Below are 57,671 nucleotides of genomic sequence, written 5' to 3'. Positions count from 1 at the left end.
ATAATACCCATCAAATTCTCTATGAATTTGCCCATATTCCGTCCATTGCCATGTGATACCTTCCCATATCTTACGTGATACCTCATGTAATTCAGCACTCCCCCCCAGAACATATAAGAGCGCCAAATTCATAAAACCTTCATACGGATCATCCGAACCGTCCATGCCTGGCCAATCATTACGCCAAATCAAAGTGCCATCCGAATGTGTATATCGATCAACAAATTCACTTGCCGCTTTATTGAGGGTTGTAAATAGAAGTTGCTCTTGAAGCGCCCACTGCGGAGGCGTCAATTGCTCCGATGCCTTTATACAGAGAGGCTTTTGAGAATTATTGTTCGAAGTCATCGTGTCTCTCCCTTCTTATAGCTAGTCTCCAATAAAATATCCCCCGTCAACCAGAATTTCAGCGCCATTGACCCATGCTGACTGCGAACTTGCCAAAAAGACAATTACGTCAGAAATCTGTTCGGGAGTTGCCAAGTTTGGTGCTTCTTGATAAAGCAACATAATCCCCGAATCTCTACCGCCATTCCCTACCATGTCCACGTCAATCTCTGTCTCCCGAGTTATAAAGCTAGTCACAATCTCATTGCGAATCGCTAGGCTTTAACATCGGTTAATTTCATTTCTTCCTCATCGAATAACTCTGCATATTTTTTGTATGAAAGGATTGGTACCATAGACAACTTGTATATCCCATTAATTAGAAATGCTAGCCCTTGAGACCGGAGGTAGCAACCCCCTCTACAATGTAGCGCTGCGCAATGAAGAATACGAGCGTACCAGGCATTACCGAGAGCAGTGCCATCGCGAATAATTGCCCCCAAGGTGTCGCCGATTCGGAATCGACAAACAACTTCAGCGCGAGACCAACCGTGTATTTATCAATTGACTTAATGTAAATCATGTGTCCTAAAAAGTCATCCCAGTTCCACAGGAAACAAAAGATTGATACCGTCACCAATGCCGGCAAAAGCAACGGCATAATGATGCGGGCATAAATCATAAACGAGCTGCATCCGTCTATTCTCGCCGCTTCGTCCAGCTCAAGTGGAATGCCACGGATAAACTGGACAAGAAGGAAAATGAAAAACGAACCGCCGATCCCTCCCGCAAGCGCATGAGATACAAAAAAAGGAAGATAAGTGTCAATCCAACCGAACTTGTCAAACATGATGTATTGCGGTACGATCGTAACTTGATTCGGCAACATGAGTGTGATTAGCACGATGGAAAACCATATGTTGCGCAGCGGGAAATTCATACGAGCGAAACCAAAGGCAACCAAACTGCAGGAAATGATCGACATGACTACAACGCCGAGGGTCAGCTCTAGGGTATTGACATAAAACTCCGTAAATGAGTGGTTCGTGATCGCATTCCATCCGTAAGTGAAATTGTCTAAGGTCGGACTAGCGGGGAACAGATTACTCGAGCTAATCTCTGAGGCTGGTTTAAACACGGCGCCAAACCACCACAACACAGGATATATCATAACCAAGCAGATAACGAGCAGAAGTAATTGGGAGACTAGACGATTGCGCCTGAGTGTCTGCATCAGCGCTTCCCTCCTTCCGATTCATAAAACACCCAGGACCGCGACGAAGCAAAAATAAGCGCAGTCAAGATAGCGATCAACACTAACATAATCCAGGCCAGTGCAGAGGCATAGCCCATTTCAAAGCGTGTAAATGCTTTTTCGAACATATAGAGTGCGTACATATAAGTTGTATCCAGCGGACCTCCGCGGGTGATAATGAACGCCTGTGTAAACATTTGGAACGACCCGATCATTTGCAGCACCAAATTGAACAAGATAATAGGCGACAGCATGGGCAGTGTAATATTGAAAAAACTTCGGATCCTGCCAGCTCCGTCCACTGACGATGCTTCGTACAGTTCTGGCGAAATTTGCTTCAACCCAGCAAGGAAAATTACCATCGACGAGCCGAACTGCCACACCGCCAATATAACGAGCGTCCCGAGCGCCGTTTCAGGCACTCCGATCCAATTTTTACCTGTTATTCCGATCAGAGCGAGAATGCTGTTAACTAAGCCCTCACGTCCGAACATATTACTCCACAAAATTGAAATAGCCACACTGGATCCGATTAGCGACGGAAAATAAATGACGGTGCGGTAAATAAAAATACCTTTCAATTTCTGATTCAGCAGCATCGCAAGCAGCAATGCGGCCGTCAGTTTAAGTGGAACAGAATACAACACAAACAAGAATGTAGCTTTCAAGGAGCGAAGAAATTGTTCGTCGTCAGTAAATATTTTTGTATAATTTTTTACACCCACCCAATGGGCCGCTTCCAACAGTGAATAATCGGTGAAAGAGAAATAGAGCGACGACGCCATCGGCCAAACTGTCAGTAGGAAAAATCCAACCAGCCATGGTGATATGAACCAGTATCCTTCAAATAGATTTTTCTTGCGCTTGCTTTTTTTTACTTTAGGTACAGTCTCCATCTAGATTCCACCTCCTGTATTGATGCAAGTTCGCTTAAAAAAAGGACACCTCAACGGTGTCCTTCTTGAAACCGATTTCGATTAAGATTTCCATATCTGGGTCTTTCCATTATTTTACGATTTCTTCATATTTCTTTTTCAGATCGTCGTATGCGACTTCTGGGGTCTTGCGGTCAAATGCCACTTCTTGAGCAATTTTAGTATACTCACCCGACCATGCCCCATAGCTTTTAGGCCTGCTTGTGAAGGCAACAGCGTCCTTACTTGCGCGTGTGACTTGCTCAACAATCATTTTTTCCGAATCTTTCAGCTTCGGCATTAGACTGTCGGACACTTTTTTAGACACCTGCGCCCCCCTTACGAGTGACAAAATATCCCCTGCCTCAGATTCATTGATAAACCAGTCTATTACCTTTTTGGAATCCTCGGCATTCTTGGAATTGGCTGCAACCGTGAAGAACTGGGCCGGGAGTAAATAGCTCCCCGATTGCTTGCCTTTCGGTACGTTCGTCATCGCGAATTGGCCTGGCTGAACCGAGTCCCATCCGCTGAAGGAAGCCGCGTAATTGATTACGAAAAGGATATTGCCGTTCAGTAAATTGTCGAGCTTCGGATCATAAGTCTTGTTTGCCACCTCAACATCGGTTGGCGGCACGATGCCTTCTTTTCTAAGCTGGGCGTTAAGCTTTTCAAACTGGACATACGTATCTTTGTCGATATTGAATTTGCCATCCGGCGTGTGAAGGAAGCCCTTACCCTGAGCGAGCTGGTAGATTTCGTAAGAATGCGGAGCCGTAGTAAAGTCGCTGAGCACATATTTTCCTTTTTCCAGCTTCGGTTGAATTTGTCGGGCCAGAGCTATCAACTCATCCCATGTCCAGCCATTTGCCGGAACGGTAACGCCCAGCTTTTCAAGCGCAACCTTGTTGTAAATGAGTGTGGTTGAATTGGCTCCGATCGGAATGCCGTACTGCTTGCCGTTTACTACTCCGGCACTCAACAGGTTTTTATCGATATCCGCCGTATTGATTCCTTGTGACAAGTCTGCCAACTGATTGCGAAGGCCGTATTCCATCAGATTGATCGTATCGATTTGCATGATATCCGGCAAATTCTTGGCAGCCGATTGGGTTGCCAGCTTTGTGAAATACGTATCTGCTCCCATGTAATCTGGTTCGAAGGTAACGTTCGGATTCTTTTTGGTGTAAGATTCCAAAGCCTTGATCGTAGCATCATGACGGTTTTGCGCTCCAGCCCACGTAACACGTAGCTTGACCGGTTCGGATGTCTTCGGAGAACTGCTTGCCGCCGGCTCTTTTTTATCGACGCCGCACGCCGTAACCATTGCTGTTAATAGAAGAACCATCAAAATTAAAAAGCCTTTTCTCATTTTCTGCCACCCACCTAAGCTGATTTTATTGTTAACCTGAGTTCAATTATAAAAGACTTCCATAGCCAATTGTATAATACAAATCAACAATAACTTTCAAATAATATGAAAACCGGTGTTCTTTCTACTAGTCATTTCTTAAGCAGCTCAGTCGGATTTAACCCGGTATATTTTTTGAAAAGCGTACTGAAATACGGAATATTCGAATAGCCGACTTTCTCGGCGATTTCGTAAATGTAAAGCTTACCTTCCAAAATCATTGCCTTTGCCTTCTCCATCCTCACTCGGGTAACATATTGATTGAAAGTTTCTCCGATGACGTTGCGGAAAATCTGTCCTAGATAATTTCGTGAAACTAACACCCTGTCCGCCAGATCACCAATCGTAATATTGTCGGCATAATTCTCGTGCACATACTGGATCATAAAATCGATTGCTTGTTTATGTCGGACGTTCTCCTTCCACTCCCTGCCTCCTACGATATGCCCGATTACGCTGCCGAGCCACTGCCCTAACATCGCAGGGGTAAATTCGTCTTCGCCTACTGCGGATGGATCGAAAACCGGCATCGGGTCCTCCAATTCCACTCCAACGTCATGCATTGAGTACGACAATACCGCCCACAATTCTCGGCTGAAGTCGAGCATCTCGCCAGAACTGATCACTCTCCGTTCTTCGATTTGCTTCAAGTAGACGGTAACTATCTCCTCCGCTTGCGTCTCGTGGAAATTTCGCAGCGCTTCTGCCAGTTGATGGTAGAAGCGCTGGGAACGAATCGGCAGTTCTTGATCGCTAGACTGGATACCCAACCTGCGATCTTTTTCTTCGGACAGACACTTGAAGGCTGCTTCAAAGGAATCTGCGGCATGCTGCCAATGAGCAACGATCGTACCGACAGCCAGAATCACTTGAAGACGCAGGTAGGTTTGGATGCAGCTTTTGATTCGTTCTTTTGTTTCCTCGACTTGTTTCAGCAGTTCCTTGTCCGATGACGGATCGTCCGGCAAATTTAGCATGATTACGGAGCTATGTCTGTGCAACTCGATATAGTGGAAGCTCGGCCATAACGGCTCGACCACCTCCTGAATCACGTTGCTAAGGGCGAAACGAAGCAGGCTCCAGTCCTTCATTTTCCAGCCTTCGAGTACGTCCGTTTTTTGGACTTCCAGGCCTAGCACGAGATGACGGCCTTTCCACTCCGATGTAAAACTCTGCAACTCCGCTGTACGTGTATCGCCCTCCCGTACTGTACCAGTCACTAGGGATCTCAGCCACTCCTTGGCGACGTAGGGCTCGTACTGAAGCAACTTCTCCTGCATAACTATATCGTTGAATCGCTTTTCCATCTCTTGGGACAGATTCTCTACCGTCCGCTGCAAGACTTCTTTCAGCGTTTGTATCGTCACCGGCTTGGACAAATAATCGTCGACACTTAGCCGAAGCGCCTGACGTGCGTATTCGAAATCAGAATAACCGCTCAGTATAATGAACTTGCCTTCAAAATGCTCTTTGCGCAGCCGTTCTATCATTTCTAAGCCATTCATGACGGGCATATTCACATCGGTGATGACGATGTCTGGCTGCAGCTCGAGGACGAGCTCGAGTCCCATGCGTCCGTCAATGCTCTCTCCAACCCATTCTGCCCCCAGCTCTTCCCACGGAATCGATGCGCGCATGCCTTCGAGAACGTTGCGGTCATCGTCAATTATTACGATCTTCCAGCTCATTGATGTGCCTCCTTAATAAAAAATGATCATAAAAAGAACACCATTTTCGTTCGTCTATACTTGAACATGAAGCGGTATGCGAAGTGTGACGACCGCGCCGCCTAAGGCACCGTTGCCTAACTCAATCCGGTAGTTTTGCCCGTAAAACGCGTCGAGCCGTTCGCGAACATTACGTATGCCATATCCGCCGCGCACTCCGTTCTTTTGCGTCTCACTCTTATCTGGGAAACCGGCGCCGTCATCCTCTATCCCGATGACCAAATTTTCACCTTCCTCGGCGATGATAATTACGATCGTCCCGAAGGTTCTGCCGTGAAACCCGTGCTTGAAGCTATTTTCAACGAAAGGCTGCAGCGTCATTTTGGGAATCGTTCGATCTTTGCAACTCTCCGTCACGTCAAAACGATAAACGAATGAATCAGTCAATCGAATTTGTTGAATTTGTATATAACATTGCAAAAGCTCGAGCTCGTCGCGAACTGTTATTAGTGATTCACCGTTCGATAGGTTGAGCCGCAGCATACGTCCCATCAATTCCAGCACGTGACTCATCTTCTCCTGCTTGGCTCCTATCGCCATCCAGTTGAGTTGGTCAAGCGTATTGTACAAGAAGTGCGGATTGATCATCGCCTGCAGCGCTTTAATCTCCGTGACCCGTTGACGTTCGTACTGTTCACCCAGCGAGCTATACAAGTCCTCGATCCGCACGATCAGTCTCTCATAACCATGGAATAACTCGCCGAATTCATTTCTGTAATCGCGGGGCATCTTCTTATCGTCAGTTCGGCTTGGATAGTGATTCATGAGCTTGAGCAGCAAATAGATAGGCTTCGTAAACTGCCGGTTCAGGAACAAAATGATCGGCAGTACGACCGCAATCGCCAGCAATCCGATGGTCGTCAGCGCGATTGCCATTCGGCGGCTTCCCTCCGTAACCTTGTCCCAGGGAGTTACGTCGAATAGCATCCAATCGGAAGCCGCTATATTCGACCATACGATTAGGGATTTCAAGCCGAAATCGGCTTTCTCGCCTTTTATATAGGTGACACCGTCATTTTTATGAAGTTCCACAATATCCATGTACTGCTCTGTGTATCGACTTATTTCATTGCTGCCAATTTGAGTAATGATCCTTCCACCCGAATCGAGCAGCAGCCGGTTCGAGAACTTCCCTTTCCCTTCGAGCAGCTTCTGGACATCGGTTGCCTTCAGATTAATGAGCAAAGTGCCTTTGTAGTCGCCAGCGCGCGAATACAGCTTGCGCACAAAACTGATAACCGCTACATTACCTTGATAAGTATCGATCGTATGCTGGCCGATCCATACGAATTCGGATTGTTTTACGACATTGCTGTACCACGACTGCTCTTCCATACTCCCGAGTGGATAAAACTGGACAGGGGATTGCCGGTCATTATCGGGAGGTGCATCCATATACAGGTGAATCGATGATATGATCGGCATACTGAAGCTCATCGTGAGTAGAGAAGCTTTAACGGCAGATAATGAGGAAATATTGTGATAGGAATCGCCTTGTATGGTAAGAAAATCCAAAATGTCGTTATTCTGGGAGACTGATAAAGAAATCGAATCGATAGTCGCGAATTGCGCCTGCAGTCGCTCATTGAGCTCTGTCAATATTTTCTCTTGATATACCGATGTATTGGTGACGATGCCCGAGACCGAAAACCGATAGCTGCTCCAGATTACGACGGCCAGGACGAGTGCGATGAATATCGAAAAGCTGCTGAAATACAAAAAACCGATGCGATATTTTTTAAAAAGCATGCTAACGCTCCTCTCGTCTCTTTATCAAATGGAATGTCCCGTTCACATCTCTTTAATTTAGCCTCGGGGAGGCACTCAAATTGCTCTGTCTCTGGAGCAACAGATTTGTCAAACCGATCATATCTCCGGAGGTTGGGATAAGGACATTTTGTCTAAATCGAAGCCGCATTCACACAAAGGAAACTCATTGCTGACACGATCCCTGTAAAATAATCTAATTGCGGACAGCACCGTGGTGCCGCTCGGGTAATATAATTTACTTTAGCCAATCTTAGCAGATAACCACGCAAGCTTCCATCAGTATGCGGAGTCAAGCGATAAGCAGCGGCTTTGTTGGTTCCATTTTAACCTCCAAAAAAGAAATGCATAGGACGTAGCCCCATGCATTTCTTTTGATACATTAATTGTATTTGTTTATGTTAGTAATTTATTAAAAATGCCACTCTTGCACCGGGTACATATGGTGGGGTGTTTCTACGTAAGGTAACAGGGTTTGCTGGCTTTATCTATACAATTGATTATGCACCACAATGCCTGGAACTGATCCTCTACTGAACGGAGATATTAGATAAGTATGATTCTGATATTATGCCTTTATAAGTGTTTTTCCAGCTATCAACATGAACAATTGCGATTTTTTCTGCGTCTTCAATACACCCTTCTCGTATCTTTATTAGGTTTGTCTCACATCCTTCAAATTAATGTTGATTTCACCTTGTGAGTTATACAATATTAATGTTGGTCTAACTAGCATTAATGGGAAATTAAACACGGGGATTGGCTTTTAAATTCCTCCTGGCATTAAACATAAATCCAAAAACCATTCAACCTCGGCATTTACATATGTTTCTTTTATTTTCGATATTGATGAAAAAACAACAACAACAACAAAAAAAAAAAAAAAGAAGCCAGGGCCCCCGCCCTGGCTCTCTTTACGAACATCTGCTGTATCCGCAGTTGATACAATTCTTACACCCTTCGCTGTTCACCAGCGAAGCGGAACCACACGACGTGCACAGGTCCATCGACGCGCTACTCGTCGCGCTCGGACCTGAGTGCCCGTGAGAACCTGCACCGCCTATCGCTGGCGCTGCGTCAAGCACTTCGCTCGTCGCGGTCACGTAGTTCCGCGCGTCGTCTGGCTCGCTCATCACTTCGTCGTGCTGCTCGAGCGCTTTGGCCACCGCGTCTGCGATCGACTCGACGCGGTTGTTGCCGAAACCAATGGCGCCGGAGCCGCCAATGCCTTTCAAGTGCTTCACGAGCAGCTTCACTTTGTCACCGTGATCACCATAACGCAAGAACAAGGAGCACACGCGGCCGAGTGCTTCGGACATCGCGAATACGTCAGACCCTGCTTTTCCTACGTTAAGGAAAATCTCGCTTGGTGTTCCATTCATATCATTGATTGTGATATACGCCATACCGAACGGGGTATTCACTTTATAGGTAGCGCCACGCAGAATTTGCGGACGGCGCTTGTATTGCTTATCGAAGACTTGTTCCGTCTTAGCGTCCACATTAACCGCAAGCTTACCAGACAGACGCGACAAACTCGTCTCGTCCTCAACAGCCTCTGCCGCGACAGCAACTGGAGCTACTTCCGGCTGAGCCTCAACTTTCACTTCTTCCTTCTTATCTGAACTCGTGCTCAACACCTGAACATCACGACTGCCATCGCGATAGATGGTCACACCTTTACAGCCCAGATCATAAGCCAACTCATAGAGTCGTTTGGTTTCTTCAACCGTGAAGTCAGCAGGACAATTAGCCGTCTTCGAAATCGAGCTGTCTACCCAAGTTTGAATCGCTGCTTGCGCGCGAATATGATCCTCAGCGGACAAGCTCATCGAGGTAACGAAGTAATCAGGCAACTCCTGATCTGGATTCGCATCCTTCCAATTCTGTGCAATCGGCACATATTGTTTATCGAAGCCTAGGCGGCTCTGACGGTAGTATTCGAATGCAAAATAAGGCTCGATTCCCGTCGACGTACCAACCATCGTACCAGTACTACCCGTTGGTGCCTGTGTAATCACAGTGACGTTACGCATCCCCTGCTGACGAATCGCTTCACCAACCTCCGGATAGACGCTGGTCATTTTCTTCATAAAGCCGCTTTCCATAAATTTATCTGCAATGAAGGCTTGGAAGGATCCCTTCTCACCCGCAATCTCAGCTGAAGCAAGATAAGCTTCTCTCGCCATGAAACCATAAATCTTATCCAAGAATACTAGTGATTCCGGACTGCCGTAACGAATTTTCAAAAGGATCATCAGCTCAGCGAGTCCCATGGTTCCAAGACCTACGCGACGTTCGTTTTGCTGGTTCGCACGATTTTCTTCAAAATGATACGGTGTTTTATCAATCACGTTATCAAGAAAGCGAGTCGAGTAACGCACAACCGTGGCTAACTCCTCCCAAGCCACATCTCCCTTATCGGCATCATAGAATTTAGACAGATTGATTGCGGATAAGTTACAAACGCCCCAAGCTGGAAGTCCTTGCTCTCCGCATGGATTCGTACAAATAATCGGATTGAAGTACCAGCTGTTGGACATTTGATTGTAATACTCTAAGAAAACAACACCAGGCTCAGCTGATTTCCAAGCGGATTCAATAATCGAATGCCACACATCACGCGCTCGTACCGTGCGATAAGGTTTAACAACTTTGCCTAACTTTTTCCAAGCATCTAGGTTGCCGTCCCATAACTCATTATACTCAGGATCTGTCGTATCTGGGAAAACAAGCTCCCACTCCAAATCCTCCTTCACAGCTTTCATGAAGCCGTTGCTTACGCACACGGATAGGTTCGCGTTCGTAATTTGCCCCATCGTGGACTTCACGGTAATGAAATCCTCCAAATCAGGATGCCAATCATTAATCATCAACATTAACGCTCCACGACGACTTCCACCTTGCTCGATTAATCCCGTCGTATAACTAAATAAACCACCCCAAGAAACAGCACCGCTGGAAGAGCCATTCACTCCCTTAACAATGGAACGTCTCGGACGAAGGGACGATAGGTTGATCCCAACGCCACCGCCACGCGACATAATTTCCGTCATTTCAGTCAACGTATTCATAATACCGCCACGGCTATCCTTCGGGGAAGGAATAACGTAACAGTTAAATAGCGTTAACTCATCGCTCGCATCCGCTCCAGCTGCAATTCGCCCACCTGGTACAAGCTTCCAGTCATTCAGAATGTATCTGAATTTCTCCGTCCATTCTTGCCGTTGCTCCGCTGTCTTCTCAACCGATGCCATTGCACCAGCCAAGCGATCCCACATTTCTTCCGGCGTTTTTTCCATATTTAACGTTAGCTTCTCAACTGCAGATTCAACTGTTTCCCCACTGCGAGTTCGAACTTTCACGATATTTCCATCTCGACTAATAATTTCGCCGACCTCTTTGGCAGGGAATTTCGGATCATCCTTCGTCAGAACAAGGACCGTGTCCCCTACTTTTGCGTGGCTGGTATCCGCATTTTTTAATGCGTACCGATCCAAAAAGATTTTCTCACTTAAACCATCCAATTTCTTACTCTCGTAAACTTTCCCCATAATTCATAAGCCTCCCAATAAACTGCATTTTCAGCTGCAATTAAGATAGAAGAACTGCAAGAAATGATAGCCTACAATTCACAATATCTGGTATTACCCAAACATTATACTACACAAGATATGGTTCAACCATTGGCAAAAGTCCTAAAAATACGAATTCCCAATCTTCAACCAGATTTACTAGCTTTGACGCGTCTCTCTTCCTTTGTTAACCTATAAGTAGGATACCACAAGATGACATTTTTTAGAACATATGTTCCATCATTATTTTTTACCAAAGGAGCGCACCCACATGTATTTTTATAAAAATGAATTCGTAAATAAAAAGGACGTACTGGTTTCACCCGACGATCGCGGGTATTATTTCGGTGATGGGATCTATGAAGTTTTCCGTGTGTACAATGGACACCTCTATGAAACTGAAGCCCATATGCAACGTCTCCAAAGAACAGCTAGTGAAGTTCGTTTACCTTTGCCGAACACGAGTGATGAAATCATAGACGTTCTCAATAAACTTATCCAGCATAATAACCTCATCGAAGGCACGGTTTATTTGCAGATCACGCGAGGAGAGGCGCCACGTGCTCATCCCTTCCCTGCTCAGGCTGACCCCATTCTCCTGGCATACTGTTCGGAAGTGAAACGTCCGCTGGCTACGATCCAGAATGGTATCACAGCCGTCACACAACCGGATATTCGCTGGTTACGATGCGATCTCAAGACGCTGAATCTGCTCCCCAATGTCCTTGCAAAGCAAGCTGCGCTTGATCATGGTGTACAAGAAGTCGTGCTGCATCGGGAAGGCACGGTGACAGAATGCAGTGCCTCGAATTTGATGATGGTCAAGGATGACATTCTGTACACCCATCCAGCCAATCATCTCATTCTGCACGGCATTACTCGAGCTGTCGTATTGCGCATAGCACATTCACTCAAGCTTCCTATTAAAGAAGAAGCCTTCACAATTGAGCTGCTGCTGCAAGCGGATGAGGCTTTCATCACAGGTACGACCGTGGAAGTCACGCCGATCTTACAAATCGATGGTCAATCCATCGGTACAGGTACACCTGGGCCATTAACCAAGAAGCTTCAAGCCGAATTCGAAAGAACCTTCCTTAATTAGAAGGAACACACCACCTATTTTTCAATGTCAAAAGGGCAATCCTCAGTCATCACATCGGACTGTTAGGGATGCCCTCTTTCATTTTTCCGACAGATGTTTACAAAAATATCACAAATACTTATAAAACAATTGACGGAATCCCACGAGGCAATTAAACTATGGTTAATTCAAAATGAGCTTGGACTCTCTGCACCTCCACACTTTGCCAAACAAAAGCGTTAAAGTGGTGCGAGAGCAATGCGTCCAAGCAACAACTGGGAACTTCGAGAGGGGTAATAATGTTGAAAAAGAAAGCACTCGTATCATTCGCATTATCAGCAGCACTTATGGTCGTAGCAGGTTGTGGACAAAAAGCTGAGCCAACAACGGCAGCAGGCGGTGCGGCTTCAGCAACTCCGGCAGCTTCTGCAGCTGCATCCAAAACGTACAAAATCGCTATTTCACAAATTGTTGAGCATCCGTCTTTGGATGCCACTCGTCAAGGCTTCTTGGCAGCATTGAAAGATGCTGGTATCGTTGAAGGCACGAATTTGAAAGTTGACTTCAACAATGCGCAAGGCGATCAACCTAATAACTTATCCATTGCTCAAAAAATTGCTTCAGCAGACAACGATCTTGTACTAGGAATTGCAACACCATCCGCACAAGCCATCGTACAACAAGTGAAGAAAGCACCTATTCTTTTCGCAGCTGTAACTGACCCGCTTGCAGCCAAAATCGTAAGCAGCGTAGACAAGCCAGGCGGCAATGTATCCGGAGCTTCAGACACGAACCCAATGGCGGTTGCTCAATTGATGGATTTCGTTGCTGCAAACATGCCTAAGGTGAAGACGGTTGGCCTTGTTATCAATGAAGGTGAACCAAACGCTGTTATTATGGCTAAAAATGCGGAACAATCACTAACAAAGCATGGCATCAAGCTTGTTAAAGCGCCTGTAACGAATACATCGGAAGTGAAACAAGCTGCACAATCCCTTGTTGGCCGTGCAGATGCTTTCTTGATTACCCTTGATAACACTGTAGTTAGCGGTGTGGATGGTATCATTCAAGTCGCAAACGAAAAGAAAATCCCGTTCTTCTCCAGTGATCGCGATACCGTGGAAAAAGGAGCTTTCGCAACAGTTGGCTTCAAATACTACGATCATGGCTACCAAGTAGGTCAAATGGCTGTCGACATTCTTAAGAATGGTAAAAAACCAGCAGACATGAAAGTAACGGTTCCAGACAAAATGGATCTCATCCTAAACCTAAAAGCAGCTAAAGCACAAGGCATCGAAGTAACGGATGCGATGAAAGCCGCAGTAAAAGATAAAGAGAAAAACATTATTCAGTGAGCAATGAAGAACACAAAAGGGGTGAACGTCGCTTTCGTTCGCCTCTTTTTTTCAAAGTTAGGAGGAATTAATGATGCTAGATTCAATCTTTGGTGCCACCGAGCTAGGTCTTCTCTATGCATTGATGGCGCTAGGTGTTTATATTACGTTTCGTATTCTTGATTTCCCCGATCTAACGGTGGATGGAAGCTTTACAACAGGCGGTGCCATTGCTGCCATTCTGATTGCACATGGCTATTCGCCGTGGCTAGCTTGTTTGGCTGCTTTTGCAGGTGGACTTATCGCTGGCGCTTGTACGGGACTGCTTCATACGAAGGGTAAAATTAATGGGCTTCTCTCAGGGATTCTGATGATGATTGCCCTGTACTCGATTAATATGCGCATCATGGGCAAGCCGAACATTTCGCTGCTAGGTGCAGACACGTTGTTCACCTCGATGAGGCCAATTGTGCTTGTGATCATCATTGTCATTGTGTTCAAATTGTTGCTGGATGCTTTCCTGCATACGGATCTGGGTCTCTCCCTCAGAGCTACAGGAGACAATGCGCGAATGATTCGCAGTTTTGGTGCAAATACGGACAATACAACAATTCTAGGCTTGAGCTTGTCAAACGGGTTAGTGGCGTTATCCGGAGGACTCATCGCTCAACAGTCGGGCTTTGCCGACATTTCGATGGGGATCGGTATGATCGTCGTAGGACTAGCTTCTGTCATTATTGGTGAAGCGATTTTTGGCGCTAGAACGGTGTTTCAGGCGACATTGGCTGCAGTGCTTGGTTCCATTGTGTACCGAATTGTAGTCGCGCTGGCGCTCAGAGTGGAATGGCTCAAAGCATCTGACTTGAAGTTAATTACCGCGATCATCGTCATTATCGCGCTCGTACTGCCTTCGGTACAGCGAGCCATTAAGCAAAAAGCGACGGCTAAGCGCCGTTCCGCTGAGCTCATCGCTCGCGCGATAAAAATGAACAACGGAGGTGAGCGATAATGCTTCAGCTCTCGAAAGTTTCTAAGCTATTTAACCCCGGTTCTGCAGATGAGAAAATCGCGCTAATCGGCATTAACTTAACCCTAAAGCCCGGCGACTTCGTCACGGTCATCGGCAGTAACGGCGCCGGTAAATCGACGCTGATGAATATCATCTCCGGCGTCATGACGCCGGATGCCGGCGAAGTGCGCATCGATGGTGAAGTCATTCACCATCTGCCGGAATACGAGCGCAGCCGCTGGATCGGCCGCGTCTTTCAAGACCCCATGGCGGGGACGGCTCCTCGAATGACCATCGAGGAGAATCTCGCCATGGCCTATGCCCGCGGCAAGAAGCGCGGGCTGAGCTTCGGCGTCACCGCGAAGAAGCGCGCGTTGTTCCTGGAGCAGCTGCAGCGCCTCGGCATCGGCCTGGAAGGCCGTCTGCGCGCGAAAGTCGGTCTGCTCTCCGGCGGCGAGCGCCAAGCCCTCAGCTTGCTGATGGCGACGTTCACCAAGCCGCAGATTCTGCTGCTTGATGAGCACACAGCCGCCCTAGATCCCGCGCGCGCTGAACTGATCACACGATTGACAGAGGAAATCGTGCGCGAAATGAAGCTGACCACACTCATGGTCACGCACAATATGGAGCAAGCGATTCGTCTCGGCAACCGCCTGATCATGATGGATAAGGGCCGCATCATCCTCGATGTGAACGAAGAACGGAAGAAAAACCTAACCGTAGAGCAGCTCCTCGGTGAGTTCGAGAATATTAGCGGCAACAAGCTTTCGGATGACCGAGTCGTACTCGGTTAGACACAAAAGGGCAGCTCCAGAAGCCATCACTCTTGGCTTCTAGGGCTGCCCTCTTTCCTTTTAATAAGTCGTCAACGTCACTTTACCAATCTGCGGATTCCACACAGAACCCGCTGTATTATTCCATCTCATCTTCACATAATTCACGCCGATTAAGCCGGATAAAGAGTACGTATACTTTTTCCAATCTCCCGATCCGCCTGAAATGGCAGGTGTCGCTGTCGTCCAAGTCGATCCATCCGTAGATGTATAGACTGTGAACGCAGAAACAGCTTCAGAAGGCCAGAAATATGTAACCGCGCTGAACGAGTTCACCCCCGGCTGATACCACACAATCTCTTCATTTGTCTTCGTTGTTCGCTTCGCTCGAGACGTATCTCCCTCGAATTTCGCGGTATTCAACGTATCAAAGTTCAAATTAGCCGTGTGACTGTAGGTTTTGCTCCAGTCATTCAAATCATCGACAATCGTGTTACCGCTTACAGGAATAGCCCTGTCTTTGGCTGGATTCGTGTTACTAGCTCCCCAATCTGTTCCTACATTCGGTCCGAACAAAGGATATGCCTTCCCGCTAAGGAACGATGGCTGCGCAGTCAAATACAAGGAGGCTGGAATGTTCGACGTAGAGCTTAAAGAGCCCCAGTTGATTGTACCGCTCGTCAGTTTATTGGCACCCAGATAATGACCAGACCCCGCAGTAGAAATACTCCCCACGTAATTGCCGATCATATTCTGATTCACGGTGGACGTGTTATCGGTACCGATCTTACCCGTTGCCTTATTGCGAAACCAGGTGTTATACGGACCAGTCGCCGTCATCACAGGGTCACCTGCCTTCGAATTATCCGCATAGCCTTCCTTGAAAGTGTTGCCTTCGATCAAATTCATGTAGGCATAATTCGAATGGAAAGCCAAATCGTTATAGTCGGTATAAGGCGACTCCAACGAATTATAGCTAACGACAGAGTGGTTGGCTCCTAATTGAAGCAGAATGTGGTGTCGCAAATCCCATAGTTTATTGTCAGTGATGCGAACACTTGTTGAGGCATTGTTGACGATGCCATAGGCGTAACCGCCAACATTTTTGATAAAAGCGTCATGGACATAATTCCGTTCCACGACGACGTCTTTACTGTTGTCGATCGAGATGTGTCCTCTGCCGCTCAGGATAGATTCATTGTCTTTGACATAGCTGTTCACAGTCCGATTGAGGACGAGATTATTCGTATTTTCAATCGTTGGCTGAACCGTACGCACGAGCTTTATTTTCTCCACGCCGACATTGGGCAGCAGATTCAGCTTTTGAACCTTCGGGAGCTTGGCGGCTGGATAATCGAGCCCAATGATCTTACCCAACGTGAGTACGTTGCCGCTTTTTGCGGTGATTTTAAACGTTTGAGACTCCGTGTACGTACTCCAAGCCAGCTTGCCGCCTGAGAGATACAGGAGGATATAATCGTCTACATTCAACGTGCTCGCGTCGTCTACGGTAATGCTTTGGCTTCCTGCTGCCGGTGATCCTGTCACGGATACTGGATCTCCGACCTTGCTGCCATCAAACCGCAGCTCTGTATTCACATTTGAAGAATCGCCAATCAGAAACGTTGTTTTCGTTAGGCCATTTCCGCGAATAATAATATTTCCCGTAGTAATACTTAGCGGTGTTTTAAAGTAATAAGCGCCATCTGGAAAATACAAGATACGACGCCCTGAGGTGCTGTTGATCATGTTCTGGACAGCTATCGAAGCATCTACACTTGGATTATTGACAGGGACGCTGTACGAAGTTACGTCGAGTGTCGTCCAACCTCCTGGATCGCCCCATGCGGTATTGGTATACCCTCCTGCCGGAAAGATGTTTGTCGGTAAATCACCATAATCAAATGCCAACACCGTCAAGGGACTTGCAACCAAAAGCGATAAACCCAAAGCCACACTTTTCAACCATAACTTTGTCTTGTTCAATCTCTCATTCACCTCATTCATTAGTATTGCAAGCCATATCTAGCTGCGTGGATGAATCTTCAACCTGTCCTATCCCCTCCCTTCATAATCGTCCTCAATTCCTATTACCACATGCTTTGACCGAACCTGCGTGCTACGCCATTTGCAATCACAACAAGGATAAGCCCCACCAAGGACTCAAATAGACCAACTGCTGTCGACAAGCTAAATTGTGCGTTGCGCAGACCCACATTATAACTCCATACACTAATGACATTCGCAAGGTCTGAGACGACCGGATTGCCAAGCACATAAATTTGATCAAAACCTACGTTCATCACACGGTCCATCGAAAGAATGAACATCAACGCGATAATAGGTGCGAGACCCGGCAGCGTAACATTCCACATTTGCTTCCACTTACTTGCCCCGTCAATACTCGCTGCTTCATATAAGCTCGGGTCGATCGAATTGAGCGCAGCCAAGTAAATAATGGCGGAGAAGCCTGCCTCTTTCCAAATCCCAGACCCTAAGAATATCGCCAGCCAAGAACTCTTATCATACAGAAAAGGAAAGCTTTCACCAGATATCGCTTTACTTATCGACGCCATGACCCCATGCTCTTGCGCGAAAATAAGCACAACAAAGGATCCAATAATAACCCAGTTTAGAAAATGCGGAAAATACACAAGTGTCTGAATCGTTTTCTTGAAAAATGACTTCCTTACCTCATTGAGCAGGACAGCCAATATAATCGGAAACGGAAACCCAACGATAATACTTAATGAACTGATCACAAACGTATTTCGAATGATTTTGAACATGTTGGGATTATTGAACATCAATTTGAAATTAGCTAATCCCGTCCAGGGACTGCCCCATATGCCATCTGTGAAATTATAGCTTTTGAAAGCAATAACCAAGCCGCCAATCGGCACATATTTGAAGATAATAAAATAGATCAGAACGGGGATGAACATAACCAGAAGGGGGGCGTTTAATCCCCAATATTTTTTTCTGGAATACATGGCAGGTGATTTCATTGTTGTTGCTCCTTTCAGTGGCACATCTTTTCTCAGTAATTATCTTTACTTTACGTGGCACACTCCCCCTTCTCAATACACAAGAATCCAGTATATACATCCTGTACACAAAGCTAAAAAGCATCCACCCTAATCAGGTGAATGCTTTAAGGACTTACGACGCGCGATGCAGCTTGCGATAGTCACCAGGCGTCATCTGCATCATCTTTTTGAACATTCGAATGAAGGACAGGGAGTGGATATACCCAACCTTCAACGAAATGGATTGAATCGACTCGTCTGTTTCTTCCAACAACCGCTTCGCGCATTGAATTCGCAAGCGCGCCAAGTAATCAACGAATTTTTCTCCCAGCTCTTGCTTAATTAATTGGCTGACTTGCTTGTCATTCAACTCAAAAGCTTCGCCGATCATATTCAGCGATAAATCCGGATTGACGAGCTGCTCATCGATAAATTTCTGGATTTGCCGAATGACCGAGCGATTCGAACTTCTGTCATGAATGACCGTAATGTTGCTGTATTCCTCATCCAGCTGCTTCAAGTAGTGATCCGCCAGTTCATCCAGCAGTTCATAATGATCCAAAATCTGCAACAAAGCAGGATACGCTCGCGATTCCCAATGCGCTGTATAAACTGCATTCAATTCTTTCATCGCATGATTCAATTGGTAGTTGAAGTATTCCATTGTGATGACGATATCGTCCTTTACCGCATGTTCATCTCGCAGATTGCTAATCAAATGTTGAAACGCCATGCGCCACTCTTCGTTGCCCTGTTTGAACATAATGACGACTCCGCGTACATGCTGTAGGCGATTGTACACATCACTATCCATCTTCGGTTTTATTTCGAGGAAATAAATTACGCGACTTAGACCTAGAACCGTCTTATATTTTAACGATGTGACCGCTTCTTCATATGCGAGAGGAATGTCCTCAGACTGTCCAGCCAGAGAGCTTAATCCCGTTGTTACGGTAAAACGCAAATGCTCGTTCACCCACTGGTGCAATTCCTCCAAGGCAACTTTCGTCCCTTGTCCATCAGATGCTTCTTTCAGAAACAAGAGTACGCCCAGCCGATCGTTATCGATCCATTCACCCCAAGCAGCCAGCCCGTGCTTTTCGGCAATCTCACCTGTCACACTTTTCAGAGCAAATTTCAATAAGGTCTGATCCCGATGATTGTAAATCTCACAAAACTGCTGAAATTTATCAATTTCGATAACCGCCATCTGGAGCGCAGTGTAATGAGCGGGAAGTCGATACGTCGCCAGTTGTTCCTGCCATGCTTCAGGTGTATACATTTTGCTACCTTGTAGTAGATCAGTAAACAAGACTTGCTTCCGATAAACCATATCTTGTCTGTGTTTCTGTTGGAATTCATTCGATTGATCGATGAGCTCTGTAATGGCATTTTGGATAAAATGAAACTCATCATGCCCATCCGTCTGTTTATCGGAAACCTTCTGGAAAGCCCCCGCACGCACCTGACGCAAAATAGATTCAACAGGTCGGTAATGATTCTTAGAAACATGGATAATCCACCATATCCCAATGCCTAACATCACAACCGTGATCACGATCCAAAGAATGTATAGACTTGAGAACAAGTAAGTAAATCCGCCTTCTTTTAAACCAATCTGCATGACCCAGCCGGTATAGGCAGACTTCATAATACCAGACTGTAGCGTTGTGGAGGTTGCAATAGCTTTACCTGTTCGATTGATCGCATAGTTATTGGCATCCAACACTTGAATAAAGCTGTAATGCGAATAAGCCATGGCATCGATCATTTTCGCGATATAATCCACATTCACATTGATGACAATGAATCCTTTGTCTCCCGTTAGAAGAGGCGCTTTACGTACGATACTAATGACGCGTCGAGGGCTCTCTCCGATATATTCCGAATAATTGCGAACAGGCAGCCATTCGGTTGGGTTTCCATTTTTAGCCATACGTTGTATAAATTCAGCATCTCCAAACAACTCAGAAGGAACGATGAGACTTCTGCTTAATACTTTACCGTCGCTATTTCGATACAGATAGGCAGAGTCAATTTCAGGATAACCAGAAACGAGCTGTTCCAGCTTAGAGGCTGGAAGCGCTAACCCGTTATAACGATCTCCCTCAGCTGCAAAATAAAAACCATTCAACCCATCATTATAATTGAGCTCACGCAGCACGCCCTGATCGATCTGCTTCAGCGTCCGATCCAGGTTGCCAAGCGCCTGCTCCATAAATATGTCATTGGCCTTTTTCGATTGACTTTGCGTCATATAATTGGTGAACACGAAAAATAAAACAGATAACAAAAACACAATAATGACGAATACCGGAATGTATGAAATGAGGAGCCGATTAAACCAGTTTTTATGGATCTGCATGTTACAAAACTCCTTTGAAGTTAGGCTGGTTGAGTTCATTGTAACCTGATCTGTTTGACTTGCAAATACGCTATTTTCAGTGATATACATTTTTCCTCTGGACACTGAAAAAGACCGGAGCAGAGAACCATTCTCTGTCCGGCCTTAAGGAAATGCGAATTATTTCAAGTTATAAACGTCTGTAACCAAAATCGCTTTATCTTTATTCGTTTTATACCAGTTTTGGAACCACTCATCAACCTTCGGTCCACCTGCTTTACTCCAAATATCCTGGGACGTTTTAATCGCTTGCTCCGCAGAAATACCTGGTGTTACGATAGCTTTCACGTATTCATCAGGTGCACCCGTTTTGGAAGCGGCACTTTGAATGTTCGGTACGCTTTGCACGATCATATCCAAATCTTTTGGAATCGAAGGTACTTCCAGTAAATAGCCGGCTACCGGGCGCTCAGGAGCAAGGTACAGCTTGCGCGCTTCGATAATAATACGCTTAAGTTCTTTCTGTGCAGGCACGCTGTCGCTAAGTGAATCAATTCTCGTATCACAAGTAGGCATTCCTGGAAGCGTTGACATCATCATGCTGTAATCCCCGGCATAGCTGCGTTCTTTTTTGTTTTTATCTGCGTCAACTGGTTGCGGGCAACCTTTCGCATCGAGCTTGTAGTGCTCGCCTTCAATTCCCCATTTCAGTGCTTTAAGCGAGCTTTCTCTGGTCAAGAAATCCAGATATTTAATGACCGCGACTGGATCTTTCGCCTTTGCATTTACAACTGCAGCATTTTGTACAGGCGATGTGACTGGCGGACTGAATTGACCGAACGAGCTTTTCGGCAGAACGATTGGCGTCACGACCGCATTTGGATCGTTTTTCAGCAACGTTTCCATCTCGATTGCACTTGGTACCCCACCTGTATAGAAGCCCAGCTTACCATTCAAGAAATCCCGCTTCGCCTTATCCCCCGTCGTATCTGCTGCAAAATCTTTATCAATGACATTTTCTTGGAACAATTTCTTCTTAAACGTTAAACTAGCTTGCTGATTCTCCCAAGAATATTGCAGGTTGCCGTCTTTCAAATTGTAATTGGAGAACACCGGCACACCGAACATGAAGTCAATCACTTTCTGGTTATAGCCGCCACCAAGTGTAAGGCCATACGTATCGTTCTTGCCATTGCCATCTGGATCCTTCTCTGTAAAAGCTTTCGCAACAGCAAACAACTCATCCGTCGTTTTCGGAGCTTCCAAGCCCAGCTTCTTCAGCCAGTCCGTACGAACCATGAACACCCAGTTCACTTCCAGCTTGCCAAGTACAGCGATATCATACATTTTGCCGTCGGAACGTGTACCGAATTTTTTGAGAAGTGGATTTCTTTCCAGCAATGCTTTAAACTCAACGCTATTTTTCGCAATTAAGTCATCCAAAGGCAGCAATTGCTTGGACTCATACCAAGAATTACGGTTTTTCCCATCATAATCTTGAATCAAATCAGGAGCCTCACCAGAAGCAAACATCACGTTCAGCTTATCCTCTGGCTTCGTACGAGGGATCGGTACGAACGTCACGTCTACAGGGCCATTTTTGTTGATCCACTCAGTCCAACGGTTTTTATCCAGCGTCCCTTCTTCCGGAACCATGTTCCCGCGATCATAAATGGTGGTAGATATCTTGCCTCTCTTCTCAGGAGCTTTTGATGCTTGCGTGGTGGATGTGCTTGTCGTTGCTTCCGATCCCTTGCTATCCTCCGCCTTGCCGCATGCTGCAAGTAAACTGATAGATGCTAAAGCAACTGCTACTGTGGATACAACGATTAATCTCTTTTTCATTCGGGTAGACCTCCTCAAGAATGGACGACCTTGTGTTCATCAGCAGAATCACCGATGTGGTTCGCTTGACCTCACTGTAGACTCGCTGCAATCCTTCCAGCAATATACAAGAATCTCTGTATATACATCTTTTTAGGGGATATACCTTTTTCAGCGATATGCCGATTTCGGGTTCATTACCCTTTTACCGAGCCAATCATAACGCCCTTCACGAAATGCTTCTGGACAAAAGGATACACAATCAGCATCGGGAGAATCATGACGATGACACCGGATGACTTGATGGACTCTGGCGTAATTTGAATCGATTCTTCTGGACGTAAATATTGATCGACTTGGACCATGCTATTCAAAATCATTTGTTGGACGAGAACCGTTAAATTCTGCTTAAGCGGTGAATTAATATAGATGAGAACGTTTTGAAACATGTTCCAGTAGCCGACGGCGTAGAACAAGATCAATGTGGCGATCGCAGGCACCGCCAGCGGCAAATAAATCCGTCCGATGAGCCACCATTCATTACAGCCATCCATTCTGGCCGCTTCATCAAGCTCAGCGGGGATATTCTCGAAGAAGGTTTTCAAAACCAACGTATTATACACGCTGACTAATGCCGGCAGCCACAACGCCCAGTACGTATTCACCATGCCCAGATTCTTAATCAATAAGTAACCGGGAATTAAGCCAGCACTGAAAAGCATCGTAAAAATCAGCATCATCGTGAACGTCTTTCTTCCAAAGAAATAACGCTTGGATAACGGGTACGCCGCCAAAATCGTAAACCCAATACTTAGTAAGGTCCCAACGACCATAATCTTGACACTGTTGGCAAACGCAGGTAAAATCTGTGTCCCTTTGAATAACAATCTGTACGATTCCAAGTTCCAACCTATTGGCCATAAACTGACATGTCCTGAAATAACGGCCGGCTGATCACTGAATGATAACGCGAGCAGATGGATCAAGGGCAGTACACATGTGATCCCAATGACGGTTAGCACCAAATAATTCAATGCATAAAATAATTTCTCTCCCGGTGATGCTTTCATCGGACTCCTCCATCCACTTCTTATGATATAACACCACTTTAAAGTGTGAGGAAAGTTCCTTCAATACACACGATTCGGGTATATGTCGAATGAGCGTTCCAGGCTGTCTCTACGAGCCGCCAACCCCCATTAGTCCGAAATTACCTAATTAATTCCTCTGTCGGCACCAACAATCATCAATTAGTCCGAATTAACCGAACTAAATCGCCCCAAACGACCCCCACCAACGAAATATGGGCTTTTAGTTTGGCAGAATCTGACTATTCATGCTTTTTCGCACGAAATCCCCGATTTAGTTCGGAAATACCGGACTACTATCACCCCCGGCGCCTTGCACTCCCTTCCCGAATGAGAAAGGGGTAAGCTTCGCTTACCCCAGAACCCAAAACATATAAATTCTTATCTCTTCAAAAAAGGTTGACAAGCATGAATGCCTTGCCAACCTTTCACAACAATTAACGCCGTAAATTCCATTCATCCGTACCATATTTCTCGTTCACTAAACGTTCTGTAAGTTGGGCCTCATAGTCCGTCAAGGACGACTCAACGAGTTCAACCCCAAGCCCTAGCGCAATTTCACGTCGGAACGCTTCTTCTACCTCACCCAGCGTGACTTCCTTCTTGCCTTGCGCCCGCAGCAATTCATTAATCGCCACAGCTTTCTTCAAGAAGCTCTGTTTCATGCGATCTGCCACCTTCTCATTAGAAAAGCGCAGCATCCGAAATAATTGATCCGTATCCATATCAAGCAGGATCGAGCCGTGCTGCAGCACGACGTTTTTCTGGCGAACCTGCGCGCTGCCTGCCACTTTGCGACCTTCAACGACGAGCTCGTACCACGAAGGTGAATCAAAACATGCCGCTGAACCAGCGGAGGCATATTTTTCTTTTTCCTCATCGCTCGCGAGCTGCACCATTTCCGCTTCAAGACCTAGCGCTCGAAATCCTTGCAGCAGCCCCTCACTTAACACGCGATAAGCCTCCGTCACATTGCGGGGAATACCTGGGTAATCCTCAGCCACGATGATGCTGTACGTCAATTCTTTATCATGCAGCACAGCTCTTCCGCCAGTAGGGCGTCTAACAAAGCCGATGCCTTCGCTCGCCACGGCTTCCTGGTCTACTTCTGCCGCCTTTTGAAAATAACCGATCGATAAGGTTGCTGGATTCCATCCATAGAAGCGCACCGTCGGTGGAACCTTGCCTTCACTATGAGCGGTTAGAATCGCTTCATCTAAAGCCATATTTTCAGCAGGAGAACGATCTCCTGTATGTATAAATCGCCAAGCTGTCATCGCAATTCGTCATCCTTTCCTCTACAGCGTCACCTTTTTCCATAAACCAATTTCTATCATAGCATATTCATGTGTCTCATTCGACCTCCGAGCGCTGCAGCCATAGTAAAACTCTTACATGGGAAAAGTTATGAAAGATTCTTCTCTGGACATACTAACATGTATTCGACGTTTGAGAGGGCCAAAGCAGAATCAGAACGTTTAGGAGGGCACAGCCATGCGTCAACATGATCAGCAAGAGAACATTCGCCCCATTCATAAACAGCTGGATATGCATTTTGAGAGGGACTGGTTTACCGAGCTGGACAATCGTGTACGTGGAGGAGGTCCTTGGGACGACTGGACTCTCTATCAGCTTGCCTACGAATCGGAAGAATCGGGGCTTATTTCTACGTTTGATAATATGCAGTGCCTCGCGCATCTGGGGACTCTAGAGCCTATGGCGCATCAGATTGAAACAGCGAAGCGCGTGCTGAATGAGATGCGTGGACGGGCGATTTTGGCTGATGAGGTTGGACTTGGGAAGACGATAGAAGCTGGTTTGATTTTAAAAGAATACATGATCCGCGGGCTTGTCCGCAAGACGCTCATCCTTGTTCCCGCTTCCCTTGTCCTGCAATGGGTTCGAGAATTAAATACCAAATTCGGCATCCCTGCCGTGGCGCATAAAAAAGCCTACATGTGGCAGCAAGCCGACATCATCGTAGCCTCGATGGATACAGCAAAAAGAGACCCGCATCGCGAAATTGTGATGGGCCTTGAATACGATATGCTCATCGTCGATGAAGCACACAAGCTGAAGAATAAGAAAACGACCAACTATACCTTCGTTAACGAGCTGCGCAAAAAATATTGCCTGCTCCTTACAGCTACACCTGTGCAGAATGATCTCAAAGAGCTTTACAACCTCATCACGCTGCTGAAGCCAGGCCAGCTTGGCGGTCAGAACAGCTTCAAGAACAACTTTGTTGTTGGCAAGCGTACGCCGAAGAATGAAATGCAGCTGCAGCAGGAGCTGTCCAAGGTGATGATCCGGAACCGTCGTGGTGACGGAGGCGTTCACTATACGAAACGTATTGTGCGGAATATTCCCCTCACGCTCTCGGATGATGAGCAAGCTCTCTATGATGGGGTTACGAATTTCGTGCGATCTCGCTATTCCGAGAGTGGCGGCGATCTCAGCTCGATGCTATCCATGATTACCCTGCAGCGTGAGGTATGCAGCTCTCGGGATGCTGTATTCATCACGTTGGTGAACTTATTTAAGAAGACGGCAGAAGACTCGCCAATGAGGCCCAAAATATGGGAGCTCGTTGAGCTCATTCGCAGCATCAAGTCGAATAGCAAAGCCGAAACCACGATGCGGCTCATTCAAGATATCAACGATAAAGTGATTATTTTCACCGAGTATCGGGCATCGCAAGAATATTTATTGAACTATCTCAAAGAACGCAAGATTACAGCAGTCCCCTATCGCGGGGGGATGAATCGCGGCAAAAAAGACTGGATGATGGATCTATTCCGCAATCGCGTTCAAGTCCTAATTGCAACCGAGGCGGGTGGCGAGGGGATTAATCTCCAGTTTTGCCACAACATGATCAACTTCGATCTGCCGTGGAACCCTATGCGCGTGGAACAACGGATCGGCCGGGTTCATCGACTTGGGCAAACCCATGACGTCAACATCTACAACTTATCCACAAGGAATACCATTGAAGAACATATCCTCTCGTTATTGCACGAGAAAATCAATATGTTCGAATTGGTAATTGGGCAGCTGGATACGATTTTGGAGAAAATCGAGAAACGAGGCTCGCTTGAAACTTCTCTCTTCCGCATGGTGATGGAGGCCGGCTCTGGCGACGACATCCGTCGCAAAATCGATGAGCTTGGTCATTCCTTCAGTGAAGTGAGGGAGGAAATCGAGCAAAATCCGCAGTATGGCGCCAAATTCCAAGACATCCTTGATGCCGTCGGCGGATCCCAGAGCGTGGAGGTGGGCCCATGAATAAACGAAACATTCACTCTTTCGTCATGCGTTTTCTGGAAGCGTATGACTGCACGATTCTGGAGAAAACGCCTGCCTATGTTACGGCTAAGCTCTCCCCCGAAGCAGATCGGGAAATGACGGGCCGTCCTTACTATTGGAGCTTTATTGAGCGAACAGGTGCAGCAGCAGAAACGATGACCTATAAATTCGTGATCGACCCGGAGCAAATGAAGCTGGAGACTAAGCCTAAGGCAGCTGTAACAGCTGTCCAAAGCCCTCCTTCAACCGGCTACGGGCCATCAGGTCCAGCCGGAATTGCTGCTAACCCAGCTGCGGGCAGTGCGCCGGACAGCATTCTCGGCCGTTATTTCGGCTTCGTTCCGACGACCATCATAGCGCGAGTTCCCCAAGATGAAGTCACCTTCGGCAGCCGGCGACTTGACCAGATCTTCGGCATCGTTCGCGAACGCGGTCGGTTCATTCACTTATTCGAGGAGCCCTTCCCAACGGGGGCGACGTATCATGCTTCCCTCGTCTACAATACGTGGCTCTGTGTGAACTACAAGATTGAGCTGCTCTGTGACCGGAAGCGGACGGAAATTCATTCCCTAGCGATTCAGCTCAATAGCGGGGAAATCCGCGAACATTTTCACAAGCATATGTTAACCAAAAGCCTTTCACCGAAACTCCCTGCCAATAGTCACATCTTACCGGATACGATTTCCATACCGAAAGCGATCAATGCCTTGGAGATGACGCTTGAGCGCAAAATCAGTACCTATGACCACCGATGGGCCGATGAAGCGAATGCTCAGCACCGTAGTGAGATCGATCGTGTGGAAGGCTATTACAACGGGCTTTTGCTGGCAGCAGAACCCGACAAAAGAGACGAAATCGAAATCCAATGTCGGAATCGGCTGGAAGAAATCGATTGGCAGCATAAGCCACGGATCGCTGTATCCGTCATTAATGGCGGTTTATTTCACCTCAATGCGAGTCGAATATCATCCAGAAACTGACGCTAGTCGCTAAAACCTCGCAAATAACCCGCAACAGGTTCTAACATTCTTTTCAAAGCATAAGAATTACAATAGTCACATACACTAAGAGGTTAGCGAGAGGCAGGTGAACGAAGATGAAGTCGTGGACCACTTGGACAGCCACTTGTATTATTTTATGCAGTATTGGCTTCATGCCCTTACACACCTCGGCCGTCGACAACTTAGAAGGGACAAGCCTTACGCAGGCCCAAGTAAAAGAACCAAGCAAAGCAGCAACCGGCGCGCCTGACTTGACGAGTACATCATCATTCGGTTCAACGATCAGTAAGTGGCAATCCACACTAGCGAAGGAGGCCGGCTTTGAAAGCTGGCAGCAAGCACGTTGGAACAGCTATCCGCTCGGACCTGGCACCCATGGATGGGTCATCATTCTGACCGATCAAGGGCAAGAAGTGGGCTATATGATTGTTCATGCCGTAGATAGCGGCGGCTTCCGATTGACCGAATATGGGACAGGCAAAACTCCGCTATTTAGCTTGGCCACGTTGTATCGCTCTTTGATACAACAGGAACTTATTCCTTCTACAACCTTATATGACGATTTTATGCAAAATGACACGATCATTGAAGACCGCTTATATATGGATACCCTTACTTCTGTTTGGAAAATCGCACTCGATGACGAGACCTATTATCTTGATGCCAAGTCGGGCGAATTGCTTCCGCTCACGGAAGATCCAACGCCCCGAATGACAGATGCCATAGTCACAGCGACGGATTTATCGCAGGGTTCCCAAACCCTGATACGTCCAGCATTTGATCCCTATGAGCAGCTGCCATGGATTGAAGGCACACCGCTGCCTGTCACCTCCTTGCCTGAGCTTCAGATTGCTCTAGAGCAGCAAGGCACGCTCACCTACGTCACTGAGCTGTACGATGAGCAAGTGACGATGCCGCTAGCTGTTCTTGGTTATCAACAATGGGTACATGGGGATAACTATTTGGTATTGGAGCACGAAGGTCCGCGTTACGTGCTTTTGGATGAGTCATTGGGTCTAGGGGAGATTTATCCCTAGGCTGAGAAACTGAAACACAAAAGGCCAACCCGTATTTTGGGGTTGGCCTTTTTAGTGTGTTTATGCTTATTTGTGCACATTGGGCTACTACGGAGCTCCAACGAGTATTTATACGGAACGTCGTTCCGCAACTCATTTCTTCGACTTCGTCCGTCCGAACATCATCCGCGCAGCCAACGGAAGCATCCCGAACCAGCGAGTTTGCCAGCCTTCGCGTTGTTGTTTAATCGAAGCTTTCGCTTGCTTGCGGACTTCCTTCGGCGTGTCAATATAGGTGACGACTTGCTGTGTTATGTACTTCACCAGATCATCGCTTTTTGCCATACGTCCACCTGCCTTTTTACCCTTATTCTAACCAGAGCAATAAGGCTTTAAACTTCGCAAAGACAGGTGGCTGACCGTCTCTACACGCGGGCGTTCATCCTGGCCTACCGCCGCTCTCTGCAATAATTTTGTCAGCGAAGGTTTTAATCGTGCCGCAGCCTAACAGCATCGGCTTATTATCACACTGCAACAACAAGGTTTGCGCGCTTGTATCCCAGGCATATTGAAAGCCAACATTCATGCTGACCACAGTAATCGTAAATTTGCCTGATGCCGTGTTAGGAATAGCAAATCCCTGCCTCCTGCCCACCTGCTGCAACGCTCTGAATACCGAAGGCGAAATCCCTTTATACGTCCATGTGCTGCAAGTTGCCATAGGTCTTCTCACCTCTTTCAATTAGGATCATTAAATTGTATGAGGCATGAGCTGAAATCGTGCTTACTTCCATAAAAAGGATCCATCCAGTTCGTTGCTTCTGCTTCTAATCTCGTCCAACCCACATAAGCTTAGAGTAACTAGAGAGAGAAAGAGGTGTTGGTTTGAATGTGGGAACTGATGCTTGCAACTGAGCAACTTGACATTTATATGGATGAAGCCAATCTTAGGCTGGAAATCCGCATTAAGTCAGAAAAAAATTCAGCTCCGCTTACAATTCGTATGAATCATACAGATCTAACCCAGTTAATCCATACCCTTCTGGAAATCAATCGAAGCTTTCGAGGAGATATTCCTTTCTTTCATACGAAAACACTGCCACGCAAGACCTAGCCTCGCAAAAAAAGCACGATGGACTCGACCACATTCTCGTGGTTAGGAGCCATCGTGCTTTTTTATCATGCAGTGAGCGCATACTTAGTTTCTGTTAATTCCTGCAATTGAAGCGATGAAGCGCAAAATGTAAAGGAACAAGTTAATGAAATCAAGGTAAATATTCAGCGCAGCAAGCGGCACAGCTTGTGGCTCGACACCGTTGCGATACTGGGCGACATCATACAGCACCCAACCGCTGAAGATCAGAATCCCAACCATGGACCATACCAAATTCATCACAGAACCGAAATGTAGGAACATGCCAAGCACACTCATCAGCACAAGTCCAATCGTTCCTGCAAACAAGAAACCGCCTAAGAAACTAAAATCACGCTGTGAACGGTGTGCGTAGAAAGCTAATGATCCAAAAATCGCTGCCGTTGCGAAGAAAGCACCCGAAACCACACTAGCTCCAAGCTGGCCGCCGTAAGCCATGATAACAGGATACAGGGTCACGCCAGAAATAGCTGTGAACGCGTAGAGAAAGCCATAGCCGATATGCTTGCCGCGAATTCGGATGACGATGGCGGCTACCAGCATGACAACCTCGGCAATAACGAAGAGCATGACCATAGATGGTGGTACTACCATCGCGCCGATCAATGTCCCTATGAATGAAACCAACAATGAGATGGCAAACGTTTGAAGCACATGTGCAAAGCTTCCGGATTGTGTGATCGAAACTGTTCTATCCATGAAAATTCAGCTCCTTTGGTAAATAGAGATGTACAATCTATGCTATGTATTATACCTGCATTTCATGAAAATCGCTACAGGGTGGCGGTTTGACAACAAAACACCCTCTTCTGATATCTCAGAAAAGGGTGTTCTAGGGATGCGATCAAGAGGACTCGAACCTCCACGGGGGTAAGCCCACACGGACCTGAACCGTGCGCGTCTGCCAATTCCGCCATGATCGCGTTTACAAAAAATAATATACCATGTGACGCGAAAGCTCGTCAATGAAACTTTTGCCTCTTAGGAATAATTCTGTCGCCTCTTCCAAACCCTATTCCCAAAGGAGGTATGATCTATGAATGAGGAAGAAATCAAAGCATTAGAGCCGAAATATACGGGCAATCAGCGTCATTTAACTGAAGGTGAAGCACAGGCGATCGTCCACGATCCGAACTTTAAAAACGAGAATGACGATGGCGAAATCTCTGATATCGATGCGCTAGCGGCAGGCCTCGGCTACGGCGTTTTCCGCAGAACATAAGTCGTATACTGCACAAGCACAAAGGGGGTTCTAAGCCATGAATATGGCGTGGAACCCCCTTTGTCCTTGTTGTTGTGACTAGTCTGGGCTTTCCGTAAAATGCAAAAGTGCAACCTTTTAGATCGAGTTTGCCTCTCGTTCTAAAATATGTGCGAAAGTGCAACTGTTTCTCCAGCATTGATCAAAATGGCACTATTCCGATTCTAGTGGTTGCACTTTTGCAACAATTCAGCTAGTTTAGCCGTTTTGCCCAAAAATTAGTGTACTTTTGCATCTTTGAGCATTGATTTCACCATTAAAGCGTGGAGGGCAGGCAAATCTGGTTATCCCTGCGAAGCCGCAGCAGCGCGCTTGCTCATTTCAAGCTCATACAACGTTCCTGAAGCTAGAATAGCTTCATAAACTGTTCTGCCAATCAGGTAGCCGAGTGTTGTGGCTGTACCGGCGTAGCAATAGGTCATCCCTCTGCCCGTTGCGGCAATCAACACAGCATCTGTCGTCGTTCCTGTTGCTACTTGGCCATTATGCTCGATGTTCAATTCTTGCAGCGCGGCAGCTTTGGCTTCGGTGGCGGTAATCACCGCATTCACCATGGCAGCGTCCGTCAAATTACCCTCAATGACTACAATCGTATTGATCGTGCCAGGGTAGAGGGAGGTTGAAGGCAAAACGGCGCCAGCGCGTACTTTATTCCCCAGCCCGACAGTGACCCAAGCGGCAACACGAAGTGATCCCTCCATATGTACCGCCGTATCCTCAGACAGCGTATTGCCCTCTTCCTCCGGCGGCCATGCTAATTCCTTGAATCCAACATCCTTTACCCACGCCGCGGTGAGCATGCCAGCCGTATCTTGAGGTTCAAGTCCTTCCCTCGCGATGAATGCCTCCATCTCGACCAAAGGGTCGATCTCATTGTAGGTCTTGTCCACTTGGCGATTCATCAAAACACGATGAAACCCAAACCCACCGCCCCAAGGAGACGAATTCAGTGTTCGCAGTGGCGTTTCACTTGTGATCTGCAGGTAACGTCCATGTGGCGAATGTACCTGTTTCATCCCTACACCAGCTATTAAACTAATGGCGGAAGTATCCTCAATCTGCATCATCGGATAGATCATCCGGCGTTATCGTTTCCTGAGGCAGCATGAACGCTGGCGGCCTTTCATTCTCATAAGGCTGGTACACGTATCCGCGGTCTAGCTTCACGACTCTACGGTTTTTTTTGCGAATAAGGACCGTATCATCATCCCAAGCTACAACAATACCACGTACATCGTTCGCGGGACTGACATCTCTAATCACTCGCAGCAGTGTGCTATCTACGCGATATTGATCCAATTGTTCTTCCGAAATCATCTATGTAGCACCTCCAATATTATGATCACAATGTTCTAGCTAAACCTAAGCATACACCAATTCGCGATTCGGTGAAACTTTACATAAATCCGTTCATCTTCGGTTACCTTAACGAGGACGAGACACGCGACAAGGCACAGGCAATCTCATGCCTACCGTAAGGGAGGACATTACAATGGAGAAGAGAACGTACTACATCAATGTAGGCACAGGAGAAGTACTCGAAGACAGCACAGCACTTGATTACGAATTTGAAATATCTGCAACGGAAGATGACATCGCCAAGCTGCAAGAGCTTTTTGAAGAAACCGACAATTCTTCTCAGGGCAGTTATGCGACCTCCTGGCTCCCTTGGAAAGTATACTACTCGAATGAAACGAATCAGGAATATGATTATTATTTAACAGAAGTGTATCGCACGCTGCACCGATTAGGCTCTGAACAGACCAAGCGGCATATCGAAACGATGAACGTATTAGAAAATGGCATTTGACCCTAACCTTAGTTGCAAAATAAAAAAGGCCAAGATTCCTCGTGGAATGCATTGGCCTTTTTACTATATGGGATTTATTAGCTTACATGCTCTTTCGAATCATTCGTTTCAAACCAGAAATCAAGGACTTTGCTTGACATCACACGTTTCTTAATATAATCCGATTGTGCAACAGAGAACTGCTGCTCCCACTCGATTGTTAGCTCCGTACAAAGCTTCACGATCGTTAACAACTCGGACCAGGCCACATAGCGCTTATACCAGAAAAATTGAGGGTGTTCAATCATATACGGATACAGGTCATCAAACTCTGTATGTTTACAATCAAGCGCACGTTCAAAGTGAGTCTTTGCTTCCCCAAGCTTTGTCATAAAATAGTCAATGGAACCATTTTCGATACCCATAGATGTCAGCCTCCTCTCTTACCTTGTAATCATTATAAAGGATAAATCGGTTTCAGGGAAGTCATAGCCGAAATGTAAAATCAGTCAAAAGTGATCTGCCCGTTCGCCAGTGAAGCGATTCGAGCGAGCGACTCCACGCGAATTCCGCGTTCGCGAATAGATTTTCCACCATTTTGAAAAGATTTCTCAACAACAATACCAACGCCAACAAGCTCTGCTTCGGCTTTCTCTACAATGCGAATTAAGCCGCGCGCTGCATCCCCATTCGCAATAAAATCGTCGATAAGCAGGATACGTTCCCCTTTGCTCAGCAAATGCGAGGACACCATAATATCCGTTACAATTCCTTTGGTAAAAGACGGTACGCGTTCGCTATACGTATCTTGATCCATCGTCAACGTTTTCTTGCGACGAGCAAATACCATAGGAACACCAAGCTGCAAAGCCGTTGTATAAGCAATAGGAATACCCGATGATTCCACAGTTAACACTTTGTCTGGCTTCGTTTCTCTAAACAATCTTGCAAATTCTTTCCCCATCTCCATAATGAGAACAGGATCTACCTGATGATTCAAAATGACATCAAGTTTAAGTACTTGATCCGAAGCAACGATGCCAACCTCTAAGATCCGCTGTTTTAATAACTCCATGAAATCGGCCCCCTATAGCTGTCTATTATGAGTAAGTTACCATATTGCTCCTGCCTGTTTCAAGTCCATTTAGAAAATAACAAAAAACACTGAAACTTTTTGGGCTTCTAGCGTGTCTATATATATAAGAGGATTTCATTGAAATGGAATTCGTTCTAGAATTGCTCACATTTGGGCACGAAGATGCATTGAAAACCTTTCATAAAACAGTATCATTAATCTTACTAATATTTTTACTTGAATTACTCCTCGGAGGAAAGGAAAGATGGCAATGAACAACCTACTTAGACCCATCCTTGTTGGCTGTATGCCTGTTGCAATTGCATCATTCTTGGTGACTGGATGCCAAGAATCATCTGCTCCTGCTCCAAAGGCTACTATAGATGTATCAACAACGTATACACCATCCCAGCCCCAGCAAGAACCTGCGCCTTCAATCGTTGTCGCGGCGCCGACTGCCACACCTGCGGTTGATGATAGCATCAAGCATGAAGCGCAAGTTGCCGGTATTACCAAAGTGGATCAAGGGGATCTCCCCCAAACTCAAACCTTCACGAGTCCGAAGCCGACTGCCAAGCCGAAGGTCAAAGCAGAGGATGCTTACCAGCAAGAAAAGCCTACGTTAATGGGGTTAAAGCTCGGAACTGCTAAAGCGGCTGTACTGGATCGTTTTGGCAAAGTGAAGAAACAATTCGTCATGGAAGATGATAAAATTGAAGTGTACGACTTCACCGACTTTTCCGTTGGTTTTAATAGCAAAGGAACTCTTGAATTCGTAGATGTCCACTCCATTGATATTGATCCTGGCTTGCACGGATTACGGTTAGGTCAGAGCGTGCAAGATGCGATTGCCATCCTAGGCAAGCCTGATACGAACTCAACTTATGTGCTGTCTTATAAATCGCAAGGCACCTTGCTCAAGATCGATATTGATCCGCATGACAACACGATTCAATCCATTAAGCTTTTTGCAAATTCATAAAGCCCCAAAATCTAATAGAAGACCATGAATTCACCCCTAGAGGTTGAATTTCATGGTCTTTTTTTGGATTTCCGTTTAAGTATAACAATGTGATGCTTCCGAAAACGAAGGTAGATCAGCACGCCGATGGCAGCAAGAATAACCAGTACGAAGAGTGAAATTCCCATATAGGTATGCATCAAATGTAAAAATTCTTCCCAATTATCGCCAATAAATCGGCCCAGGGTCAGAAAGGTTGTACACCAGAGCAGCGCTCCCGTGCCCGCATACAAAATATATTTATAAAACTTCACACCGCTTACGCCACACAAATAACAAGTAAAGTGACGAACGCCCGGTACGAAATAACCGAAGAACACCGTCCACAGCCCGTATTTCTTAAACCAGCCTTCCGCTCTCTCGATTCGGCTCGGGGTCAGCTTCACCCATTTGCCATACCGATTGAGAAAGGGCTTCCCCACACGATGACCGATTATATAGCTAACCGTCATCCCTGTCATTGTCCCTGCGTAAATAACGGCTAATGTTGGGCCGAATTCAAAGGGGCCTCCTTGCGTGGTCAATGAGCCGATAAACACCATCAGGGTTTCATCAGGAATCGGTACGCCAACCATACCGGCGGATAACAAAAGATATAAAGCAACATAGCCGTAGTGGCTAATAAAATCAAACAGTGCTTCCTTCACTACTAACACACTCCCGAGTTAAACCTTCAACTGCCAAGCAACGGGTAAAAGGACATTGCAGGGGCTTGACCTAAGTTCCAGTCATGCAAGCTTACATACAAACATACCTTGTACTATATCAAACGAAAGAAAGCGAGGCAATATATGCGAAATGGTGCACAGATTGTCCGTGTCGCCTTCACCTACATCGGAACCGTCGTTGGGGCTGGTTTTGCATCTGGACAGGAAATCCTTCAATTCTTCACTCGCTATGGCTCGCTAGCCACTTTAACGATCGCTTTGTCCACCCTGTTGTTCATTTGGATAGGCATTCAACTTATGCTTATGGCTCATGACTTGAAAGCAGAATCCTATGAGGATTTGAATAAGGTTCTTTTTGGAGACAAAGTTGGGAAATGGATCAGTTTGTTTATGATGATCGTGCTTTTTGGCATTACAACCGTCATGCTTGCAGGGGCTGGCACTGTTTTCGAAGAGCAGCTCCATCTCTCCTACACAACAGGACTCATCGTCACACTTCTACTCGCCTATGTCATTTTGACGCGCGGGATCAAAGCCATCATGACCGTTAATACCATTGTTGTTCCCATTATGCTGATGTTCAGTTTCGTTATTGTTGCCTATACCTGGCACTCGCCTGCGTCTGAGAACTGGCTGCGAATTACAAGCGATGATCATCTGGCTCAAATCTGGTTTGCACCATTTCTCTATACAGCTTTTAACTTGGCTATGGCTCAGGCGGTTCTCGTTCCAATGGGTGGCGCGATTCGCGATCGTTCCGTACTCTTTTGGGGCGGATTGCTTGGAGGAGCCGGCATTGGCATGCTGCTGTTAGCTGCACACTATGCCCTATCCGCACAGATGCCCGGGATCGCACAATTTGAAATTCCAATGGGAAATATCATGACCAAATTAGGCTATCTCCCGCAAGTCGCTTATTTGCTTGTGATTTATGGGGAGATTTTCACGACATTCATCGGCGATGCCTATGGGTTATCCATGCAGCTTCAGCAGCGTATCAAGGTTCACCCGAAGATTCTCCTCATCGCCATCTTACTTCTCAGCTACGCGATCAGTCACATTGGTTTTAAAACCTTGTTATCTGCCCTATACCCGCTATTTGGTGTGATTAGTGTTGTTTGGCTCGTGTTGATGATCTGGCGCAACCGCCGAAGTACGTTGTAAGGTACCTGGAGGGAAGCTGAGAACGACGATCAAACGGATGAACAACAACAGCATGCCCATTGCGGAAATGATAATACCGGTTAGCAGATAAGCCCAATGAAAATTAGCGATTTCTGTATGATCGCGTCCAACAGCCACAAGCTCGGCTACCATTAATAAAAGTCCTATGATAAATAGTCCAACAACGGAATAATCAATAATCGTCCATCTGGAGAAATACGTCACCGCAATCTCCACTTGGCTGACTGCTCTAGGTGAAGCAGCTTGCTGCCGCCAGAGCTGGTGTACCGACCATGCAGTATAGATACCAGCTCCTGTTACAAAAAGTCCAATTACCGCACCGATGATAGCTAAAAATAAGTTCATGTCGAGACCCTCCCTTCTTCTTGTGGCTAGTGCTGACGCAAGCCGTAGATGAGTAGTAACGTACAGCCAAAGCTAATGACCGGAATGGCATAAAGCAGTGGAAGCAACATCACAGGGGGAAGCTTCATCGCAGGAAACCACAGCAGCTGTAGACGCTTCCTTTCGACCGTACCCTCAACTTGTTCTTCCTTGTGAGCTCGAAGCGCATCAGCCGCTCCCTCATTCCACTGGATCTTGCCTTTTTTCCATCCGACTTGATAGGAAATTTCTCGGTGATCCTTCCTCTTTTCGTTTCCTTCCACGTGCCTGCCTCCCATCCATTTGCTCTATAGGTGAATATAAAGGTGACCAGGAATGACTCTGGCAGCCGCATCGCGCACATGACCATGACATGTAAATAGCAGCACCTGATGGCGCTTACTCAAGTCAGCTAGAACGCGTAAACAGCTTTCCATCCGCTCCTCATCGAAATTCACGAGAATATCGTCCAAAACCAACGGTAAAATCGCCTTCCCGCCGTACTCCTCGACAAGAGCAAAACGCATGGATAAGTACAGCTGCTCAGCTGTTCCACGACTAAGCTGGTTCGTATCTACGGTCTGACCATTAGCTCTTACAGCAAGCAATCGCTGCTCACCAAAGGGTGCTTTGACGGCCATGAACGCGCCATTCGTCATCTGTGCGAAATAAGATGATGCCTGCAAGAGTACACCAGGTTGTCGTTCCTGTTCGTATACATCGCGGGCTTTCTTGAGTAAGAGAGCTGCGAAGGAGGCTATCGCATACTGATTCACATGCTGGGACAGTGACGAACGAATCGCTTCCACCTGCAAGCGCTGATTCGCCGCTTCCGCCCCCTGCTCCAGCTTCTCGATCTGGCCCGCTAGCTTTCCAACGACCTCTCTAAGCTCGTTCGTCTGGGAGATCGTTTGCGTCAGCTTCTGCCCCAGAGCGTCGGTTAACTGCATGACTTCATCTTCTCCCTGCGATGCCAATAACTCCGTAATGCTCACCATTAAAGAAGGGCTTAATAACGATTCAAGGGCAGCTTCCAGCACCATTCTTTCGTCTTCAAGCCTTCTGCGTTCTAGCTGCTCCCGTTCCAAAATGCGCAGGTGCTCGCCGTCTACAGCAGCCCCTTCCTCTAAGAGCTGTTGAAGACGCGTTTGTGTCCGATCCGCATGTTGGTCAACTAGCAAGAGTTCTTGCTCAGCTTCCGTATGCAAATACTCGTTCTGCTTTTGTTCCGCGATAAGAACTAACTGCTGCTGCTCATCTTCTTTCCAACGCTTCAATGCAAACAAAGCATCGTGACTGGAAGGCGGCAAATCAAGCAGCTTACTTACCTTTTCTTCATATGTATGGACGTTTCCGTTTAACATGTCTAGCTTGGCGGCTATTTTGTGAAGTTGACGCAGTCCCTCTTGGGCCTGCTCGATGACCTGAATCGTTTCTAATAAGGCATCTGTGGACAAATGTGCGCCTAACCCTAATCCTTGCAGCCATTTCTGCCAGTCAGAGTGTAGCTTCACAGTCTCCGCTTGGACATCCTCTGCATAGTGTAGCCGCTGCTCATATTGCTGTCTCAACGTGTGTAGATGCTCTCTAGCATCCCTTAATTTCTCCAGCTTTCGGAGCTGTTCGCTATGCTGATGCTTACTCTTCTCTGCTTCACGGAACCAAGCATCTAGATGCGGTTGAAGGGCTTCAAGCGTCACATTCGGAATTTGGCTTCGATCCAAGCTCGTAAATTCCGCCGTAGCTGCAGCAGCTTCTTGGTAGCTCATCTGTTGCAGCTGCTGACGCTGAAATTCCTGGATCTGCTCCTGAATACGACGTTCCAGCTGCTGCAGCTCCTGTTCCAAACGGTGATCTTGCGCTATAACGGGGGGTGTCACGCGGGATGCTCTGCTTCCATGCTTTTGACGACCCGTAAACCAGATATAACAAGAAACACTAGTAAATATAAGGAACGTGCATACGGCTGCAAGCCATTGACCCTGCCAGACGAATAGGAACGGAGTGATCAGTGCTAGTAGACCTGCTGCAATCACCATGCGTTGACGCAGTATACGAGCAGAATCTCTCCCAGCCTTAGCCGCTTCTTCGAGGCTCTGGAGATGTAGTTTGTGCTCAGCTTGACGCTCTTGCTGATGTGCTAATTGACTAGTTACTAGCTGCCAACGCGCATAATCAGAAGCCAGCTTCTGCAAGAAAGCAGTTGGATCGGAGTCAAGTGACCCCTTTCCTGTTTGATTGCCTCTACATGCTGCTTCTAGCCCCGCTACCTGATCTTGTCCGCGAGAGACCTGCGCCTGCAAGCTTTCCAGCTCCGTCTGCATGCGCAGCTCCGTTTCTGTTCTATGGCGGAACTGCTCTTTATACGTACGCACCTGTTCACGAAGTGAAATCGTAACAGCGAACGATGTGACATCGGTTTCATCCCATTGCACATCCAAATTGGACAGCAATCTATCCACTTGCGCCCGCCCATGCGCAAGCTCAACATGAAGCTGCTCGATCTGCCGCTTATTCTCCTCGTAGCTAGCCGACTGCTCCAGCAAATGGTTCAGCTCGACTTGATGCGCGAGCACCTTCGGCTCCACCCGAAGCGCAGCAAGCTCTCTGCGCAAGCCCTGCAGCCGCAGCTGCAGCTTGTCCCGCTCGGCTTGCAGGCGCTCCTGCTCGGCCTCGAGCGCCTCCAGCCTTGCCGTGGCCTGCTCCGGGAAGCCCGGCCGCGCCGGCAGGCCCTCCAGCTCGCGGCCGATCTGCCGCAAGCGGAGCCATCCGCTGCGCGCCTTGCCGGCCAGGCCGAGCTTGTGCAGCTCCGCGCGCAGCGCCTCCTGCTGCCCCTCCAGGGCAGCAGCGCGCGCCTCCGCGGAGCGGCGCTCTTCCTGCAGCCGATCGTAGTCGGCTGCTCCATCACGGCTGCGGCGCAGCGACTGCTCCAGACCCTCGAGCTCCTTCAGGAGACGGTTCATCTCCTGATTGCGTCCGCGGGGTCTGTACAGGCCGTCGGCCTGCGCCGTCAGCTTGCGCTCGGCCTCCATGATGGCCGAGCCGCTTACACCAAGCCCAGCGCTATATAGATAGCCGCTGAGCTCGTCCGTCTGCAGGGTGCGCAGCTCCTGCAGCTCGGTTAAACCAAAAGCGAACAAGCTGCGGTAGAGGTCGGCCGATAGGCCGCCTAGCAGCGTGTTCAGCAGGTCTTCGCCGCCGGTGGTGCCATCGGCGAGCGTGACCTTCACGAGCCCCGCAGAGGCTCGTTTGCCGCCTGTGGCGGGCGCGTCGTAGCGCTCGACGCGGATGCGCTGACCCTGCTCATCGAGCAGGGTTAAGGCGCCCCCGTGGGAGCCGCCGCCCAGCGGCTCGTAGCGCTCCGAGCGATTCGTCCGCGTCGGGAAGCCGAACAGCACCGCGCGGACGAAGCCCATGAGCGTGCTCTTACCCGCTTCGTTGGCGCCATAGAAAACGGCCAGGTTACTGTCCGTCATCAGCTGGCGATCACGCAAGCTGCCAAAACCATCGACTTGGATGGCAATGATTCTCATCCAGAGTTCCCTCCATCCGCGATAAGTAGATCTGCGACAAGTACTTCTGCAGAACGCAGCCATTCACGCAGCTGTTCAGGCGTTGCACTCGCTGGATTCCCAGCGGACTGTGGCAGCCCCTGCAATACGGCAAGCGCCTCGCTGGCGAAGTTATTAAGTTGGGCTTCGTCACTTTGCAGCGATGTTGCATAACTTAACAGATCGCCTAAGAAGCTCTTCTCTTCCCTAACAGCTGTGAGATCAAGCTCACTTGCCGTTCGATCCTCGATCGATTCAATCCAGATGAAGCAGCTGCGCTCCACTTCTTCTTCTCTCAATTCATCGATCATCTCTTGTAGGGCACGTCCCTTGCGCAGCCGTTCATGAATCTCGCTCCGTCCTTCCAAGACGACACGCACAATCCCATCTCGGCCAGCGGCCTCTTGACGCAGCCGATCCAAAAGGTCACCTAAGCGATCTTTCAACGCCTGCTCGGCCCGAATATGGGTCACGGATAGTTTTTCTTGAAACCAACGCACTGTGTCTAATGGATGAAAAGCAAGCTCCGCACGGCCATTTTCATCGATGTCTACCAGATAGCATCCGCGTGGTCCCGTTTCCCGAATACTTCGACCTTGGATATTTCCTGGGTACACAATGGCAGGCTCTTGGTTCAAAATATCTCTTGTATGTACATGGCCAAGGGCCCAATAATGCATACCCGCATGCAATAAATCTTGTTTACTGCACGGGGCATAGTTATCGTGATAGGGGTCTCCATCCACATTCGTATGTAAAAGACCGATCTGACACACTTGAGCTTGTCCCCTTTTAAATTGTAAAGCAAGATTCTCCGTTACCGCTGAGGTCCCATAAGAAATCCCATGAATTTCGGCAATCATGCCGCGATTAGGCTTCACAACCTGGTAGGTCTCCACCTTCTCAGACGCAAAAAAATGAACGTCTGCCGGCCAAACCAGCTTCGCAGCACGTCCATCCTCGGGGTCATGATTACCATGAATGATATAAGCTGGAATGCCTCCAGCCGCTAATTGTTCCACCGCTTTTTGAAAGCGAATTTGGGCACGCAGTGAACGATCCGACACATCATAGACATCCCCGCTAATTACCACAAAATCTACTTGTTCTTGTATCGCAAGCGCCACAAGCTCCTTCAACGCTTCGAACGTCGATTCGCGAACTCGCTCTCGAACCCGCTCAGGAAGCGCCGACATGCCTTTAAATGGGCTATCTAAGTGCAAATCGGCAGCATGTATAAACCGCAGTCGTTTCATGGCTCTAACGCCTTCCTTCGTGAACTTTTATTCCTGTGGGCCATCTTCAGCTTGAACTGCTTGCTCCGTCACTTGGTAACGTTCATAAACACTTTTCAATTGGCGAAGCACACGATTCAATGAGTACGTTTTTTTCGCCTTTTCCCAAGCCGCACGCGCTAGGTTATAGCGGAAGCTAGGGTCAATGACGACTTTCTCCAGTGCATGGCTTAGCGCCATCGCATCCCCAACAGGCACTAACAAACCGTTGTGACCATGTTCGATTTGCTCCGCAATCCCGCCGACATTCGTACCGATCAGTGCTAACCAGCACAATGCTGCTTCAGCGAATACGGACCCGAAGGCCTCTGCCCGAGATGGCAGAACAAATACATCGAAGAATGGCATGAACTCTTCCGGATGAAGCATATACCCGTAAAAAATCGTATCTTCATAAATATTGTGCTCGATCGCTAACTTCTCCAGCTCTTCACGGCTCGGCCCATCGCCAATGATATGTAGAACAAAGGGATGACCGCGCTTCTTCAGCTCGCCGCACGCAATAAGCAGCGTATCCAAGCCTTTGGCAGGCACCAAACGGCAGACTGTGATGAATTGCGTCACTTGATTTTCATGTGAAATCGGACGGAATCGCTTCTCATCAAAGCCATTGGGAATAACGCCAATGCGTTCACTATCCTGTACATATTCCGCCATGTACTGCTTAAACGAATTCGATACGGTAATAATCTGATCGACCTTCGCTTCCAGCTCCCCATAGATCTGGGTAAGAAATTGATGCTCGACCCCATTCTCAGCAATGCGTCCATTGAGTATAAGCTCTCGCTCAAAGCTGGAGTGAATTGTCAGAATCACAGGTGTATCTGGAAAAACCTGTTTCATAACCAGTGCAGCAATGGGATGATGGGCATGTATAATATCAAATTTCTTCGAAATTCTGAGCTTCGTCCACCATACATAATCTTTATAGGTCTGAATGTATTTATCGATAATCGGGTTTCCGGCATACTTCCGCCAATCGAAAGTAGCGAAAATCACGTCTTCAGTCCCTTTGCCGCGAATCCGCTTAGGCAGCGAAAATAGTTCCATTTCCCAACCTTTTTTATTAAATCGTTCCAAAATATAGGGAACCATGGATGACACCCCGCCCGGTTGTTCCGGGGGGAAAAACAATGCTTGCAATATGTTCATTGCATGAGCCCCTCTCCCAAATCCTTGAGCTTACCTTCTTATTGTAACCTGTGCCTGGCGAATAGAAAAGAGAACACAATAATAACAGCACAAATGTTCTATCCCTCCACCTCATTTTCCTTTATAATAGAGTCTACTATGTGAGAAATAAGTCTTCTTGGAGGAACACATGAACATCATGGATCTGTTTTACGGTGAATTAGCCTCATTTATGTCGCATACAATGATCGTTGTCATGGTTGCTCTTATGTTCGTCATTTCACTTCGTTTATTCCTCGATCGACGCAAAAAAGCGTATATGTCCATGACGATATCGCTCGTTTTTGTCGGTGTCCATTGTTTGCTTCAATTATATTTGACCCTTTTCAATATTGATACAAGTATCACAAGTTATTTACAGCAAATGCTCAAAATTATTTCATTTGTACTTATAAATATGGGGATTTATCAATTATATAATCGCACGAACCGCAAGCAGTATATATTTTTCTACGGCTTAATCATTATGGGCTTTGTCGTTTCTACGCTTCATTTCATTGTACCAACCATCTATAGCGGAACAGTGCAGCAGGTTCGTCTTCTGCAGGATATTGGTCTAGAGCTGTACGTATTCGTGCTTATCTTTCTCTGCTTCTATATGATTCCGCCTTACATAGGCCAGCAAATGAAATACCAACTGGCATTGACGATTTACTTTTTCTTTCAATCGGTTCATCTCCTGAATACCTACATGTATGAGAGTGCACAGCCCGTGCTGACATTCGCTGCCAATTTACTGCCCATCATTTATTATTTTCTCTTGTTTATGATTCTCTTTGAACGTGTCGTTGAGCTCATGCAAGCCATCTACAATTCTTCAATTACAGACGGTCTAACTCGGCTATATAATCGCAAATTTTTCTACAATCGCGTAACGCAGCACGTACAGCGTCATATACCTGTCTATATTTTGTTCAGCGATATCGATAATTTCAAGAAATTGAACGATACGCAGGGACATCAGATGGGGGACAATGTTCTTAAGCAAGTGGCGCAAATTATGAAGGACGAAGCGGATGAATGCGGAATTGCCGGCCGTTACGGCGGTGAAGAAATGGTTATTATGGTTTCCGATCCCAGCGTGAAAATGGACGCTTTTGCTGAGCGAATCCGCAGTCGAATCGAGAAAGAAACCATCGTAACCGCCAGCATTGGATATAGCAAATATAAGAATGGTTTGAGCGCTGAAGAGCTCATTAAACAAGCGGATGAAGCGATGTATAAGGCCAAAACCACAGGTAAGAACAAGGTTGTCAAATTCGCCTAATTAGCCGGGTACATCAAGCCGCGCACCTCAAGGTAAGTAACTCACCTGTTTTTCAGCTCTTATTTCTTGACGCTTCATGCTTTATAATAGAAATGTACATACTTTCCTATACAAATTTCATGGTAGATCAGGAGGCAATACAACATGCAATATCGTAAACTCGGAAATAGCGGTCTCAAAGTTAGTGAAATCAGTCTAGGCAGTTGGATGACCTATGGCGGGTATGTCGGAGAAGACCCTGCTGTGCGTTCCATTGAGCAAGCTTATGATTTAGGAGTTAACTTTTTCGATACAGCAAATGTGTATGAACGCGGTGAAGCCGAACAGCTCATGGGCAAAGTCCTATCCGCTTATCCACGGGACTCCTACGTTTTAGCAACGAAAGTATACGGTAAAATGGGAGATGGACCCAACGATCGCGGACTTTCCCGCAAACATATTAAGGAACAAGCCGAAGCTAGTTTACGTCGACTGAATAAGGACTATATAGATCTCTACTACTGCCATCGATTTGACGTTGAGACACCGCTTGAAGAAACACTTCGTGCGCTGGATGACTTGATTAGACAAGGTAAAGTGCTTTACATTGGCGTAAGTGAATGGACGCCTGCTCAAATCGTGGAGGCTTATGCCATCGCTGATAAGCTATTATTAGATAAGCTCATTGTGAATCAGCCTATCTACAATATGTTCACTCGTTACATTGAAAAGGACATCATCCCACTCGGCGAAACCAAGGGCTTCAGCCAAGTTGTATTCTCTCCTCTCGCACAAGGCCTTCTAACGGGCAAATACCGTGCAGGACAGCCAATCGCCGCAGACAGCCGTGCAAGCAGCAAAAACTGGGATGAAAAGCAGCTTAACGAAGCTTCCTTACATAAAGTAGCCCAATTATCTAGTATTGCGGATGAATTAGGCATCAAGGTATCACAGCTAGCAATAGCTTGGATCCTGCGTCAAAACAATGTAGCCAGCGCCCTTGTCGGCGCGAGCCGTCCAGAGCAAGTTGTTGAGAATTGCAGCGCAAGCGGCATTCGGTTGACGGATGATGTACTGAGCAGCATTGAAACTATTTTGCAAGGGTAATAACGATGATCGAATGTGTGAGAAACATGCCCATGTGCGTGTTTTTCACGCATTTTTTTAATTGTGCTTGTGCGCCAGTGGGAGGCTAGTTGAGTTGGGGCAGTTGCCCAATTTAGGTCGGAGAATTCGAACTCCTGCAACTTCCAGCGTAGAGCTAGGGGAGCAGAAGTCTTGTAGTCGCAAAAAGAATATAAAAAAGAGAAGCAACAGCGCTCCTCTTCACTCTTCCCTATTCATTACCTTCTAAGTAATGCTCCTTACAGAACGCTTCCACGACAGCGACTTCTTCGTCCTCTAGATCGAAATCCAGATAAAGCTCCGTAGTTTTCTCGTATAGCTCATATTTCATAAGTGCTGACGTTTCTTCGGTCACATTGTAAATTGCTCTGATATATAAGCCGCTCTCGGAATATAGCTCATCATCTTCTTCAACTTCAATATCGATGATAAATTCATATCGTTGCCCCGTCAAAATCCCAAAAGGATCCCTGACCAATTCCACTGTGTAGGTTGTAATCGTAAACATCGTAACGCCCCTTTCTCTTCTGCACCTGTTAGTATAACCGAAATAGGCACAAAAGAAAAAGCAGGATTCCTATATAAGAAATTCTACTCTTTCATCATTCATCTTGTTTCATTGTCACCTTATCGGATGGTTCAGTTACTTTCTTACGTGTCCAGTTTCTCGGGTTGAGGTAGCTTCTATATTTTCTGGCAACCTCTTTACCTAATAGGATGCCACCCGTCCAGAATGTAACCTCGCTGAAAATAAGCAGCCCGGCAATCCACTTGGCCATCCCGCCTCCCGTATGAACGAAAAAGGGAATCGTAAATGCACTTATGAATGCGATTGTCGATAGGATTAATAAGCTAATTCCCAGCTTTTTGACCACGTTCTCTCCTCCTTATGTTTCAAATAGCACATGTCCCGTTTGTGATATATCGTAGCCCTGAATCGGACGCAGCTCATGATGGAAAGCCTCCGATTGCAGCACCTGCTTGACTCTCTCGATCCATACAAGATTCTCAGGCTTCTTGAGCATAACAAGATCTACCCGCTCTTGAATAAGCGGAATGAAGTCTACGCCTCCGACCATATAGGCTGCTTTCTCTATCCCTACGCCGTAATCCGCTTCACCCAGCGCAACCTTACCTGCGACACCCATGTGGTTCGATTCTTCCTGATCATACCCCTGTATGTTCTGATAAGGGATACCTTGCAGCCGGAGCTGCTCATCGAGGAGAACGCGAGCCCCAGAGCCTTTCTCCCGATTAGCAAGCTGCAGATCTGGTTGCGCGAGATCAGCCCATTCACGGAGCTGCTTGGGATTCCCCTTTTGAACATAAAGTCCCGCAGTTCGTGAGACCAGATTAATGACAACATACGAGGAACCGATCAGCAATTTGCGGATATAGGGAATGTTATATTCACCAGTGTCACCGTCCAATAAATGCGTACTCACAATGTCCGATTCACCCTTATACATGGCAACTAGGCTGTCCAAGCTTCCTACGTAGGAGCGAAGTGGCCTGATGTGCGGGGCTTTTTTCTCCATATGCTTCGCTAAAATGTCCAAACTAACATCCTGCCCGGTAATGACGAGCGAATGTTGGGACATGGCATTACTTGAAACATGTTGAGTTGGGACTGTTTCTATGGGCTCGGTTTTGACCGAATGCCCTCTCCCACCTTTGGCTCGTACTTTATACGCCTCCAGATCGCTCGCATCAACACGCATTTGCTTGCCAACTCGATAAGCGGGGAGATCACCCTTTTTGATCAAATCATAGACCGTCAGCTTAGAGATTTTCAAAAGCTTAGCGATGTCCTCCGTTGTATACGAGATGTCAGTTGTCATCATTTTCCTCCATACCTGGAATGTCTTCTACTATCATAAGCGCTAGTTCTGTGTAATTCAAACTTTAGTTATTTACGAAACGACGACGTTCAACTATAATCATTTATATCTAAATCATACTATTTATATCAAAATAGATAGATAAATTAATCCTGGAGGGGATACTATGCTGAAAAAAGTGATGTTTCGTACTATGTTTTTTGTTCTTATTGTCGTATCGATTGTTTTATCAGGGTGTTCCAAACAAGCTGAGCAGCCCAATGTTGAGCTAACCATTTCTGCAGCTGCAAGCTTGACGGATGCCATGAAGGAAATTCAAACCAACTATGAGAAGAAACATTCAAATATAAAGCTTCAGTTCAATTTCGGTGCTTCCGGCGCCCTGCAGCAGCAAATCGAGCAAGGCGCACCTGCTGATGTCTTCCTGTCTGCGGCTAGCAAAAACATGAAAGAGCTCGTCGATAAATCGTTGATCGATGCTTCACAGCAAAGCAATTTGCTGCTCAATGGATTGGTGGTCGTCGTTCCCGCAGATGGCAAAGTGAGTGTACAAAAGCTTGAAGACTTATCTGGAGCTGGTGTCACTCATATCGCTGTCGGTGAACCACAAACCGTTCCCGCTGGCAGCTATGCGAAAGAAGCTCTGACGAATGCTAAGCTATGGGATCCGCTGCAAGCCAAACTCGTACAAGGCAAAGATGTTCGACAAGTCCTCACCTATGTGGAGTCAGGGAATGCCGAGGCAGGTTTTGTGTATAAAACGGATGCCTTAACTTCTACGAAAGTAAAGGTTGCCCTCACGGTTGATCCCAAATCATATAAACCGATTGAATATCCTGCAGGTATTATCAAAGCGAGCAAACACACCAAAGAAGCATCTGAATTCTACACGTATCTGAAAAGTAAAGAAGCGCAGGACATTTTCGTGAAGTTCGGCTTCACGATTCCACAGTAGCTATGGACAACATCACATGGAGTGAGTTTGCTTCACCCATTTTGCTTTCCTTGAAGGTCGCTTTGGTGGCCAGCGTTTTCGTTCTGCTGCTTGGCGGTTATGCGGCATGGCTCATGTCGAGGCGGAGCTTCCGCGGAAAGTCCTTGATCGAGACCGCATATATGCTGCCGCTGGTACTGCCGCCAACTGTCGTCGGCTTTATTCTGCTCGTCATGCTAGGCAAAAAGAGCTGGATCGGTACTGTGATGGACACTCTGTTCCATCAATCCATCATTTTCACTTGGGGGGCGGCGGTGATCGCTTCGATCGTCGTCGCTTTCCCCCTCGTTTATCAAACGATGAAGACTGGCTTCGCCTCGGTCAAGACCGATCTGGAGAACGCCGCGCGCTCCTCTGGCGCTAATGAATGGCAAGTGCTAACGTACATTACGCTGCCCTTGGCTTGGCGTTCCGTACGCTCGGCGTACATCCTTGGCTTGGCGCGGGGACTCGGCGAATTCGGCGCCACGCTGATGATCGCGGGCAATATTCCGCATCGCACCCAAACCTTGCCCACCGCCATCTACATAGCCGTTGAAGCCGGCAATCACACGCTGGCTTGGTGCTGGGCGGGAGCGATCATCGCCATTTCATTCGGATTTTTGATGCTGGCGAATCGGAAGGCGCGGGGCGAAGAGTGAAGCGACACTCTTGCCTTTCGATCTAAAAGTAAATAACAAAAGCTCACATGTAGAATGACCTACCTACATGTGAGCTTTTTTCGTATATGGAACCAAAGTATGATAAAATAATCATGATAACGCTTACTTAATTTCATCTATTCTTTATTTTGTTAGATATACACGTAATTAAATAGAAACCTGAGGGGGGAAGAAATGTGGAAGAAAACGTAAGAAATGAACACGTCAATTATCATCATCCATTGCTGCGTTACAAAATATGGGACATCACGTTGGAACCCATTTCTTCGTTGCCTTGGAATACTTGGCATTATCATAAAGAAGTAGAACTCATTTTGTTATTAGAAGGTTCGATGCAAGTTGAAACCGTTGATAAGGTTTATGATTTACAAGGACAAGACTTGTTGATTCTTGGATCTTCCCGATTACATCGCACCCGAAGAAATGAGCTAGTTAAACAAATCGTACTTCAGTTAGATATATTAGCTCAATTAGATCAGTACACCAAAGACTTCTCACCTATTTTGTTGGAATTGTCTGAACCGTTGGATCGGATTAACGAGGTTCTATCTATCAACAAACCCGTCAAAGATGCCTTATTTCATTTATTAGTCCAAATATACCAAGAAGCAAGCCAAATGGAACCAGGCTACGAGTTGGCGATAAGCGGCGCCTTCAAACAGCTGCTTTCCCTATTCATCCGCCATGCTCCCTCTTCATCTCCCATATCACCTTCAGATTGGCAACGTCTAAAGCCAGTATTAGACTATGTTGAGTCTCATTACGTGAATCCAATTCGGATTCATGATGTACTCCATCTCGTGCATTTAGAATATCATTATTTCATTAAATACTTCCAACAATGTATTGGAATGTCATTTGTCGACTATCTTCATTTAAGGCGAATCAAAAAGGCCGAGCATTTGTTGCTCACTGAAACACTTAGTATTGCAGATGTAGGCGTTCAATCCGGATTTCCTAATGTCAATCAGTTCATTCGTATTTTCAAGCGTTACAATGCGTTTACTCCTTCTGAATTTCGAAAAAAACGAATACAAAAACCTACTTTGATCTAGCTTTCTCACTTATCATGATCGTATAATTATCGGTTCCATCCCCTCTGGTACGAGCCGTGAATCTATACGTTTCAACACCAAATTGGTGACATGGTCTGCGTACAGAGTCCCCCGTCCCGGATGACTGACTTGATGTCCACTGCGGATCCGAATATCACTTAAGAGTAAACTATCCACGTGCACAGCTATGAATTGGTAAGGATGTGTTGCGTAATTTACTCGCAAGGGATCGATCTCAACGCGACGGGCTCCCTGAGGCTTGATAGGATTCGTCATGTCATGAGAACCGATAATATTCCAAGTGATATTTCGGAATTGAACATTCTCAATAGCCTGTCCTGAAACTCCTTCGATATAACATCGCCCTTGAGTAGTCAAAATAATATTATCAAAGGAAATGTTTCGAATATACCCTAGCTTGGGTTCTCTATAATATCGCGGAGAAATGTCTATTAGAATTGGGAATTCATTATACGCTTCAACAACCATGTTGCTGAACACCATATTTTCATAGGTGCTTCCATCCTTCATGTAAAGTGCGAGCGCAACATTTGTATTATGTATCATACAATTGGTAAACGTTATATTTCTTATCGACCCCATTGCTTCCGTACCAATTTTCAAGGCAGCATGTCGGGAGCTAAGTATACAATTCGTTACAACAATATTTTCGCATACGTCTCCCTCAGTGCTTTTTATCACGATGCAATCATCACCAGTCTTCATGTTGCAATCGCTAATGATGACGTTTTTACAACCATCAGGATCAATACCGTCCGTATTAATACGATCCATATTAGTAAGAATTGTGACCCCTCTAACCATAACATCCTCACATCGCAGCATATGTAATGTCCAGAAACACGAATACTGCAAGTTAATATCCAGAAACTTTACATTTTTACAGTCACGGAAGAACACCAAAGCCGGACGAAAATTCACTCCAGCAGCTTCTGAGGGAGACAGCGGACTCGCACCACCGCCATCGATGGTTCCTTGCCCGATGATCGCTATGTTCTCCACTTTATCGGCCCAGAGCAAAGCTTGAATCTGACCAGGTAAATTTCCGTATGGCGTCTTGCAAATTTCAGGATATAGCAAGGGATCATCAGCCCCAAGAATAACCGCTCCCATCTCCAAATGAACACATACATTTGAACGCATATGAATTGTTCCGCATAGATAGGTTCCCTGTGGAACAACAACCATGCCACCACCAAGCAGACTGCATGCATCAATGGCTGATTGGATGGCTTCATGATCTAACGTTTGGCCATCGCCAATGGCTCCGAAATTTTTCACATCATATCCCATATCAATCTCCTTCTCATCATGGATTTGATTGCTCTATGAGAATGCGACCCCGCAGATCCATTTTGAGCGTTTTCACATTAATTCTTTCGGAATGAGCCATGTTTCTGAATGAGTTCATTTGTTGCCGTTCTGGCAATACGGGTTGCGATGAGCCCGTCGAGTCCAGTGGGCATATCGCCGGGTAGACCCGTTTCTAATGATGTAGCAAAAGCATCGTACATGCCTTTAAAATTTTTTTCTCTAGTAAATGGGAAACGCGTTGTGCCCGTCGAAGTTCGCATTTCAAAGAGCTTTGATTCACGATCGTATCTGATAACTCCATCCGTTCCAATGAGTTCATAAATAAAATGTGAAACCGGTTCTTTGGCTGTGAAACAATAGGAATAACTGATTTCTAACATCGTATGGACTTCATTGGCATGCGTCATATGGAGATACATATGATCTGGAGCTTCATACTCGTCTACCCACGCTCCTTCAGAATGCTGTAGTTGTACATCGGAATTAAGCCACCATCTTGCAAGGTCTATCTGATGCACACCACAGTCCACCATGGGGCCGCCTTCAATCATTCGATCTACTCGTCTTATGTTTAATTGTGGAGGGACTTGATCATTATTTAAATATTTGCCATGATTATTCCAAATATAGCTTAACCTCAGTGATCGAACTTCACCTATGGTCTTATTTTCAACAATTGTTTTGATTTTTTGAGCAATTGGGCTGAAACGATAATCAAAGGCTGTAAACAACATTAATCCCGCTTCTTCCATAATAGCGATCATCTCTGCCGCTTCTTTATCATCCATGGCCAATGGTTTCTCACATAGAACATGTTTTCCATACCGTGCGGCATCGCGTACATTTTGATAATGAAAGGGTGCTGGAGATGTAATAACGACCGCATCAATGCCTGATTCAAAAAACGCTTCAACATCGCTAAATACTTGAACATTATATTTCTTCTGAAGCTCTTCTTTACGGGAAACAACTGGTTCATAAATAGAAAACAATTCTAATTTTGACGAATTTATTATCGAGGGAATATGCCCGTAATTTGCAACAACTCCGCATCCCATCAAGCCTAACTTAAACATATGCTTCCCTCCTGTGGATCCTACCAATATGTTCTTCCTATTCTTTAACCGAACCCATGAGTACCCCTTTAACAAAATATTTTTGTAAAAATGGATACACCATCAAAATGGGCAGTGTGGCGACCACAATAGCAGCATATTTCAATGTTTCAGGAAAGGCGGTTTTATTGGCATCATCAAGAACCTGACCGTAGCCTGTGGAGTCGCCAATAATGACAAGCTGCCTTAGAACAACCTGCAGCGTCCAATAACGCGAATTATTCATATACATAATTGCCGCGAAAAATTGATTCCAATTTCCAACTGCATAAAATAACGTAAAAGACGCAAGTGCAGGAAGCGACAACGGTAACGCGATTCGGATAAAAATGCCAAAGTTGCTGCAGCCGTCGATTCTCGCTGAGTCTTCGAGTGCTTCTGGAATACTTGCAAAAAAGTTTTTCAAAACAATCAGATTAAACGCAGAGATGGCTCCCGGTAACATTAAAGCCCAAAAGCTATTGATCATTCCCAATTGTTTAACGACTAAATAAGTTGGGATAAGACCACCGCTAAACATCATCGAAAACACGATTAACATCAAAATAGCCCTGCGCGCACGAAAACGCTTCTTCGATAAGGAGTAGCCTAATGTTGAGGTAAATAGCATATTAATGGCTGTCCCTACTACAGTAATAAAGATCGTAAATAATAATGCTCTTACAAACGACGGGGTTGTAAGAATCATATGGTATGACGTAAAGGTAAACTTCTCCGGCCATAAAATAATGCTTTCCGTAAGCACCTGTTTGATTGGTGATAATGATGCAACAATGACATAATAAAAGGGAATGAAGGTTACCAGCGCTACAAAGAACAATATTAGATAGTTTGCACCATCAAAAATCCGACTGCCTATCCCTCTATTTCGAATCATGCTGTAATCCTCCTTATCCTTCCCGCTTCAATAAATTCCATCTTCTCCAGCCTTTTTTACCAACCAATTCGCAACAGCTACAACGATTAGGCTAATGATTGATTTAAATAGACCAACAGCCGTGGAGAAACTCAATTGCCCCTCGACCAATCCCTTTTGATATACAAATGTTTCGAAAACATCTCCCACATTTCGCACCAAACTGTTTAACATGAGGAAAATTTGTTCAAACCCGACATCCATGATGTGACCAAGACGTAGTAGGAACAAAATGATAATCGTGCTGCGAATCGTAGGGAGTGTAATATGCCATAACTGTTTCCAACGGTTCGCTCCGTCCATGACGGCTGCTTCATACAATTGCGGATCGACACCAGCAAGAGCAGCTAAATATATGATGGTGCCCCAGCCCGCTTCTTTCCAGATATCTTGTGAAACAATTAACGTTCGAAAAATGGTCGGTTCAGACAAGAAATTGATGGTTTTTCCACCCATTGCTTCAATAATGTGATTGACTACTCCCCCGCCTGATAATAAGACAAAGGTGATCGAAGCAATAACAACCCAAGATATGAAATGGGGTAAGTAAATGACTGTCTGAATCAGCTTCTTAAAGACTGTTTTGGTTACTTCATGCAGCATTAGGGCAAGAATGATTGGAACTGGAAAGAAAAAGATAAGTTGATAAAAGCTAATCAACAATGTGTTTCTCATTAAATCCCAAAAATGATCATAAGCAAAAAGTTCCTTGAATTGTTTAAAGCCGACCCAATCACTTTTCCAAAACCCCAAAAAAGGACTGAAATCTTGAAATGAAATGAGAATTCCCCACATCGGCAGGTATTTGAATAGAAGAAAATATAATATCCCAGGAATAGCCAACAGATACAGATCCCAATCCTGAAAAAAGAATACAAATCTCCGTTTCGTAGTTGTTTGCGTGTTCGATTGCTTCAAACCGGATTGCTCTGATAATTGGTTCATAGGTTTCGTCCCCCAATGATACTAGTTCTCTTGCCGCACACTATGCGGCAAGAGAAACTGACAGGATGCTGGATTACGGTCATTTTTTGCCCTGCGATTTATAGAACTCATTTGTTTCCTTCGTGATTTGGTCGCCTCCACCCGACTTCCATTTCGCGACAAACTCATCGAAAGCTGTTGCTGGCAGTTGACCCGTAATTATTCTTGTAAAGTAATCGTATCTAAGCTTGTTGTTTATTTCTTCGTTCTTTTGAATCTGCGTTGGTGAAATGTAGGCTGTAATAGGTGGAGCAATTCCCTTATCCTTAACCCGATCAAGTGCATCTCGTTGCACTTTTTGGACATCCGCAGGCGCGCCACTATCCGAATAGCTGTAGACGTCATATGGTGACACCATGATCAATTCCTTCAGGTCATCCTTAATGTACTTCTCATTCGTAGTGAACGTGCCATCTGCATTCTTCGTGTTATGAATACCATCTATACCGTATTTATTGAAATGGTAGCCTTCATCACTTGCTTCCCAGTTCATAATCTCCAATACTTTTTCGACCTTTTCGGGTTTGGCTGAAGCAGGTATGACCCATCCCGCAGCGTTACCGCTACCTGCAAAGTATCCACTAATTCCAGTAGGTCCTACTGGGGGATCGATATAGATAAGCTCTGCCTTCGGATCTACTTTTTTCAGTGCGGCAATGTCTTGTGCGTAATCAATGATATAGCTTTCAAGGAGAATTCCCGCTTTCCCACTTTGCAATTCTTTTCTTGTGTTTCCTTGCTGGACTGGGAAGTCTTTACTTAGTGCTCCTTGCGCGTATAAATTCCGCAAAAATTGAAGAGACTGATTCATTCCTGGTGTAACAAATGAATTTGTTAGCGATCCATCTGCTTCTTTCAACCAACCGTTACCTGTTCCAAATGCAGCAAACAGTGGATTCAGGTTGGATAGTTTAGGATCCGTGGCAATCCCGTATGTATCTGCATTGCCGTCGCCGTCTGGATCATTTTTGGTGAATGCAATGGCGACTTTAGCCAGGTCATCTGTCGTTTTCGGAATGGGCAGATTCAGTTTATCTAGCCAATCCTTGCGAATCAGGACGCCTGTACGCACAATCGGTCTCACTCTCGGGATCATATAGAAATGTCCGTCTACTTTAACATTGTCCCAAATCGATTGCGGGTATTTTTTCAAATTAGGCGCTTTTTCAATATATTTATCTAATTGCATAAATGCACCTTGCTTTAAGTAACCGCTTAACGCCGCGTCTGGGAATGCGTTCCAAACCATCACGTCAGGTATGCTGCCTGAAGCAACAATGGTGTTTTGCTTTGTTGTATAATCATTGATTGGCGTGTCCATAATCGTCAGCTTTACGTTAAACTTCTTTTCTAAAAATTTGATAGCTTCATTATCGTCATGCGTAATTTGGATATTAGCAGATGTGTAAAACATTACGCTCAAGTCCATTGGTGCTTTTGTAGAAGATGAAGCTTTCTCGGCTGATGAACAACCAAGTAGTGAAACTGATAGTAAAGAGGTTGCTGCCAATGCTTGTACCAAGCGTACTTTGTTTTTGGTCAATTTGTTTACCCCCTAAATGTAATAAAGATCAAGAATAACAACTACACGAGATATGAACACGCTTACACGTTTACAATCTAATAGTAAGTCAAAATCTGCCTGTTTTCTAGACACAGAACTGGTGAATAATCATACAAAACTGTCATTGAGAATTTGGTTAAAACACTCATTGCGCGAGGATAGCCCCGTAATGTCCATTCACTGAGACGACAACGGAACCATTTTGAACGGTATATTGTGTTCCTGTAATGAGATCTGTCATTGTACTTCCGTCCACAACACTCAGTTTAGAGACTGGGATCGTAACTGATTTTCGAGCAGAATCGTTGTTTAATGCAACGGCAATCCGATTCGTATTGTCAAATCGACCAAAAGAATACATTTCAGCTGAATCATCCGTCAACAATGTCATAAATGAACCCGTTCTTAAAGCGGGATATTGATTGCGAATCCCAATTAATTGTTGTGTTAAGGATACGGCTGTATTAGAAGTCGTACCTTGTGACCAATCAAATGTACGACGGTTGTCAGGATCAGCTCCACCCTGCATGCCATACTCATCCCCGTAATAAATTGTAGGCGTCCCTACATACGTCATTTGGAAAAATAACGCCAAATACGTTTTCCAGATATCTCCGCCTGCTCTCGTTCCGAATCGGGTAATGTCATGATTGCCCAAATGGTTGCTCATCACCTGCTGCACATTAGTTGGGTAATTGGCACGCGTGCCTAGCAGCCAGCTATCGAACTGAGTGGTTGGAATGGATGCAGTATTATTGCTGTAATCTTTCCCCGTTATCCATTGAGATACAGGTTGAGTAAACCCATCAAAATTCGTCGCTCCGTCCCACTGATCACCGTCCGCAGTCCAAGATGACGCATTCCCCCAATATTCTCCCAAAATATTAGCGTTGGGATTTATGGATTTTACTGCGCTGCGGAATTCCTTCCAAATCGTATGATTGGTGGAATTATTCCCATTTCCTCCATCTTTATCGGCATATTGAGGAGCATCTAATCGCCATCCGTCGATACTGTAAGGTGCTCCTAAATAGGTTTTGGCAACCGAATTGCTATTATTATATAAAGCATTACGAACGGCTGAACCCGTGGCGCCAAAATTCAATTTCGGTAGCCGAGAAGACGTGAGGAAAGTGGAGAATGTTGTCGGCCAAGTTTGGAAATTATAATAATTCGACCAAGTACTCGATTGTGACTCATAAGCTCCCAGTGTCGGCCATTTGTTATACTTATCGAACCATTGATTCGTATCGCCGGTATGATTAAAAACACCATCCAATACTACATACCCTTTGGGGCCGTTCGTTGAGCTGTGGATGTTAGAGATGAGCGTTTGCAGGAGAGCATTCGTTCCGAATGCTGGATCTACCGAATAAAAGTCCTCTGTATCGTATTTATGATTGGTTGGAGCTTGAAAGATCGGGTTCATATAAACGATGTTAGCACCAAGCGTTTGCTTGATATAGGCGAGTTTTTGATTGATTCCGCTCAAATCCCCACC

Annotated in this window: 53 protein-coding genes and 1 tRNA gene (2 of these 54 only partly in view); 17 read left to right on the top strand and 37 right to left on the bottom strand. The window is 46.1% G+C overall.

Features of this window, described 5'->3' with window-relative positions; translation table 11 throughout:
• The 8 genes from AC58QO_RS09305 to AC58QO_RS09270 all read right to left on the bottom strand — a co-directional run.
• Positions 1-348: the beginning of a DUF8034 domain-containing protein gene (locus AC58QO_RS09305; protein ID WP_497265015.1), read on the bottom strand. 1,548 nt of this gene lie to the left of the window's left edge; 348 of the gene's 1,896 nt are visible here — the first part of the coding sequence; it begins with the start codon at positions 346-348; the stop codon falls past the left edge of the window.
• Between the two features lie 21 nt (positions 349-369).
• Positions 370-543, bottom strand: a complete 174-nt coding sequence (locus tag AC58QO_RS09300; RefSeq protein WP_497265454.1) for an SDR family oxidoreductase — start codon at positions 541-543, stop codon at positions 370-372.
• Between the two features lie 172 nt (positions 544-715).
• Complete coding sequence (locus tag AC58QO_RS09295; RefSeq protein WP_497265014.1) at positions 716-1,561, bottom strand: carbohydrate ABC transporter permease; 846 nt, start codon at positions 1,559-1,561, stop codon at positions 716-718.
• The gene (locus AC58QO_RS09290; protein ID WP_497265012.1) at positions 1,561-2,478 is read right to left on the bottom strand and encodes a carbohydrate ABC transporter permease; all 918 of its coding nucleotides are present in this window, start codon (positions 2,476-2,478) and stop codon (positions 1,561-1,563) included. Before AC58QO_RS09290 ends, AC58QO_RS09295 begins: the two co-directional genes overlap by 1 nt.
• A gap of 109 nt (positions 2,479-2,587) precedes the next feature.
• Entirely contained in the window at positions 2,588-3,868 is a 1,281-nt protein-coding gene (locus AC58QO_RS09285) for an ABC transporter substrate-binding protein (protein ID WP_497265011.1), read from the bottom strand.
• 131 nt (positions 3,869-3,999) lie between these two features.
• The gene (locus AC58QO_RS09280) at positions 4,000-5,595 is read right to left on the bottom strand and encodes a response regulator transcription factor (RefSeq protein ID WP_497265010.1); all 1,596 of its coding nucleotides are present in this window, start codon (positions 5,593-5,595) and stop codon (positions 4,000-4,002) included.
• A gap of 54 nt (positions 5,596-5,649) precedes the next feature.
• Positions 5,650-7,383, bottom strand: a complete 1,734-nt coding sequence (locus tag AC58QO_RS09275; protein WP_497265009.1) for a sensor histidine kinase — start codon at positions 7,381-7,383, stop codon at positions 5,650-5,652.
• Between the two features lie 932 nt (positions 7,384-8,315).
• On the bottom strand, positions 8,316-10,955 hold the full coding sequence (locus AC58QO_RS09270; protein ID WP_497265008.1) for an adenosylcobalamin-dependent ribonucleoside-diphosphate reductase: 2,640 nt from the start codon (positions 10,953-10,955) through the stop codon (positions 8,316-8,318).
• 292 nt (positions 10,956-11,247) lie between these two features.
• Here AC58QO_RS09270 and dat point away from each other — a divergent pair, with 292 nt between their 5' ends.
• The 4 genes from dat to AC58QO_RS09250 all read left to right on the top strand — a co-directional run bounded on the left by dat (position 11,248) and on the right by AC58QO_RS09250 (position 15,194).
• Positions 11,248-12,078: a D-amino-acid transaminase gene (gene dat / locus AC58QO_RS09265; RefSeq protein ID WP_497265007.1), complete on the top strand. Its 831-nt coding sequence runs from the start codon at positions 11,248-11,250 to the stop codon at positions 12,076-12,078.
• Positions 12,079-12,356: 278 nt separating this feature from the next.
• On the top strand, positions 12,357-13,412 hold the full coding sequence (locus AC58QO_RS09260; RefSeq protein WP_497265006.1) for an ABC transporter substrate-binding protein: 1,056 nt from the start codon (positions 12,357-12,359) through the stop codon (positions 13,410-13,412).
• A 73-nt stretch (positions 13,413-13,485) separates the two neighbouring features.
• On the top strand, positions 13,486-14,400 hold the full coding sequence (locus AC58QO_RS09255) for an ABC transporter permease (RefSeq protein WP_497265452.1): 915 nt from the start codon (positions 13,486-13,488) through the stop codon (positions 14,398-14,400).
• Positions 14,400-15,194 (top strand): ABC transporter ATP-binding protein, encoded by a 795-nt coding sequence (locus tag AC58QO_RS09250; RefSeq protein ID WP_497265005.1) that lies wholly within the window; start codon positions 14,400-14,402, stop codon positions 15,192-15,194. Before AC58QO_RS09255 ends, AC58QO_RS09250 begins: the two co-directional genes overlap by 1 nt.
• Before the next feature lie 60 nt (positions 15,195-15,254).
• On the opposite strand, the gene AC58QO_RS09245 is transcribed toward AC58QO_RS09250, so the two are convergent.
• The 6 genes from AC58QO_RS09245 to AC58QO_RS09220 form a co-directional block, all read right to left on the bottom strand.
• On the bottom strand, positions 15,255-17,159 hold the full coding sequence (locus AC58QO_RS09245; RefSeq protein WP_497265004.1) for a hypothetical protein: 1,905 nt from the start codon (positions 17,157-17,159) through the stop codon (positions 15,255-15,257).
• A gap of 104 nt (positions 17,160-17,263) precedes the next feature.
• The gene (locus tag AC58QO_RS09240) at positions 17,264-18,181 is read right to left on the bottom strand and encodes an ABC transporter permease (protein WP_497265003.1); all 918 of its coding nucleotides are present in this window, start codon (positions 18,179-18,181) and stop codon (positions 17,264-17,266) included.
• Positions 18,182-18,335: 154 nt separating this feature from the next.
• The gene (locus AC58QO_RS09235; RefSeq protein ID WP_497265002.1) at positions 18,336-20,567 is read right to left on the bottom strand and encodes a helix-turn-helix domain-containing protein; all 2,232 of its coding nucleotides are present in this window, start codon (positions 20,565-20,567) and stop codon (positions 18,336-18,338) included.
• Between the two features lie 159 nt (positions 20,568-20,726).
• Positions 20,727-22,391 (bottom strand): extracellular solute-binding protein, encoded by a 1,665-nt coding sequence (locus AC58QO_RS09230; protein WP_497265001.1) that lies wholly within the window; start codon positions 22,389-22,391, stop codon positions 20,727-20,729.
• 176 nt (positions 22,392-22,567) lie between these two features.
• Positions 22,568-23,440 carry a carbohydrate ABC transporter permease gene (locus AC58QO_RS09225; RefSeq protein WP_497265000.1) on the bottom strand — a complete coding sequence of 291 codons (873 nt, stop codon included), beginning with the start codon at positions 23,438-23,440 and terminating at the stop codon, positions 22,568-22,570.
• A gap of 455 nt (positions 23,441-23,895) precedes the next feature.
• Positions 23,896-24,735, bottom strand: a complete 840-nt coding sequence (locus AC58QO_RS09220) for a lipoate--protein ligase family protein (protein WP_497264999.1) — start codon at positions 24,733-24,735, stop codon at positions 23,896-23,898.
• 217 nt (positions 24,736-24,952) lie between these two features.
• Here AC58QO_RS09220 and AC58QO_RS09215 point away from each other — a divergent pair, with 217 nt between their 5' ends.
• The 3 genes from AC58QO_RS09215 (at position 24,953) to AC58QO_RS09205 (ending at position 28,802) form a co-directional block, all read left to right on the top strand.
• Positions 24,953-26,743 (top strand): DEAD/DEAH box helicase, encoded by a 1,791-nt coding sequence (locus tag AC58QO_RS09215; RefSeq protein ID WP_497264998.1) that lies wholly within the window; start codon positions 24,953-24,955, stop codon positions 26,741-26,743.
• Complete coding sequence (locus AC58QO_RS09210) at positions 26,740-27,744, top strand: YqhG family protein (protein ID WP_497264997.1); 1,005 nt, start codon at positions 26,740-26,742, stop codon at positions 27,742-27,744. Before AC58QO_RS09215 ends, AC58QO_RS09210 begins: the two co-directional genes overlap by 4 nt.
• A gap of 116 nt (positions 27,745-27,860) precedes the next feature.
• A complete protein-coding gene (locus tag AC58QO_RS09205) occupies positions 27,861-28,802 on the top strand; it encodes a hypothetical protein (protein ID WP_497264996.1) in 942 nt (313 codons plus the stop codon).
• Positions 28,803-28,934: 132 nt separating this feature from the next.
• Here the strand turns inward: AC58QO_RS09205 and AC58QO_RS09200 are convergent, their stop codons facing one another.
• Together AC58QO_RS09200 and AC58QO_RS09195 are read right to left on the bottom strand one after the other, a co-directional pair.
• Positions 28,935-29,126 (bottom strand): YqzE family protein, encoded by a 192-nt coding sequence (locus tag AC58QO_RS09200; protein WP_497264995.1) that lies wholly within the window; start codon positions 29,124-29,126, stop codon positions 28,935-28,937.
• A 94-nt stretch (positions 29,127-29,220) separates the two neighbouring features.
• A complete protein-coding gene (locus tag AC58QO_RS09195; RefSeq protein ID WP_497264994.1) occupies positions 29,221-29,502 on the bottom strand; it encodes a hypothetical protein in 282 nt (93 codons plus the stop codon).
• 168 nt (positions 29,503-29,670) lie between these two features.
• Between AC58QO_RS09195 and AC58QO_RS09190 the strand changes: the two genes are divergently transcribed.
• Complete coding sequence (locus AC58QO_RS09190) at positions 29,671-29,895, top strand: hypothetical protein (protein WP_497264993.1); 225 nt, start codon at positions 29,671-29,673, stop codon at positions 29,893-29,895.
• 84 nt (positions 29,896-29,979) lie between these two features.
• Here AC58QO_RS09190 and AC58QO_RS09185 read toward each other — a convergent pair whose 3' ends face one another.
• Positions 29,980-30,633 carry a Bax inhibitor-1/YccA family protein gene (locus tag AC58QO_RS09185; protein WP_497264992.1) on the bottom strand — a complete coding sequence of 218 codons (654 nt, stop codon included), beginning with the start codon at positions 30,631-30,633 and terminating at the stop codon, positions 29,980-29,982.
• A 140-nt stretch (positions 30,634-30,773) separates the two neighbouring features.
• Positions 30,774-30,857, bottom strand: a tRNA-Leu gene (locus AC58QO_RS09180).
• A 113-nt stretch (positions 30,858-30,970) separates the two neighbouring features.
• On the opposite strand from AC58QO_RS09180, the gene AC58QO_RS09175 reads away from it, so the two are divergent.
• Entirely contained in the window at positions 30,971-31,156 is a 186-nt protein-coding gene (locus AC58QO_RS09175) for a hypothetical protein (RefSeq protein WP_497264991.1), read from the top strand.
• Between the two features lie 323 nt (positions 31,157-31,479).
• On the opposite strand, the gene AC58QO_RS09170 is transcribed toward AC58QO_RS09175, so the two are convergent.
• On the bottom strand, positions 31,480-32,262 hold the full coding sequence (locus AC58QO_RS09170) for an adenosylcobinamide amidohydrolase (protein ID WP_497264990.1): 783 nt from the start codon (positions 32,260-32,262) through the stop codon (positions 31,480-31,482).
• Entirely contained in the window at positions 32,249-32,512 is a 264-nt protein-coding gene (locus tag AC58QO_RS09165; RefSeq protein WP_497264989.1) for a hypothetical protein, read from the bottom strand. Before AC58QO_RS09165 ends, AC58QO_RS09170 begins: the two co-directional genes overlap by 14 nt.
• Positions 32,513-32,687: 175 nt before the next feature.
• Here AC58QO_RS09165 and AC58QO_RS09160 point away from each other — a divergent pair, with 175 nt between their 5' ends.
• A complete protein-coding gene (locus AC58QO_RS09160; protein WP_057309825.1) occupies positions 32,688-33,005 on the top strand; it encodes a hypothetical protein in 318 nt (105 codons plus the stop codon).
• A gap of 77 nt (positions 33,006-33,082) precedes the next feature.
• Here AC58QO_RS09160 and AC58QO_RS09155 read toward each other — a convergent pair whose 3' ends face one another.
• Positions 33,083-33,409, bottom strand: a complete 327-nt coding sequence (locus tag AC58QO_RS09155; protein ID WP_056615938.1) for a hypothetical protein — start codon at positions 33,407-33,409, stop codon at positions 33,083-33,085.
• Positions 33,410-33,489: 80 nt separating this feature from the next.
• Positions 33,490-34,059, bottom strand: coding sequence for a xanthine phosphoribosyltransferase (locus tag AC58QO_RS09150; protein ID WP_497264987.1), 570 nt, complete (start codon positions 34,057-34,059; stop codon positions 33,490-33,492).
• A gap of 265 nt (positions 34,060-34,324) precedes the next feature.
• Here AC58QO_RS09150 and AC58QO_RS09145 point away from each other — a divergent pair, with 265 nt between their 5' ends.
• A complete protein-coding gene (locus AC58QO_RS09145) occupies positions 34,325-35,041 on the top strand; it encodes a DUF4309 domain-containing protein (protein WP_497264986.1) in 717 nt (238 codons plus the stop codon).
• Positions 35,042-35,091: 50 nt separating this feature from the next.
• Here AC58QO_RS09145 and AC58QO_RS09140 read toward each other — a convergent pair whose 3' ends face one another.
• Positions 35,092-35,727 carry a DedA family protein gene (locus AC58QO_RS09140; protein WP_497264984.1) on the bottom strand — a complete coding sequence of 212 codons (636 nt, stop codon included), beginning with the start codon at positions 35,725-35,727 and terminating at the stop codon, positions 35,092-35,094.
• Between the two features lie 144 nt (positions 35,728-35,871).
• Here AC58QO_RS09140 and AC58QO_RS09135 point away from each other — a divergent pair, with 144 nt between their 5' ends.
• A complete protein-coding gene (locus AC58QO_RS09135) occupies positions 35,872-36,912 on the top strand; it encodes a YkvI family membrane protein (protein ID WP_497264983.1) in 1,041 nt (346 codons plus the stop codon).
• Here the strand turns inward: AC58QO_RS09135 and AC58QO_RS09130 are convergent.
• From AC58QO_RS09130 to AC58QO_RS09110, 5 genes are read right to left on the bottom strand one after another with little or no spacing between them, the layout of a single operon-like run.
• The gene (locus AC58QO_RS09130; protein ID WP_497264982.1) at positions 36,844-37,278 is read right to left on the bottom strand and encodes a hypothetical protein; all 435 of its coding nucleotides are present in this window, start codon (positions 37,276-37,278) and stop codon (positions 36,844-36,846) included. The genes AC58QO_RS09135 and AC58QO_RS09130 overlap by 69 nt on opposite strands.
• 26 nt (positions 37,279-37,304) lie before the next feature.
• Entirely contained in the window at positions 37,305-37,580 is a 276-nt protein-coding gene (locus tag AC58QO_RS09125; protein WP_497264981.1) for a hypothetical protein, read from the bottom strand.
• 24 nt (positions 37,581-37,604) lie between these two features.
• The gene (locus tag AC58QO_RS09120) at positions 37,605-40,829 is read right to left on the bottom strand and encodes an AAA family ATPase (protein ID WP_497264980.1); all 3,225 of its coding nucleotides are present in this window, start codon (positions 40,827-40,829) and stop codon (positions 37,605-37,607) included.
• Positions 40,826-42,103 (bottom strand): metallophosphoesterase family protein, encoded by a 1,278-nt coding sequence (locus tag AC58QO_RS09115; protein ID WP_497264979.1) that lies wholly within the window; start codon positions 42,101-42,103, stop codon positions 40,826-40,828. Before AC58QO_RS09115 ends, AC58QO_RS09120 begins: the two co-directional genes overlap by 4 nt.
• Positions 42,104-42,130: 27 nt before the next feature.
• Positions 42,131-43,294 (bottom strand): glycosyltransferase family 4 protein, encoded by a 1,164-nt coding sequence (locus tag AC58QO_RS09110; RefSeq protein ID WP_497264978.1) that lies wholly within the window; start codon positions 43,292-43,294, stop codon positions 42,131-42,133.
• A 169-nt stretch (positions 43,295-43,463) separates the two neighbouring features.
• On the opposite strand from AC58QO_RS09110, the gene AC58QO_RS09105 reads away from it, so the two are divergent.
• Both AC58QO_RS09105 and AC58QO_RS09100 read left to right on the top strand, forming a co-directional pair.
• Positions 43,464-44,600, top strand: coding sequence for a GGDEF domain-containing protein (locus AC58QO_RS09105; protein ID WP_497264977.1), 1,137 nt, complete (start codon positions 43,464-43,466; stop codon positions 44,598-44,600).
• Positions 44,601-44,744: 144 nt separating this feature from the next.
• Positions 44,745-45,686, top strand: coding sequence for an aldo/keto reductase family protein (locus tag AC58QO_RS09100; protein ID WP_497264976.1), 942 nt, complete (start codon positions 44,745-44,747; stop codon positions 45,684-45,686).
• Between the two features lie 229 nt (positions 45,687-45,915).
• Here AC58QO_RS09100 and AC58QO_RS09095 read toward each other — a convergent pair whose 3' ends face one another.
• The 3 genes from AC58QO_RS09095 to AC58QO_RS09085 form a co-directional block, all read right to left on the bottom strand.
• Positions 45,916-46,212: a DUF6509 family protein gene (locus tag AC58QO_RS09095; protein WP_497264975.1), complete on the bottom strand. Its 297-nt coding sequence runs from the start codon at positions 46,210-46,212 to the stop codon at positions 45,916-45,918.
• Between the two features lie 94 nt (positions 46,213-46,306).
• Positions 46,307-46,579: a transporter suffix domain-containing protein gene (locus AC58QO_RS09090; RefSeq protein ID WP_497264974.1), complete on the bottom strand. Its 273-nt coding sequence runs from the start codon at positions 46,577-46,579 to the stop codon at positions 46,307-46,309.
• A 12-nt stretch (positions 46,580-46,591) separates the two neighbouring features.
• A complete protein-coding gene (locus tag AC58QO_RS09085; protein WP_497264973.1) occupies positions 46,592-47,545 on the bottom strand; it encodes a substrate-binding domain-containing protein in 954 nt (317 codons plus the stop codon).
• Between the two features lie 166 nt (positions 47,546-47,711).
• Here AC58QO_RS09085 and modA point away from each other — a divergent pair, with 166 nt between their 5' ends.
• The 3 genes from modA (at position 47,712) to AC58QO_RS09070 (ending at position 50,256) form a co-directional block, all read left to right on the top strand.
• Positions 47,712-48,500, top strand: coding sequence for a molybdate ABC transporter substrate-binding protein (modA, locus tag AC58QO_RS09080; RefSeq protein WP_497264972.1), 789 nt, complete (start codon positions 47,712-47,714; stop codon positions 48,498-48,500).
• Between the two features lie 2 nt (positions 48,501-48,502).
• Positions 48,503-49,180 (top strand): molybdate ABC transporter permease subunit, encoded by a 678-nt coding sequence (modB, locus tag AC58QO_RS09075; RefSeq protein ID WP_497264971.1) that lies wholly within the window; start codon positions 48,503-48,505, stop codon positions 49,178-49,180.
• Between the two features lie 197 nt (positions 49,181-49,377).
• Positions 49,378-50,256: an AraC family transcriptional regulator gene (locus tag AC58QO_RS09070; RefSeq protein WP_497264970.1), complete on the top strand. Its 879-nt coding sequence runs from the start codon at positions 49,378-49,380 to the stop codon at positions 50,254-50,256.
• Positions 50,257-50,268: 12 nt separating this feature from the next.
• Here the strand turns inward: AC58QO_RS09070 and AC58QO_RS09065 are convergent, their stop codons facing one another.
• The 6 genes from AC58QO_RS09065 to AC58QO_RS09040 form a co-directional block, all read right to left on the bottom strand.
• Positions 50,269-51,570: a glycoside hydrolase family 28 protein gene (locus tag AC58QO_RS09065; protein WP_497264969.1), complete on the bottom strand. Its 1,302-nt coding sequence runs from the start codon at positions 51,568-51,570 to the stop codon at positions 50,269-50,271.
• Between the two features lie 77 nt (positions 51,571-51,647).
• Positions 51,648-52,667 carry a Gfo/Idh/MocA family protein gene (locus tag AC58QO_RS09060; RefSeq protein WP_497264968.1) on the bottom strand — a complete coding sequence of 340 codons (1,020 nt, stop codon included), beginning with the start codon at positions 52,665-52,667 and terminating at the stop codon, positions 51,648-51,650.
• Between the two features lie 37 nt (positions 52,668-52,704).
• The gene (locus tag AC58QO_RS09055; protein WP_497264967.1) at positions 52,705-53,583 is read right to left on the bottom strand and encodes a carbohydrate ABC transporter permease; all 879 of its coding nucleotides are present in this window, start codon (positions 53,581-53,583) and stop codon (positions 52,705-52,707) included.
• 27 nt (positions 53,584-53,610) lie between these two features.
• Complete coding sequence (locus AC58QO_RS09050) at positions 53,611-54,567, bottom strand: ABC transporter permease (RefSeq protein WP_497264966.1); 957 nt, start codon at positions 54,565-54,567, stop codon at positions 53,611-53,613.
• 79 nt (positions 54,568-54,646) lie between these two features.
• Positions 54,647-56,149: an extracellular solute-binding protein gene (locus tag AC58QO_RS09045; protein ID WP_497264964.1), complete on the bottom strand. Its 1,503-nt coding sequence runs from the start codon at positions 56,147-56,149 to the stop codon at positions 54,647-54,649.
• A 166-nt stretch (positions 56,150-56,315) separates the two neighbouring features.
• A protein-coding gene (locus tag AC58QO_RS09040; protein WP_497264963.1) for a glycoside hydrolase family 13 protein crosses the window boundary here: on the bottom strand, positions 56,316-57,671 show its 3' portion. The gene runs 669 nt beyond the window's last position; only the last 1,356 of its 2,025 coding nucleotides appear in the window; the start codon falls outside the window, past its right edge; it ends in the stop codon at positions 56,316-56,318.

The sequence above is a fragment of the Paenibacillus sp. J31R30 genome (assembly GCF_059692115.1).
This window is presented reverse-complemented; position numbering and strand designations above follow the sequence as displayed.

What these genes read in the sequence shown, in the direction of transcription:
- AC58QO_RS09300 (WP_497265454.1), bottom strand. Translation starts at nt 543, where the DNA reads ATGGTAGGGAATGGCGGTAGAGATTCGGGGATTATGTTGCTTTATCAA.
- AC58QO_RS09295 (WP_497265014.1), bottom strand. Translation starts at nt 1,561, where the DNA reads ATGCAGACACTCAGGCGCAATCGTCTAGTCTCCCAATTACTTCTGCTC.
- AC58QO_RS09290 (WP_497265012.1), bottom strand. Translation starts at nt 2,478, where the DNA reads ATGGAGACTGTACCTAAAGTAAAAAAAAGCAAGCGCAAGAAAAATCTA.
- AC58QO_RS09285 (WP_497265011.1), bottom strand. Translation starts at nt 3,868, where the DNA reads ATGAGAAAAGGCTTTTTAATTTTGATGGTTCTTCTATTAACAGCAATG.
- AC58QO_RS09280 (WP_497265010.1), bottom strand. Translation starts at nt 5,595, where the DNA reads ATGAGCTGGAAGATCGTAATAATTGACGATGACCGCAACGTTCTCGAA.
- AC58QO_RS09275 (WP_497265009.1), bottom strand. Translation starts at nt 7,383, where the DNA reads ATGCTTTTTAAAAAATATCGCATCGGTTTTTTGTATTTCAGCAGCTTT.
- AC58QO_RS09270 (WP_497265008.1), bottom strand. Translation starts at nt 10,955, where the DNA reads ATGGGGAAAGTTTACGAGAGTAAGAAATTGGATGGTTTAAGTGAGAAA.
- dat (WP_497265007.1), top strand. Translation starts at nt 11,248, where the DNA reads ATGTATTTTTATAAAAATGAATTCGTAAATAAAAAGGACGTACTGGTT.
- AC58QO_RS09260 (WP_497265006.1), top strand. Translation starts at nt 12,357, where the DNA reads ATGTTGAAAAAGAAAGCACTCGTATCATTCGCATTATCAGCAGCACTT.
- AC58QO_RS09255 (WP_497265452.1), top strand. Translation starts at nt 13,486, where the DNA reads ATGCTAGATTCAATCTTTGGTGCCACCGAGCTAGGTCTTCTCTATGCA.
- AC58QO_RS09250 (WP_497265005.1), top strand. Translation starts at nt 14,400, where the DNA reads ATGCTTCAGCTCTCGAAAGTTTCTAAGCTATTTAACCCCGGTTCTGCA.
- AC58QO_RS09240 (WP_497265003.1), bottom strand. Translation starts at nt 18,181, where the DNA reads ATGAAATCACCTGCCATGTATTCCAGAAAAAAATATTGGGGATTAAAC.
- AC58QO_RS09235 (WP_497265002.1), bottom strand. Translation starts at nt 20,567, where the DNA reads ATGCAGATCCATAAAAACTGGTTTAATCGGCTCCTCATTTCATACATT.
- AC58QO_RS09230 (WP_497265001.1), bottom strand. Translation starts at nt 22,391, where the DNA reads ATGAAAAAGAGATTAATCGTTGTATCCACAGTAGCAGTTGCTTTAGCA.
- AC58QO_RS09225 (WP_497265000.1), bottom strand. Translation starts at nt 23,440, where the DNA reads ATGAAAGCATCACCGGGAGAGAAATTATTTTATGCATTGAATTATTTG.
- AC58QO_RS09220 (WP_497264999.1), bottom strand. Translation starts at nt 24,735, where the DNA reads ATGACAGCTTGGCGATTTATACATACAGGAGATCGTTCTCCTGCTGAA.
- AC58QO_RS09215 (WP_497264998.1), top strand. Translation starts at nt 24,953, where the DNA reads ATGCGTCAACATGATCAGCAAGAGAACATTCGCCCCATTCATAAACAG.
- AC58QO_RS09210 (WP_497264997.1), top strand. Translation starts at nt 26,740, where the DNA reads ATGAATAAACGAAACATTCACTCTTTCGTCATGCGTTTTCTGGAAGCG.
- AC58QO_RS09205 (WP_497264996.1), top strand. Translation starts at nt 27,861, where the DNA reads ATGAAGTCGTGGACCACTTGGACAGCCACTTGTATTATTTTATGCAGT.
- AC58QO_RS09200 (WP_497264995.1), bottom strand. Translation starts at nt 29,126, where the DNA reads ATGGCAAAAAGCGATGATCTGGTGAAGTACATAACACAGCAAGTCGTC.
- AC58QO_RS09195 (WP_497264994.1), bottom strand. Translation starts at nt 29,502, where the DNA reads ATGGCAACTTGCAGCACATGGACGTATAAAGGGATTTCGCCTTCGGTA.
- AC58QO_RS09190 (WP_497264993.1), top strand. Translation starts at nt 29,671, where the DNA reads ATGTGGGAACTGATGCTTGCAACTGAGCAACTTGACATTTATATGGAT.
- AC58QO_RS09185 (WP_497264992.1), bottom strand. Translation starts at nt 30,633, where the DNA reads ATGGATAGAACAGTTTCGATCACACAATCCGGAAGCTTTGCACATGTG.
- AC58QO_RS09175 (WP_497264991.1), top strand. Translation starts at nt 30,971, where the DNA reads ATGAATGAGGAAGAAATCAAAGCATTAGAGCCGAAATATACGGGCAAT.
- AC58QO_RS09170 (WP_497264990.1), bottom strand. Translation starts at nt 32,262, where the DNA reads ATGATGCAGATTGAGGATACTTCCGCCATTAGTTTAATAGCTGGTGTA.
- AC58QO_RS09165 (WP_497264989.1), bottom strand. Translation starts at nt 32,512, where the DNA reads ATGATTTCGGAAGAACAATTGGATCAATATCGCGTAGATAGCACACTG.
- AC58QO_RS09160 (WP_057309825.1), top strand. Translation starts at nt 32,688, where the DNA reads ATGGAGAAGAGAACGTACTACATCAATGTAGGCACAGGAGAAGTACTC.
- AC58QO_RS09155 (WP_056615938.1), bottom strand. Translation starts at nt 33,409, where the DNA reads ATGGGTATCGAAAATGGTTCCATTGACTATTTTATGACAAAGCTTGGG.
- AC58QO_RS09150 (WP_497264987.1), bottom strand. Translation starts at nt 34,059, where the DNA reads ATGGAGTTATTAAAACAGCGGATCTTAGAGGTTGGCATCGTTGCTTCG.
- AC58QO_RS09145 (WP_497264986.1), top strand. Translation starts at nt 34,325, where the DNA reads ATGGCAATGAACAACCTACTTAGACCCATCCTTGTTGGCTGTATGCCT.
- AC58QO_RS09135 (WP_497264983.1), top strand. Translation starts at nt 35,872, where the DNA reads ATGCGAAATGGTGCACAGATTGTCCGTGTCGCCTTCACCTACATCGGA.
- AC58QO_RS09130 (WP_497264982.1), bottom strand. Translation starts at nt 37,278, where the DNA reads ATGAACTTATTTTTAGCTATCATCGGTGCGGTAATTGGACTTTTTGTA.
- AC58QO_RS09120 (WP_497264980.1), bottom strand. Translation starts at nt 40,829, where the DNA reads ATGAGAATCATTGCCATCCAAGTCGATGGTTTTGGCAGCTTGCGTGAT.
- AC58QO_RS09115 (WP_497264979.1), bottom strand. Translation starts at nt 42,103, where the DNA reads ATGAAACGACTGCGGTTTATACATGCTGCCGATTTGCACTTAGATAGC.
- AC58QO_RS09110 (WP_497264978.1), bottom strand. Translation starts at nt 43,294, where the DNA reads ATGAACATATTGCAAGCATTGTTTTTCCCCCCGGAACAACCGGGCGGG.
- AC58QO_RS09105 (WP_497264977.1), top strand. Translation starts at nt 43,464, where the DNA reads ATGAACATCATGGATCTGTTTTACGGTGAATTAGCCTCATTTATGTCG.
- AC58QO_RS09100 (WP_497264976.1), top strand. Translation starts at nt 44,745, where the DNA reads ATGCAATATCGTAAACTCGGAAATAGCGGTCTCAAAGTTAGTGAAATC.
- AC58QO_RS09095 (WP_497264975.1), bottom strand. Translation starts at nt 46,212, where the DNA reads ATGTTTACGATTACAACCTACACAGTGGAATTGGTCAGGGATCCTTTT.
- AC58QO_RS09085 (WP_497264973.1), bottom strand. Translation starts at nt 47,545, where the DNA reads ATGACAACTGACATCTCGTATACAACGGAGGACATCGCTAAGCTTTTG.
- modA (WP_497264972.1), top strand. Translation starts at nt 47,712, where the DNA reads ATGCTGAAAAAAGTGATGTTTCGTACTATGTTTTTTGTTCTTATTGTC.
- modB (WP_497264971.1), top strand. Translation starts at nt 48,503, where the DNA reads ATGGACAACATCACATGGAGTGAGTTTGCTTCACCCATTTTGCTTTCC.
- AC58QO_RS09065 (WP_497264969.1), bottom strand. Translation starts at nt 51,570, where the DNA reads ATGGGATATGATGTGAAAAATTTCGGAGCCATTGGCGATGGCCAAACG.
- AC58QO_RS09060 (WP_497264968.1), bottom strand. Translation starts at nt 52,667, where the DNA reads ATGTTTAAGTTAGGCTTGATGGGATGCGGAGTTGTTGCAAATTACGGG.
- AC58QO_RS09055 (WP_497264967.1), bottom strand. Translation starts at nt 53,583, where the DNA reads ATGATTCGAAATAGAGGGATAGGCAGTCGGATTTTTGATGGTGCAAAC.
- AC58QO_RS09050 (WP_497264966.1), bottom strand. Translation starts at nt 54,567, where the DNA reads ATGAACCAATTATCAGAGCAATCCGGTTTGAAGCAATCGAACACGCAA.